The 53,903-nt window shown below is 70.0% G+C and carries 63 protein-coding genes and 1 pseudogene (1 of these 64 running past the window's edge); 32 read left to right on the top strand and 32 right to left on the bottom strand.

From position 1 onward, the window contains the following. Positions 1-61: 61 nt before the first annotated feature. The 6 genes from NGB36_RS29520 to NGB36_RS29545 all read right to left on the bottom strand — a co-directional run bounded on the left by NGB36_RS29520 (position 62) and on the right by NGB36_RS29545 (position 7,100). Positions 62-1,612: a type IV secretory system conjugative DNA transfer family protein gene (locus tag NGB36_RS29520; RefSeq protein WP_255923702.1), complete on the bottom strand. Its 1,551-nt coding sequence runs from the start codon at positions 1,610-1,612 to the stop codon at positions 62-64. Positions 1,613-1,620: 8 nt separating this feature from the next. Beyond that, positions 1,621-3,000, bottom strand: a complete 1,380-nt coding sequence (locus NGB36_RS29525) for an ATP-binding protein (RefSeq protein WP_255923703.1) — start codon at positions 2,998-3,000, stop codon at positions 1,621-1,623. An 18-nt stretch (positions 3,001-3,018) separates the two neighbouring features. Beyond that, positions 3,019-4,545, bottom strand: a complete 1,527-nt coding sequence (locus NGB36_RS29530) for an SCO6880 family protein (protein WP_255923643.1) — start codon at positions 4,543-4,545, stop codon at positions 3,019-3,021. Beyond that, positions 4,542-5,855: a hypothetical protein gene (locus NGB36_RS29535; protein ID WP_255923644.1), complete on the bottom strand. Its 1,314-nt coding sequence runs from the start codon at positions 5,853-5,855 to the stop codon at positions 4,542-4,544. The genes NGB36_RS29530 and NGB36_RS29535 overlap by 4 nt, the downstream gene beginning before the upstream one ends. After that, positions 5,845-6,678, bottom strand: a complete 834-nt coding sequence (locus tag NGB36_RS29540; protein ID WP_255923645.1) for a DUF8175 domain-containg protein — start codon at positions 6,676-6,678, stop codon at positions 5,845-5,847. Before NGB36_RS29540 ends, NGB36_RS29535 begins: the two co-directional genes overlap by 11 nt. 113 nt (positions 6,679-6,791) lie before the next feature. Further along, the gene (locus tag NGB36_RS29545; protein ID WP_255923646.1) at positions 6,792-7,100 is read right to left on the bottom strand and encodes a DUF8827 family protein; all 309 of its coding nucleotides are present in this window, start codon (positions 7,098-7,100) and stop codon (positions 6,792-6,794) included. A gap of 277 nt (positions 7,101-7,377) precedes the next feature. On the opposite strand from NGB36_RS29545, the gene NGB36_RS29550 reads away from it, so the two are divergent. Further along, positions 7,378-8,403 carry a C40 family peptidase gene (locus NGB36_RS29550; protein ID WP_255923647.1) on the top strand — a complete coding sequence of 342 codons (1,026 nt, stop codon included), beginning with the start codon at positions 7,378-7,380 and terminating at the stop codon, positions 8,401-8,403. Between the two features lie 194 nt (positions 8,404-8,597). Continuing rightward, entirely contained in the window at positions 8,598-9,305 is a 708-nt protein-coding gene (locus NGB36_RS29555) for a phosphatase PAP2 family protein (RefSeq protein ID WP_255923648.1), read from the top strand. A 3-nt stretch (positions 9,306-9,308) separates the two neighbouring features. Here the strand turns inward: NGB36_RS29555 and NGB36_RS29560 are convergent, their stop codons facing one another. Continuing rightward, positions 9,309-10,847, bottom strand: coding sequence for an FAD-binding oxidoreductase (locus NGB36_RS29560; RefSeq protein ID WP_255923649.1), 1,539 nt, complete (start codon positions 10,845-10,847; stop codon positions 9,309-9,311). A 158-nt stretch (positions 10,848-11,005) separates the two neighbouring features. Continuing rightward, positions 11,006-11,203, bottom strand: coding sequence for a hypothetical protein (locus NGB36_RS29565; RefSeq protein WP_255923707.1), 198 nt, complete (start codon positions 11,201-11,203; stop codon positions 11,006-11,008). Positions 11,204-11,393: 190 nt separating this feature from the next. On the opposite strand from NGB36_RS29565, the gene NGB36_RS29570 reads away from it, so the two are divergent. Continuing rightward, positions 11,394-11,615, top strand: a complete 222-nt coding sequence (locus NGB36_RS29570; protein ID WP_372509564.1) for a hypothetical protein — start codon at positions 11,394-11,396, stop codon at positions 11,613-11,615. A gap of 49 nt (positions 11,616-11,664) precedes the next feature. Here NGB36_RS29570 and NGB36_RS29575 read toward each other — a convergent pair whose 3' ends face one another. Then, positions 11,665-12,003: a metal-sensitive transcriptional regulator gene (locus NGB36_RS29575; RefSeq protein ID WP_255923650.1), complete on the bottom strand. Its 339-nt coding sequence runs from the start codon at positions 12,001-12,003 to the stop codon at positions 11,665-11,667. 241 nt (positions 12,004-12,244) lie between these two features. Here NGB36_RS29575 and NGB36_RS29580 point away from each other — a divergent pair, with 241 nt between their 5' ends. Together NGB36_RS29580 and NGB36_RS29585 are read left to right on the top strand one after the other, a co-directional pair. Then, positions 12,245-12,865 carry a DUF47 domain-containing protein gene (locus tag NGB36_RS29580; RefSeq protein ID WP_255923651.1) on the top strand — a complete coding sequence of 207 codons (621 nt, stop codon included), beginning with the start codon at positions 12,245-12,247 and terminating at the stop codon, positions 12,863-12,865. Between the two features lie 5 nt (positions 12,866-12,870). Then, complete coding sequence (locus NGB36_RS29585; protein ID WP_255923653.1) at positions 12,871-13,866, top strand: inorganic phosphate transporter; 996 nt, start codon at positions 12,871-12,873, stop codon at positions 13,864-13,866. Positions 13,867-14,013: 147 nt separating this feature from the next. Here NGB36_RS29585 and pstB read toward each other — a convergent pair whose 3' ends face one another. From pstB to mshD, 8 genes are all read right to left on the bottom strand, one after another. Then, positions 14,014-14,790: a phosphate ABC transporter ATP-binding protein PstB gene (gene pstB, locus NGB36_RS29590; RefSeq protein ID WP_255923654.1), complete on the bottom strand. Its 777-nt coding sequence runs from the start codon at positions 14,788-14,790 to the stop codon at positions 14,014-14,016. Positions 14,791-14,821: 31 nt separating this feature from the next. Beyond that, a complete protein-coding gene (gene pstA, locus NGB36_RS29595; protein WP_255923655.1) occupies positions 14,822-15,895 on the bottom strand; it encodes a phosphate ABC transporter permease PstA in 1,074 nt (357 codons plus the stop codon). Next, positions 15,892-16,875, bottom strand: coding sequence for a phosphate ABC transporter permease subunit PstC (gene pstC / locus NGB36_RS29600; protein WP_255923656.1), 984 nt, complete (start codon positions 16,873-16,875; stop codon positions 15,892-15,894). Before pstC ends, pstA begins: the two co-directional genes overlap by 4 nt. Before the next feature lie 120 nt (positions 16,876-16,995). Then, positions 16,996-18,117, bottom strand: a complete 1,122-nt coding sequence (gene pstS / locus NGB36_RS29605) for a phosphate ABC transporter substrate-binding protein PstS (RefSeq protein ID WP_255923657.1) — start codon at positions 18,115-18,117, stop codon at positions 16,996-16,998. Positions 18,118-18,342: 225 nt separating this feature from the next. Further along, positions 18,343-18,792, bottom strand: a complete 450-nt coding sequence (locus NGB36_RS29610) for an NUDIX hydrolase (RefSeq protein ID WP_255923658.1) — start codon at positions 18,790-18,792, stop codon at positions 18,343-18,345. Between the two features lie 50 nt (positions 18,793-18,842). Then, entirely contained in the window at positions 18,843-19,895 is a 1,053-nt protein-coding gene (locus NGB36_RS29615) for a CHAD domain-containing protein (RefSeq protein ID WP_255923659.1), read from the bottom strand. Further along, positions 19,876-22,047 (bottom strand): RNA degradosome polyphosphate kinase, encoded by a 2,172-nt coding sequence (locus NGB36_RS29620; protein ID WP_255923705.1) that lies wholly within the window; start codon positions 22,045-22,047, stop codon positions 19,876-19,878. The genes NGB36_RS29615 and NGB36_RS29620 overlap by 20 nt, the downstream gene beginning before the upstream one ends. Before the next feature lie 496 nt (positions 22,048-22,543). After that, a complete protein-coding gene (gene mshD / locus NGB36_RS29625; RefSeq protein WP_255923660.1) occupies positions 22,544-23,473 on the bottom strand; it encodes a mycothiol synthase in 930 nt (309 codons plus the stop codon). 313 nt (positions 23,474-23,786) lie between these two features. Here mshD and NGB36_RS29630 point away from each other — a divergent pair, with 313 nt between their 5' ends. The 5 genes from NGB36_RS29630 to NGB36_RS29650 all read left to right on the top strand — a co-directional run bounded on the left by NGB36_RS29630 (position 23,787) and on the right by NGB36_RS29650 (position 27,134). Further along, the gene (locus NGB36_RS29630; RefSeq protein ID WP_255923661.1) at positions 23,787-23,924 is read left to right on the top strand and encodes a hypothetical protein; all 138 of its coding nucleotides are present in this window, start codon (positions 23,787-23,789) and stop codon (positions 23,922-23,924) included. A 77-nt stretch (positions 23,925-24,001) separates the two neighbouring features. Further along, complete coding sequence (locus NGB36_RS29635) at positions 24,002-25,963, top strand: ABC transporter ATP-binding protein (protein WP_255923662.1); 1,962 nt, start codon at positions 24,002-24,004, stop codon at positions 25,961-25,963. Between the two features lie 195 nt (positions 25,964-26,158). Continuing rightward, positions 26,159-26,305, top strand: a complete 147-nt coding sequence (locus NGB36_RS29640; protein ID WP_255923663.1) for a hypothetical protein — start codon at positions 26,159-26,161, stop codon at positions 26,303-26,305. Positions 26,306-26,527: 222 nt separating this feature from the next. After that, on the top strand, positions 26,528-26,887 hold the full coding sequence (locus NGB36_RS29645; protein ID WP_255923664.1) for a hypothetical protein: 360 nt from the start codon (positions 26,528-26,530) through the stop codon (positions 26,885-26,887). Positions 26,888-26,921: 34 nt separating this feature from the next. Next, a complete protein-coding gene (locus NGB36_RS29650; protein ID WP_255923665.1) occupies positions 26,922-27,134 on the top strand; it encodes a hypothetical protein in 213 nt (70 codons plus the stop codon). Positions 27,135-27,143: 9 nt separating this feature from the next. Here the strand turns inward: NGB36_RS29650 and NGB36_RS29655 are convergent, their stop codons facing one another. Beyond that, entirely contained in the window at positions 27,144-27,551 is a 408-nt protein-coding gene (locus NGB36_RS29655; protein ID WP_255923666.1) for a class I SAM-dependent methyltransferase, read from the bottom strand. Between NGB36_RS29655 and NGB36_RS29660 the strand changes: the two are divergent. Beyond that, positions 27,478-27,700: pseudogene (locus tag NGB36_RS29660) on the top strand (DUF3626 domain-containing protein); the annotation flags it as partial. The gene NGB36_RS29655 and the pseudogene NGB36_RS29660 overlap by 74 nt on opposite strands. 177 nt (positions 27,701-27,877) lie before the next feature. Here the strand turns inward: NGB36_RS29660 and NGB36_RS29665 are convergent. From NGB36_RS29665 to NGB36_RS29690, 6 genes are all read right to left on the bottom strand, one after another. After that, the gene (locus NGB36_RS29665; RefSeq protein WP_255923667.1) at positions 27,878-29,287 is read right to left on the bottom strand and encodes a sensor histidine kinase; all 1,410 of its coding nucleotides are present in this window, start codon (positions 29,285-29,287) and stop codon (positions 27,878-27,880) included. Next, positions 29,284-30,024 carry a response regulator transcription factor gene (locus NGB36_RS29670; RefSeq protein WP_255923668.1) on the bottom strand — a complete coding sequence of 247 codons (741 nt, stop codon included), beginning with the start codon at positions 30,022-30,024 and terminating at the stop codon, positions 29,284-29,286. Before NGB36_RS29670 ends, NGB36_RS29665 begins: the two co-directional genes overlap by 4 nt. A 104-nt stretch (positions 30,025-30,128) precedes the next feature. Further along, entirely contained in the window at positions 30,129-30,395 is a 267-nt protein-coding gene (locus NGB36_RS29675; protein ID WP_255923669.1) for a hypothetical protein, read from the bottom strand. Between the two features lie 41 nt (positions 30,396-30,436). After that, positions 30,437-31,507: a S1C family serine protease gene (locus NGB36_RS29680; protein WP_255923670.1), complete on the bottom strand. Its 1,071-nt coding sequence runs from the start codon at positions 31,505-31,507 to the stop codon at positions 30,437-30,439. Positions 31,508-31,654: 147 nt separating this feature from the next. After that, positions 31,655-32,677, bottom strand: a complete 1,023-nt coding sequence (locus NGB36_RS29685; protein WP_255923671.1) for a LacI family DNA-binding transcriptional regulator — start codon at positions 32,675-32,677, stop codon at positions 31,655-31,657. A 10-nt stretch (positions 32,678-32,687) separates the two neighbouring features. Then, complete coding sequence (locus NGB36_RS29690) at positions 32,688-33,524, bottom strand: winged helix-turn-helix domain-containing protein (protein ID WP_255923672.1); 837 nt, start codon at positions 33,522-33,524, stop codon at positions 32,688-32,690. 189 nt (positions 33,525-33,713) lie between these two features. Here NGB36_RS29690 and NGB36_RS29695 point away from each other — a divergent pair, with 189 nt between their 5' ends. The 8 genes from NGB36_RS29695 (at position 33,714) to NGB36_RS29725 (ending at position 38,658) form a co-directional block, all read left to right on the top strand. Further along, on the top strand, positions 33,714-34,607 hold the full coding sequence (locus tag NGB36_RS29695; RefSeq protein ID WP_372509562.1) for an alpha/beta hydrolase family protein: 894 nt from the start codon (positions 33,714-33,716) through the stop codon (positions 34,605-34,607). A gap of 88 nt (positions 34,608-34,695) precedes the next feature. After that, the gene (locus NGB36_RS29700; RefSeq protein WP_255923674.1) at positions 34,696-34,986 is read left to right on the top strand and encodes a MoaD/ThiS family protein; all 291 of its coding nucleotides are present in this window, start codon (positions 34,696-34,698) and stop codon (positions 34,984-34,986) included. 7 nt (positions 34,987-34,993) lie between these two features. Beyond that, the gene (locus NGB36_RS29705; RefSeq protein ID WP_372509563.1) at positions 34,994-35,803 is read left to right on the top strand and encodes a hypothetical protein; all 810 of its coding nucleotides are present in this window, start codon (positions 34,994-34,996) and stop codon (positions 35,801-35,803) included. An 87-nt stretch (positions 35,804-35,890) separates the two neighbouring features. Continuing rightward, positions 35,891-36,646, top strand: a complete 756-nt coding sequence (locus tag NGB36_RS29710; protein ID WP_255923675.1) for an LmeA family phospholipid-binding protein — start codon at positions 35,891-35,893, stop codon at positions 36,644-36,646. Between the two features lie 187 nt (positions 36,647-36,833). Next, on the top strand, positions 36,834-36,914 hold the full coding sequence (locus tag NGB36_RS33960) for a putative leader peptide (protein ID WP_355342331.1): 81 nt from the start codon (positions 36,834-36,836) through the stop codon (positions 36,912-36,914). A 159-nt stretch (positions 36,915-37,073) separates the two neighbouring features. After that, complete coding sequence (locus NGB36_RS29715) at positions 37,074-37,913, top strand: sulfurtransferase (RefSeq protein ID WP_255923676.1); 840 nt, start codon at positions 37,074-37,076, stop codon at positions 37,911-37,913. Between the two features lie 32 nt (positions 37,914-37,945). Then, positions 37,946-38,236 (top strand): DUF1416 domain-containing protein, encoded by a 291-nt coding sequence (locus NGB36_RS29720; protein ID WP_255923677.1) that lies wholly within the window; start codon positions 37,946-37,948, stop codon positions 38,234-38,236. 119 nt (positions 38,237-38,355) lie between these two features. Next, on the top strand, positions 38,356-38,658 hold the full coding sequence (locus NGB36_RS29725) for a DUF3099 domain-containing protein (RefSeq protein WP_255923678.1): 303 nt from the start codon (positions 38,356-38,358) through the stop codon (positions 38,656-38,658). 33 nt (positions 38,659-38,691) lie between these two features. Here the strand turns inward: NGB36_RS29725 and NGB36_RS29730 are convergent, their stop codons facing one another. Further along, positions 38,692-39,054, bottom strand: coding sequence for a DsrE family protein (locus NGB36_RS29730; RefSeq protein WP_255923680.1), 363 nt, complete (start codon positions 39,052-39,054; stop codon positions 38,692-38,694). Between the two features lie 220 nt (positions 39,055-39,274). On the opposite strand from NGB36_RS29730, the gene NGB36_RS29735 reads away from it, so the two are divergent. Genes NGB36_RS29735 through ygfZ form a run of 3 tightly spaced genes read left to right on the top strand, consistent with a single transcriptional unit; the run spans position 39,275 to position 41,301 of the window. Continuing rightward, the gene (locus tag NGB36_RS29735) at positions 39,275-39,838 is read left to right on the top strand and encodes a heme-binding beta-barrel domain-containing protein (protein WP_255923681.1); all 564 of its coding nucleotides are present in this window, start codon (positions 39,275-39,277) and stop codon (positions 39,836-39,838) included. A 30-nt stretch (positions 39,839-39,868) separates the two neighbouring features. Next, positions 39,869-40,336 carry a Fur family transcriptional regulator gene (locus tag NGB36_RS29740; protein WP_255923682.1) on the top strand — a complete coding sequence of 156 codons (468 nt, stop codon included), beginning with the start codon at positions 39,869-39,871 and terminating at the stop codon, positions 40,334-40,336. Then, positions 40,333-41,301: a CAF17-like 4Fe-4S cluster assembly/insertion protein YgfZ gene (gene ygfZ, locus NGB36_RS29745; RefSeq protein ID WP_255923683.1), complete on the top strand. Its 969-nt coding sequence runs from the start codon at positions 40,333-40,335 to the stop codon at positions 41,299-41,301. Before NGB36_RS29740 ends, ygfZ begins: the two co-directional genes overlap by 4 nt. A gap of 46 nt (positions 41,302-41,347) precedes the next feature. Here ygfZ and dtd read toward each other — a convergent pair whose 3' ends face one another. Further along, the gene (gene dtd / locus NGB36_RS29750; RefSeq protein WP_255923684.1) at positions 41,348-41,773 is read right to left on the bottom strand and encodes a D-aminoacyl-tRNA deacylase; all 426 of its coding nucleotides are present in this window, start codon (positions 41,771-41,773) and stop codon (positions 41,348-41,350) included. Between the two features lie 245 nt (positions 41,774-42,018). Between dtd and NGB36_RS29755 the strand changes: the two genes are divergently transcribed. The 5 genes from NGB36_RS29755 (at position 42,019) to dapA (ending at position 46,951) form a co-directional block, all read left to right on the top strand. Continuing rightward, positions 42,019-42,615, top strand: a complete 597-nt coding sequence (locus NGB36_RS29755) for an RsiG family protein (RefSeq protein ID WP_255923685.1) — start codon at positions 42,019-42,021, stop codon at positions 42,613-42,615. Between the two features lie 71 nt (positions 42,616-42,686). Further along, on the top strand, positions 42,687-43,670 hold the full coding sequence (locus NGB36_RS29760; protein ID WP_255923686.1) for an asparaginase: 984 nt from the start codon (positions 42,687-42,689) through the stop codon (positions 43,668-43,670). Between the two features lie 73 nt (positions 43,671-43,743). Beyond that, entirely contained in the window at positions 43,744-45,003 is a 1,260-nt protein-coding gene (locus tag NGB36_RS29765; RefSeq protein WP_255923687.1) for a GNAT family N-acetyltransferase, read from the top strand. A gap of 65 nt (positions 45,004-45,068) precedes the next feature. Continuing rightward, positions 45,069-45,929, top strand: a complete 861-nt coding sequence (locus NGB36_RS29770; protein ID WP_255923688.1) for an NAD(P)H-binding protein — start codon at positions 45,069-45,071, stop codon at positions 45,927-45,929. Positions 45,930-45,997: 68 nt separating this feature from the next. Next, positions 45,998-46,951, top strand: coding sequence for a 4-hydroxy-tetrahydrodipicolinate synthase (gene dapA / locus NGB36_RS29775; RefSeq protein WP_255923689.1), 954 nt, complete (start codon positions 45,998-46,000; stop codon positions 46,949-46,951). Here the strand turns inward: dapA and NGB36_RS29780 are convergent. Together NGB36_RS29780 and NGB36_RS29785 are read right to left on the bottom strand one after the other, a co-directional pair. Further along, positions 46,932-47,609: an alpha/beta fold hydrolase gene (locus tag NGB36_RS29780; RefSeq protein WP_255923690.1), complete on the bottom strand. Its 678-nt coding sequence runs from the start codon at positions 47,607-47,609 to the stop codon at positions 46,932-46,934. The two genes, dapA and NGB36_RS29780, sit on opposite strands and share 20 nt — an antisense overlap. A 125-nt stretch (positions 47,610-47,734) precedes the next feature. After that, positions 47,735-48,601: an SDR family oxidoreductase gene (locus tag NGB36_RS29785; protein ID WP_255923691.1), complete on the bottom strand. Its 867-nt coding sequence runs from the start codon at positions 48,599-48,601 to the stop codon at positions 47,735-47,737. A 108-nt stretch (positions 48,602-48,709) separates the two neighbouring features. Between NGB36_RS29785 and NGB36_RS29790 the strand changes: the two genes are divergently transcribed. Beyond that, positions 48,710-48,979, top strand: coding sequence for a DUF1876 domain-containing protein (locus NGB36_RS29790; protein WP_255923692.1), 270 nt, complete (start codon positions 48,710-48,712; stop codon positions 48,977-48,979). Between the two features lie 229 nt (positions 48,980-49,208). Here NGB36_RS29790 and NGB36_RS29795 read toward each other — a convergent pair whose 3' ends face one another. Together NGB36_RS29795 and NGB36_RS29800 are read right to left on the bottom strand one after the other, a co-directional pair. Beyond that, a complete protein-coding gene (locus NGB36_RS29795; RefSeq protein ID WP_255923693.1) occupies positions 49,209-49,430 on the bottom strand; it encodes a DUF397 domain-containing protein in 222 nt (73 codons plus the stop codon). After that, entirely contained in the window at positions 49,427-50,260 is an 834-nt protein-coding gene (locus tag NGB36_RS29800; RefSeq protein ID WP_255923694.1) for a helix-turn-helix domain-containing protein, read from the bottom strand. The genes NGB36_RS29795 and NGB36_RS29800 overlap by 4 nt, the downstream gene beginning before the upstream one ends. A 129-nt stretch (positions 50,261-50,389) precedes the next feature. On the opposite strand from NGB36_RS29800, the gene NGB36_RS29805 reads away from it, so the two are divergent. After that, on the top strand, positions 50,390-50,608 hold the full coding sequence (locus NGB36_RS29805) for a hypothetical protein (RefSeq protein ID WP_255923695.1): 219 nt from the start codon (positions 50,390-50,392) through the stop codon (positions 50,606-50,608). Between the two features lie 133 nt (positions 50,609-50,741). Here the strand turns inward: NGB36_RS29805 and pstS (NGB36_RS29810) are convergent, their stop codons facing one another. After that, entirely contained in the window at positions 50,742-51,830 is a 1,089-nt protein-coding gene (gene pstS, locus NGB36_RS29810) for a phosphate ABC transporter substrate-binding protein PstS (protein ID WP_255923696.1), read from the bottom strand. Between the two features lie 224 nt (positions 51,831-52,054). On the opposite strand from pstS (NGB36_RS29810), the gene NGB36_RS29815 reads away from it, so the two are divergent. The 3 genes from NGB36_RS29815 (at position 52,055) to NGB36_RS29825 (ending at position 53,518) form a co-directional block, all read left to right on the top strand. Further along, complete coding sequence (locus NGB36_RS29815) at positions 52,055-52,438, top strand: helix-turn-helix domain-containing protein (protein WP_255923697.1); 384 nt, start codon at positions 52,055-52,057, stop codon at positions 52,436-52,438. A gap of 79 nt (positions 52,439-52,517) precedes the next feature. Continuing rightward, a complete protein-coding gene (locus NGB36_RS29820; RefSeq protein WP_255923698.1) occupies positions 52,518-53,054 on the top strand; it encodes a hypothetical protein in 537 nt (178 codons plus the stop codon). Positions 53,055-53,182: 128 nt separating this feature from the next. Continuing rightward, positions 53,183-53,518 (top strand): DUF2516 family protein, encoded by a 336-nt coding sequence (locus NGB36_RS29825; RefSeq protein ID WP_255923706.1) that lies wholly within the window; start codon positions 53,183-53,185, stop codon positions 53,516-53,518. Positions 53,519-53,552: 34 nt separating this feature from the next. Here NGB36_RS29825 and NGB36_RS29830 read toward each other — a convergent pair whose 3' ends face one another. Then, a protein-coding gene (locus NGB36_RS29830; protein ID WP_255923699.1) for a PP2C family protein-serine/threonine phosphatase crosses the window boundary here: on the bottom strand, positions 53,553-53,903 show its 3' portion. The gene runs 1,071 nt beyond the window's last position; only the last 351 of its 1,422 coding nucleotides appear in the window; its start codon lies beyond the right edge, outside the window; its stop codon occupies positions 53,553-53,555.

Genomic DNA, 53,903 nt, shown 5'->3' on the forward strand with positions numbered 1-53,903 from the left:
TTGAGAAAGAAGCCCTTCCTGGGGAGTGATCCCCAGGAAGGGCTTCTTCGCGTTGGCGTCGTCAATCGTCCACCGTCAGACGGGTCTTGGCGGCCTGCCAGATGTTCTGGGCCTCGCGGGCCGGCCAGCGGTGACGTGCCTGTTCCTCGGAGCGGAGGACGGCCAGCACCGGGATGCCCATGCCTGGTCCATCGGCCATCAGCACGGGGAGCTCAGGGATCGGGGCGATCGAGGCGACGTCGTCGAGGACGCAAGTGAGTGGTGGGTCGAGCCGACCGGGGGATGACCCTGCGGCCATGCGCCGGCCGTGCTCGACCACGCTGGAGACAAGTGCGGTGAGCAGCGGCATCGCACCTGGGTCGGTCCGCGGGTCCTCCCGCGACGTGCCGACTACATATAGCGTTCCCCGGTCGTTTATAAACGATTCCAGATCGAGGGCATCGGAACGACCCGGGTTGCACGCGTCCCTGATGTGGATCGAGTTGAGTCCCGACAGCGCCTTCTGGATCAACTCCTGAGCATCGTCGCGGCGTTCGGGATGCGCGTGCAGTGTGGCTTCGAGCTCGCCACTCCATCCTGAGGCGGCGTCACGCGCGGTGCGCAGGACGCGCACGGCATCGCCGATCCCCGTTCCCGCGGCCCAGCGATGCAGTTGACGGAACGGCAGACCGTCCACGGCGGCAGCGTGCAGCCAGCACCGCAGCAGGGTGGCGGCGGCGTCGTTGGTTGTGACGTCGTGGGTACGCAACGGCGCAAGGAGGGCACGGGCGCGGCCCGCCGCCACCTCTGGGGCGTCGCAGCCGCTGTGCGGGGCCCAACGCAGCCGGTCGGGGGTGTCGAGCAGGTGCTCGGGGTCGAAGATGTGCACTGGGCCGAGCTTGGAGCGGTTGCCGACCGTCTGTTCCCAGGTGGTGGCGTCGGCGCAGGTGACGACGACTGGGCCTTCGCTGTCCAGGACAGCGGGCTGAATGATGCGCTTGCCCTTGTCGCTGCGCGGCCCGGCGAAGAGCACATGAGAGCCGGTGAGTTGGGATTGGGTCCGGGGTTCGGGAAGAGCAACGGTCTGCGGGGCTTGCGGGACCTGGGGGGCTTCGGGGAGGCCCGGCGCCGGCTGTGGCGCCGCAGGCCTGCCCTCCGCTACGGGGGGGTGCGCTTGCGGCGACGGCTCCGTTCGCGCAGCCGAACGAGTTCGGCCGTTCCCCGGTTGGCGCGCGGCGGCCCGTACCGCACGCAGGCGGGTGAGCGTTCCGATAGCGAAGACGCCAAGGACGATCAGCACCATCAGCTGGCCGAGGAGGACGCCCCAGAAGAGGCCGGGCCGTGGCAGGTCGGTCGCCGGGACGCCTTGCCATGCGGCCGACATGTCCTTGGGGTTGCTGAGGAGTTGGCGCATCGCCTCCGGGGTGTTGGTGAAGTGGAGATCGTGCGGCCAGTGGCCGTTCGCGAGCAGGCCGGCGAGGCCAGTGGCTGTCCACGACAGGACGGTGATGCCGAGGAGGAAGCAGATGAGGGCCACCAGCAGCCCGTCCGGGATGCCGCCTTCGCCGCGGCTCCACCAACCGCCACGGCGAGGGGACCACGACGGGCCGCCCTGGCCGCTGCGTGGGTCCATGACCATTGCTACGCCACCACGTCGTCGGTGAGCTGCTTCGTCAGTGACACCTCGGCCTCCGTACGCTCCTTGCTGATCGTCGTCTGCGAACCTTCGGTCATCGCACGGTCGGTGTAAACGAGCGGGCGTTCCGTCTCCGTGATCAGATGCTTGACGACCTGCACATTGCCGTTGACGTCCCAGACCGCGATGCCGGGGGTGAGGGTCGGGATGATCTCCACCGCCCAGCGCGGCAAGCCGAGCACGCGTCCCGTTGCGCGTGCCTCGTCGGCCTTCTGGGCGTAGATGGTCCGTGTCGAGGCCATTTTCAGGATTGCCGCGGCCTCCTTCGCGGCGGCGCCGTCGACGACGTCCGAGAGATGGTGGACGACGGCGACGAAGGAGAGGCCGAGCCGCCGGCCGAACTTCAGCAGCCGTTGGAAGAGCTGGGCGACGAAGGGGCTGTTGATGATGTGCCAGGCCTCTTCGACGAGGAAGATGCGCTTGACGCGATCCGGCCTGATCCAGGTGTGTTCGAGCCAGACACCGACGATCGCCATGAGGATCGGCATCGCGATCGAATTGCGATCGATGTGCGAAAGATCGAAAACGATCAGCGGTGCGTCGAGATCGATCCCGGCGGTCGTTGGGCCGTCGAACATACCGCGCAGGTCGCCGTCGACGAGACGGTCGAGGACGAGGGCGACGTCCAGGCCCCAGGCGCGGACGTCCTCTATGTCGACGTTCATCGACTCCGCGGATTCCTTCACCGGATGGCGGAGGCGTTCGACGATGTCGGTGAGGATCGGCTGGCGGTCGGTGATCGTGTCGTTCACGTACGCATGAGCGACTTTGAGCGCGAAACCTGATCGTTCGTCCAGACCGCGACCCATGGCGACTTCGATGATCGTTCGAAGTAGAGCGAGCTGACCGGTCGTGGTGATGGCCGGGTCGAGTGGGTTGAGCTTGATGCCGCCGTCGAGGGCCGACATCGGGTCGAGGCGGATCGGGGTTATCCCGAGCTGCTCGGCGATGAGGTTCCATTCACCGACGCCGTCCTCGCCCTGCGCGTCGAGAACGACGACCTGGCGGTCGCGGAAGCGGAGCTGGCGCAGGACGTACGTCTTCTCCAGCGCGGACTTGCCGTTGCCGGACTCGCCGAGCACCAGCCAGTGCGGGGCGGGGAGTTGTTGACCGTAGAGCTGGAACGGGTCGTAGATGTAGCCCTTTCCGGAGTACACCTCCCGGCCGATGATCACGCCGGAGTCGCCCAAACCGGGCGCGGCAGTGGGCAGATAGACGGCCTGGGCCTGACCGGTGGAGGTGCGGACGGGCAGGCGCGTCGTCTCGACCTTGCCGAAGAGGAAGCTGGTGAAGGCATCGGTGAGGGCGGAGAGCGGATCCAGCATGGCCATGGCGCAGCCTCCTCAGCGGCGGATGCCGGTCGCGAAGGGCAGGGTGTTGACGAACGCCCGGTGATGTTCGCGATCGCACCACTCCAGTTTGAGGTAGCTTTTGCCCGCGGAGGCGCGGATGGTGCGTTTGTCGCGGGCGAGCGCCTCGGGGGAGCGCGCGGAGACCGTGATGTAACCGACGAGGTTGACGCCTGCGGCGCCGGCGGCGAGGTCCTCGCCGCGCTGGTCAACGCGGCTGTGGTGGGCGACGTCCCGCGGGTCGACGACGCGGTTCATCTTCGCCGCGCGGCTCGCCTCTGCGTCGTCGTTGGTCTTCTCGGTCAACATGCGTTCGATCGCGACATCGGTTGGCTCGAGGTCCATGCAGACAGCGACGGTACGGATGACGTCCGGGGTGTGGACGAGTAGCGGAGCGAGGAAGTTGACGCCCACGGGGGTCAGCGGCCACTCCTTGATCCACGCGGTGGCGTGGCACCACGGCGCGCGCGTCGACGACTCGCGCGTCTTCGCCTGCAGGTAGGTCGGCTCGGTGGCGTCGAGCTCGGCCGGCCAGGCGTTGCGGCGCGTCATGGCCTGGATGTGGTCTATGGGGTGGTCCGGGTCGTACATGGAGTGCACGAGCGAGGCGAGGCGGGCCTGGCCGAGTGGCTGGCGGACGCGGATGTCCGCCTCGGTGAGGCGCGCGCAGATGTCGTTCAGCTCGCGGGCCATGACGACGGCGAGGCCCTCGTCGCGGCTGTGGCCGGTGGCGCGCGCCATGGCGGTGGCCTCGGCGGCGAGTTCGCGGGAGTAGTGCATGCATGCGACGAGGTAGGCGCGGTGCTGCTCGGACGAGGTGGAGACCATCGACTGCAGCTGGTCGTACGAGCTGCGCAGCCACTGCGGGGATTTCGGGTCGCCGCGTCGTTCGACGTCCTTGGCGTGGGCGTCGGGGTCGGCGGGCAGGGTGCGGGCGAGCATCTGCAGGCGGGTGACGAAGCCGTCGCCGTTGGCGACGTGCTTCAGCAGCGTGCCGAAACGCTCCACCAGGGCCTCTTGGTCCTCGCTGTCGCGCAGGCCCACGCCGGGTCCTTCGATCTCGATGGCGGCGGTGGCGGTCCTGTGGTCGAGGTGGAGGAGGACGGCGATCTCGTCCGGGCCGAAGGGCGCGGAGAGCCAGGTGATCCGGCCGATGCCGGGCGGCGGGCCGACCTCGACCTCGCGTCCGTCGAGGCGGGTCCCGGCCTCCGCGGCGCCGGAGCGGTAGGCGGCACCGGCGCGCAGGGTGCGGCGATAGGTGCGGTTGATCTCGAACCAGCGGTAGAAGGTGCGGTGCCGGTACGGCATGAAGACGGCGGCGAAGGCGAGGAGCGGGAAGCCGACGAGGCCGGCGATGCGCAACGGCAGGAACGGGATGAGCAGCCCGCAGCCCATGCCGAGACCGGCACCGGCGACGATGAGCGCGATCTCACCGGTTTCGCGGTTCCTGCCGACGATGGCATTGGGCCGGGCCTTGCCGATGAGATACGTACGGCGCTGGGCGATCGGCTGGGTGGTCATGTCCGGTCCCCTCGGGTCCCTCGGTTACTGACGTTCGACGTGCGCGGGGCGGGAGTGGCGGGTGCGGGGGTGGGTGCCGGAGGGGACTTCGGGGTGGGCGCGGTGCCACCGCGCGAGCTGTGGGCGGCGATGCCACCGCTGACGGCGCCGGCGGGCCGATCGCCGCTGCTGCCGCTGCCGTTGGCCTGTTCTTGCGGGCCGCGTGCGCTGTGGGTCTTGATGCCCTGTTTGACGAGGGCGGCGGGCGAGGAGATGAGAGCGGCGCCGGGGGAGCCCGCTGCCTTGTGGTCGCCGCGCAGTTTCACGACGTCGTCGCCGAAGCCCGGGACGAAGCGGTAGATCATCGCGCTGGCGAAGATGGCGAGGAAGATGATCGCGAGGCCGGAGACGACGGCGGAGAACGAACTGGGCCCGCCGGAACCGGAGAGCGCGCCCGCGAGCCCGAGCACGATGACGATCACCGGCTTGACGAGGATCACGGCCAACATGATCCCGGCCCAACGGCGCACGTGGTGCCACATGTTCTTGTCGACAAGGCCTGCGTAGACGGCGGTGCCGAGCAGCGCCCCGACGTAGAGGAGTGCGGCACGGATGACGAGTTCCAGCCAGAGCACGCCTGCGGCGAGCACGGAGACGAGCGAGACGACGATCAGCATGATCGGGCCGCCGCCGATGTCGTTGCCCTTCTTGAGGGCGTCGGAGAACGCGCCGAAGAACATGTCCGTGTGCGCGCCCGTACTGGTGCCGAGGACTTGCGTGACCGCGTCGACGGCGGAGACGACGGTGTACAGGATGAGCGGGGTGAACGCGGAGGCGAGAACGGTCAGCCAGAGGAACCCGACGGCTTCGGTGAGCGCTTCGGTGAGCGGCACGCCCCGCACGGCACGTTTGGCGACGGCCAGCAGCCACAGCACGAGGGTGAGGATCGTGGAGGCGGCGAAGACGACGGCGTACTGGCGGAGGAACGTGGTGTTGGTGAAGTCGACCTGGGTGGTGGAGGTGATGGCGCTGGAGAGCTTGCCGATGATGTAGGCGGCGGCGGTGGCGCAGCCCTTGGCGAGCGAATCGAGCGGGTCGAGCGCGGAGGGCAGGCCGGTGGTGGTCGGGGTGGTGACGCCGCTGCCGCCGCCGGTGTTGCCGCGTTCGCAGTACGCCTGGGCAGGGCCCACGATGAGGCTGCACGAGTCCTTGGTTGAGCTCGGGCTGGGCGACGGAGCCGCTACGGCTCGGGATGCGAGAAGGACGGCGGTGGTCTGGACCCCGATCAGCACGGTGGCAAGCGAGAACGCGTGGCGACGGCTACCTGGCATAAGTGAAGCCTCCGTACTGCTCGACGGCCTTTGTGATGTCGTCGGCGCTGGACGCGGTGTTGTCACCTGCGATGGGAGCCGGGCCGCTCGCCTGGGAGAAACTGTCGACCTTCCAGTCGTTCTCCGTCCACCTCAGGCCCAGGGTCATGGTGAACCAGTCGCTGGTGACCGGCTTGGTCGAACCGACACCGGCGGTGCCGTAGAGGCCGGTGCACCATACCTGCACGGTGGCGGTGTCACCGCTGTATGCGGACGTTGTCGTGCCGATCGGCACGGTGCGCGAGATGTAGGTCTGACCTTGTGGCGCGTCGCCGTTCGGGTCAAGCCCGAGCTTGGCGAGGAAGTTCGTGTTGTACGCGGCGTCCAGCTTCGCCTGCAGGGCACTGGTGGTGTCAGGTGTGAACAACTGCTGGACTATCTGGTGCCGTTGGTCGGGCTTCAGGATATTGGCGGATACGAGCGCCACCGCGTAGTTAGCCGCCGCCGACTGTGCGCCCTCGCCGGTGTGGGGGAAGCCGGTGGCGATGCCGGTCGTCTGGCCGGTGACCGGGCGTTGGCCCGTCGGGGCCGTTGCCGTCGCGTCGGGGGCCTTGGCGCCCGTGCCCGTGTCGCCGCTGTCGGCGGAGCCGGGGGATCCGGATCCGCCTCTCGTGGCGAACGCCAGCGCCGCGATGAGCAGGACCACGACGCCGACGACCGTCACCAGCGACCGCGAGGTACGGACCGGTGGTCGGCGCGCAGACGGGTCGCCTTCGGGCAGGCGGGTGCGCGTCGTGCCGTCGGGGTCGCCGTCCGGTTCGAGGTGGCTCGGGTGAGTGGGCATCAGCACGCAGCCTTGGTGAGGGTGGCGGGCCTGGGACGGGCCCTCGATATAGGTGATAGGCGATGGGTGATGGGGCGGCTGGGAAGAGAGGTGAGTTGGGGGTGTGGCCGGGCTCAGACCGCCATCCCGTACACGATGGTGAACAGGGTGCCGAGCGAACCGATGATGAACACGCCGGTCAGCCCCGCGATGATCAGGCCCTTGCCCTGCTCGGCACTGAAGGTATCGCGTAGCGCCGTCGCGCCGATCCGCTGCTTGGCCGCGCCCCAGATGGCGATGGCCAGGCAGAGCAGGATGGCTGTCGCCATCACCACCTCGACCATTACCCGTGCCTCGTTCCCGAGGTTGCCGAAGGGCCCCCAATTGGGTGCGATTCCACCGATGATGGTGTTGATGTCGCCCTTCGAGGCTGCCAGGAACATGGATAACTCACCGCCCCGCATGATCAGTTGGGACCCTTGCAGGGGCGCAAGGGTCCAGACTCTATATTGGCCGACGTTGCCGCTGGTGTATGTCGACTCAGCGACTTTATCGGCGGATTCCGCGTGTGATCCACGACGTAGCGTCCACACTGGTGCGCATGGCCGGTGTCCGCTGGGGCGCCGGACATCACCGTGTGTATCACGGGCATGAGCTCAGAGCAATGATCCGCGGTCGGGCAGACGGTCGGCCCGGCGGTCAGGGAGGGGTTGGGCGGGGATGGGCGGGACGACCACTCGCAAGGCCTGGCTCGCCGTCACCGTCGTCGCCGGGGTGTGCTTCTCGTTCCTCGCGCTGCTCGTCATCGGTACGTACTCGGCGGCGGCTTCGCTCTTCGGGAGCACGCAGGCGGCCGTCGGGCTCGCACCGGGCACGGTGCCCGCCGCGTACCAGTCGCTGGTGCAGCGGTGGGGCACCATGTGCTCCGCGATAAGCCCGCCGCTCCTGGCGGCCCAGCTGTACCAGGAGAGCGGCTGGAACCCCTCTGCCCAAAGCTCGGCGGGGGCGCAGGGGATAGCGCAGTTCATGCCCGGCACCTGGGCCACTTACGGCCTCGACGCGAGCGGCGACGGCACCGCGAATGTGTGGGACCCGGCGGACGCGATCCCGTCGGCAGCGGCCTACGACTGCGAACTGGCCAAGGACGTCAGCAGCGTGCCCGGCGACACCACCGACAACATGCTCGCCGCCTACAACGCGGGCGTCTACGCGGTCATTCAGGCGCATGGTGTGCCGCCGTTCGGCGAGACGCAGAACTACGTCAAGTCGATCCGCACCCTCGCGCAGAGCTTCTCCGCCCCCGTCGGGGCGCTTGCGGTCTCGGAGCAGGCGGCCGGCGCCATCTACTACGCGCAGTCCAAGCTGGGCACGCCATATCTCTGGGGTGGTACGGGCACGGCCGCCGAGGGCGGTCGGTTCGACTGCTCGGGGCTGACCCAGGCCGCGTACGCGTCGGTCGGCATCCAGCTGCCGCGTGTCGCCAACGACCAGTGGAACGCGGGACCGCATCCCTCGCGCAGTGAACTGCTCCCCGGTGACCTGGTGTTCTTCGCCACTGATCTGAACGATCCGCGGTCCATCCACCATGTCGGGATTTATGTCGGAGGCGGGTACATGATCGACGCTCCGCACACAGGGGCGACGATCCGCTTCGACCCGATCGACGAGCCGGACTACATCGGTGCGACCCGGGTGACGCAGGCGGGCGCCGCAGCACTGCCCACGGCGCTGCCCGGCTCGCGGTGACTGGCTCGCGGGCGCCGGGCTCACGGTGACTGTCGGTCAACCAATGACCTCGGCGTGCCGCGTGGGGTCTCCCTTCGGTAACTTCCTGGTGATCATCCGGTAAGGACTGAACCTTTCTCGCCCTGTGGACCGTTCAATGGAATGGGAACGTGGCGGTCCGGGCGAACGGCTCGAATGGCTAAGGGGTGCACTGGATGGCTGAGCTCGCGTTCGATGGCGCCAACCCCGATACCGGCTTGCTCTACAACATCAACGATGTCGCCAGGGCCGCTCCGGGCTGGCTCGACCGTACGCTGGTCTTCCTCGGCCAGTACGGACTGATCGCGGGGATGGCGCTGCTGGTGCTGTGGTGCTGGTGGCGGGTGGCCAGGCGGCAGGGCGAGAGCGCGCCGACGGCGGTGGCCGGGGTGGTGTGGGCGGTGCTCGCCGCCGTGATCGCGCTGTCGTTGAACGGGCCGATCAGCGGGCTGGTCCAGCGGCCGATGCCGTTCGTGGATAACGAGAACCTCGATGTGCTGCTCAACGTCCACGGCCCGACGGGCTATTCGTTCCCGAGCACCCGGGCGACGCTGACGATGGCCGTCGCCGTCGGGCTCTACATGGTCAACCGCAGGGCAGGTCTTGCCGCGCTCGGGCTTGCGCTGCTCGAAGGCTTCACACGGGTCTTCATGGGGGTGCAGTATCCGACCGATGTGGCCGGCGGCTACGCCCTGGGCATGGCGACGACGTTGCTGCTCGCGCCGCTCGCCATGATGCTGCTCGTGCCGATGACGAAGGCCGTGGTACGCAGCCGCGCGCGCTTTCTCGTACGGTCCGGCAAGCGGCTCGCCGCCGCGGGGGTACGAGGTGAGCCACGGCAGCGGCCCGAGCCGTCGATGCGCGAGAAGGACTTGGCGGCATAAGACCTAGAGAGCCTGGGGGAAGTCGAAGAGCCGCTCCGGGTCCCACTGGTGCTTCAGCTGCGTCAGGCGGCCGGCAGCGGCGCCGTAGTAGGCCCGGCGCCAGTCGGTGAGCGCCGGGTCGGTGTAGTTCTGGTACGCCTCGCCCGATGCGTAGGGGCGCATCGCCGCGTAGAGGCCGTTCAGCCACGAGCCGTTGCTCAGCGCGCCGGAGGCGATGTACTGGGCGAGGAAGCGCGAGCCGCGGTGGACGAACGCGGTGGCGGTCGGCGCGACCCTGTTCACCGCGCCGCCCAGCGCCGTCAGGGCGACGCTGCCCGCGCCCCCGCCGCCGGCCGAACGCAGCCGCTCCACCCCGGCGACGAGGGCGGCGGCCCCGGACGCCGGGAGCGAGCGGGCGTAGAAGTCGGAGCGCGCGGTGTAGGTCTCGCGGGCGAGCCGGCCGGTGGGGGTGCGGCCCGGCGTGGTGCCGGGCAGATGGCATTGGGTGGGTGAGCGGTCGGTGCAGCCCGCGTAGGCGTTCATCGCCTCCAGGTAGGTGTGGCGGCGCAGCGAGACGGAGGTGGCGCGCCCGCCGATGCGGAAGACCAGCTGGTCGACGGCGCTCGCTAGGTCGTCGTACGAGCCCAGCGAGAAGGCGGCGACGGAGAGCGAGGGCGCGCCGCCCGTCGCGCAGTCCAGGTGGAGCGAGGACCAGATCTCGTCCCGCTGCGACGGCCCCCACGCCTGCCATGCGCCGATCGCCGCGGCCGCTGTGGACCAGGGGAGGGTGACGTAGGCGGTGACGCAGTCGGGTGCGGGGTGGGTGCGGAAGCGCAGCTCGGTCACGACGCCGAAGTTGCCGCATCCGGCGCCGCGAAGCCCCCAGAACAGATCGGGGTTGGTGCGGGCGTCGGCGGTGACGGTCCGGCCGTCGGCGGTGACGAGGGTGGCGCCGGTGAGGTTGTCGCAGGTGAGTCCGTAGGCACGCGCGGCGACGCCGTGGCCGCCGCCGAGGGCGAGTCCGGATACGCCGACGGTGGGGCACGAGCCGGCGGGGATCGTCACGCCGCGTGCGCCGAGGGTGTTGTAGACGTCAATGAGTTTGGCGCCTGCGCCGATCGTCGCGCTGCCGGTGGAGGTGGTGACGGCGGCGAGGTTGGAGACGTCGATGACGAGGCGCCCGGTGCCCGAGGACCAACCGGCGTAGGAGTGGCCGCCGTTGCGGACGGATACGGGGATGCCGCTGCGGCGGGCGAAGGCGAGGCACTCGGTGATGTCGGCGGTGCCTGCGACATAGGCGACGGCCGCCGGACGCAGGCCGTCGAAGCGGGTGTTGTACAGGCGGCGGGCGATGTCGTAGCGGGCGTCGCCCGGGCGTATGAGGGGGCCGTGCAGGCCGCGGGCGAGCGCGTTCCAGTCGGTGCCCGGGCGTACGGTGCGGGCTTGCGCGGTCGTGGTGAGCCGCGGGGCGTCGGGCTGTTGGTCGGTACTTGCGCAACCGGTCAGCCATGCGCCGGTGGCGAGGGCGGCGCTGCCGCGCAGTACGGTTCGCCGGTCGGCCATGCGGGCCGCCTCTCGTGGATTCCTGTGCGTCGGATGTGTGTCCGATGGCAGGGATGCACAAGAGGCGGGCGGCGGTTCCCGGGAGTCGCGAGCGGTAAGGCGTCAGGCGCCGAGCCTTCCTCTCGGTCGGATCGGTCGGATCGGTCGGATCGGTCGGCTCAGGTGGTGTCGGCGTCCGCGTGCTCGGATGCGTCCAGGCGTGCTCGGTCGCGGGCCCTGCGCGCCGGGCCGTGCCAGCCGCAGCAGCAGTGGGCGGTCGCGAAAGAACCCCATTCCGTGACGGTGGTGTAGTGGTGGATGGGCTCGATGCCCTGGTCGGCGTCGGATTCCGGTGCGTCGGCTTCTAGGTTGAGCACGCGAACAACGCTACCGGCGATACCCGGACAACGGGACCGCCGCCGTGGCAAAGCCCGGATAATGCGGATATCTATTCGGGAAAGAACGATCCGGCCGAGGGTGGCCGGCCGAAATGGTCCGTACGTGCCATGCGCCGCACCTGTGTCCGTCCCTAGTCTGGAATTCCCGGCCTGGGGCTCGGACGAGGAGGTGGTGCACGTGGCGTCGTCGTGTGGTCCGCACGCAACGGACCATCAGGACCACGTGGCCCTCGCCGAGATCGAGCTGTGCTCGGAGCTGATGATCGCGGCATCGGCGGTGGACGACGACGCGCGGCTCAGCCCCGCCCGTATCGACGAGGTGCTCAAGGTGGACCACGGCGCCCGCGTGCCACCCCAGGGGCGGCACGCGGGCGCTGACCGGACGCGCTGACCCGGCGGGCTGACCGGACCCACAGCCGCCGCTACGTGCGCAGCCGCCGCTACGTGCGCAGCAGGCGCGCGATCGCCGCCGTCGCCTCGGCGACCTTGTCGTTGGCCTCGGGGCCGCCCTGGAGTGCCGCGTCCGCCACGCAGTGCCGCAGGTGCTCCTCCAGTAGCTGCAGGGCGAAGGACTGCAGCGCCTTGGTGCCGGCGGAGACCTGGGTGAGGATGTCGATGCAGTAGACGTCCTCCTCGACCATGCGCTGCAGGCCGCGGATCTGGCCCTCGATGCGGCGCAGCCGCTTCAGATGCTGATCCTTCTGCTTGCTGTAGCCGTACGGGCCGTGCGGCGCCGGAGCCTGTGGCGTCCCGGCCGTCTGGTCGCCGACCGTCGTCATCGTGTCCTCCGTCCGCCCGTTTCCCGAGGGTCCGGCCATTCCCGGGCGTTCCACCCGTTTCATGGAGCTCGGCCCGATATACCCCCTGCGGGTATATCCTAGCCGAATCGGCCTTGGGTGCGACCCACCTGTATCGAGCACTCTGCCCCATGGGCGACACTGGGGGAACGCCGGTTCGCAGTGGCCGGACGATGCACCTAGCATCATCGAGACCGAATCCAGAGCACCCCGAGGACTCCCCGTGCGCCTTCGTCTGACCCCCAGGGAGACGAGCTTCTACGACATGTTCGCCGCCTCCGCGGACAACATCGTCACCGGTTCGAAGCTCCTGATGGAATTGCTCGGGGCGGACTCATCCGCACGCTCCGAGATCGCTGATCGGATGCGCGCAGCCGAACACGCCGGGGACGACGCGACACACGCGATCTTCCACCAGCTGAACTCCTCGTTCATCACGCCGTTCGACCGGCACGACATCTACAATCTCGCCGGCTCGCTCGACGACATCATGGACTACATGGAGGAAGCCGTTGACCTGGTCGTCCTCTACCAGATCGAAGAGCTGCCGAAGGGCGTCGAGCAGCAGATCGAGGTGCTGGCGCGGGCCGCGGAGCTGACCGCGGAGGCCATGCCGAACCTGCGCACGATGCAGAACCTCACCGAGTACTGGATCGAGGTCAACCGGCTGGAGAACCAGGCCGACCAGATCCACCGCAAGCTCCTCGCGCACCTGTTCAACGGCAAGTACGAAGCCATGGACGTGCTCAAGCTCAAGCAGATCGTGGACGTCCTCGAAGAGGCAGCGGACGCGTTCGAACACGTGGCGAATACGGTCGAGACCATCGCGGTCAAGGAGTCCTGAAACACGTGGGCACCTTCGCGCTAGTCGTCACGATCGGCGTCGCATTCTTCTTCACCTACACCAACGGCTTTCACGACTCCGCCAACGCGATTGCCACGTCCATCTCCACGCGGGCGCTGACGCCCAAGGCAGCGCTGCTGATGTCCGCGCTGATGAACATGGCAGGCGCATTCCTGGGCAGCGGCGTCGCCCAGACGGTCAGCAAGGGGCTGATCGCCACGCCGACCGGCAGCAAGGGGATGACCATCCTCTTCGCCGCTCTGATCGGCGCGATCACCTGGAACCTGGTCACCTGGTACTTCGGGCTGCCGTCGTCGTCGAGCCATGCCCTGTTCGGCGGCCTGGTCGGCGCCGCGCTCGCCGGGTCCAGCACGGTGCACTGGAACGGGGTGCTGGACAAGATCGTGATCCCGATGGTGCTCTCCCCGGTGGTCGGCCTGATCGTCGGCTACCTGGCGATGGTCGCCATCCTGTGGCTGTTCCGCAGGGCCAACCCGCGCAAGACCAAGCGCGGGTTCCGGGCGGCCCAGACCGTCTCTGCGGCGGGCATGGCGCTGGGCCACGGCCTGCAGGACGCCCAGAAGACGATGGGTGTGGTGGTGATGGCGCTCACCATCGCCGGAGTGCAGCGCGGCAGCGGCATTCCGATCTGGGTCAAGATCGCGGCCGCGGTGATGATGTCATTCGGTACGTACGCGGGCGGCTGGCGCGTCATGCGGACCCTCGGGCGCCGAATCATCGACCTGGAGCCGCCGCAGGGCTTCGCCGCCGAGACGACGTCGGCGACGATCCTCTACCTGACCTCCTACATCTTCACGGCGCCGATCTCCACGACCCACTTGATCACGGCGTCGATCATGGGCGTGGGCGCGACGAAGCGGCCCAAGGCGGTGCGCTGGGGCGTCGCCAAGAACATCGTGCTCGGCTGGATCATCACCATGCCGGCGGCCGCCGCCGTGGCCGCGCTGATGTTCGTGGTGGTGAACTTCGCCGTCGGCTGACGCCGGCCGCACAGCACCTCGTAACACCTCGCAACACCTCGTAACGCCTCGTAAAAGTAAGGGCCCGTCCCCTGGGTGAGGGGACGGGCCCGCGCCTACGCGGTGGCACCGCCATGCAGCACCGCGTCGGCGGCTAATGGCCGGATCTCAGCCGAACCGTCCGGAGATGTAGTCCTCCGTGGCCTGCACGGACGGGTTCGAGAAGATCCGCTCGGTGTCGTCGATCTCGATGAGCCTGCCCGACTCGCCCACGTGGGCCAGGTTGAAGAACGCGGTGCGGTCGGAGACGCGCGCCGCCTGCTGCATGTTGTGGGTCACGATGACGATCGTGAACTGCTCCTTCAACTCGCCGATCAGGTCTTCGATCGCCAGGGTCGAGATCGGGTCGAGCGCCGAGCACGGCTCGTCCATCAGCAGCACCTGCGGTTCGACGGCTATCGCCCGCGCGATGCACAGCCGCTGCTGCTGGCCGCCGGACAGGCCCGCGCCGGGCTTGTTCAGGCGGTCCTTGACCTCGTTCCACAGGTTCGCGCCCCTGAGCGACTTCTCCACGACGGCGTCGAGATCCCGCTTCTTCTTGGTGCCGTTGAGCCGCAGCCCGGCCGCCACGTTGTCGTAGATGGACATCGTGGGGAACGGGTTGGGCCGCTGGAAGACCATGCCGACGGTGCGGCGGACGGCGACCGGGTCGACCCCGGCCCCGTAGAGGTTCTCGTCGTCCAGCATCACCTTGCCCTCGACCCGGCCGCCGGGCGTGACCTCGTGCATGCGGTTCAAGGTGCGCAGGAAGGTCGACTTGCCGCAGCCGGACGGGCCGATGAAGGCGGTCACGGAACGCGGCTCCACGGTCATCGAGATGTCGTCGATGGCCTTGTGGTTCCCGTAGTAGGCGGTGAGGCCGCTGACGTCGATGCGCTTGGCCATGTGAATCACTTCTCTTCTGGTTCGCAGGCCGTCAGCGGCCCGTGGTCTTGGGGGCCTTCCATCGGGCGATGCCGCGGGCCACCAGGTTCAGGATCATGACGAAGGCGATCAGCACCAGCGCGGCCGCCCAAGCCCGGTCGTAGGCGTACTGGTTGCCGAGGGAGTACTGCTCGAACACGTAGAACGGCAACGAGGACTGGGCGCCACTGAACGGATTGTTGTTGATCAGCTGGTTGCCGAAGACCAGCAACAGCACCGGAGCGGTTTCGCCCGCGATACGTGCTACGGCCAGCATGACACCGGTCAGGATGCCACCGATCGACGTGGGCAGCACGACCCTGAGGATCGTGCGCCACTTCGGCACACCGAGCGCAAGGGCGGATTCGCGCAGCTCGTTCGGGACCAGCTTGAGCATTTCCTCCGTCGAGCGGACGACCACCGGCACCATCAGGATCGCGAGTGCGAGCGAGCCGGCGAAGCCGGAGTAGCCGAAGCCCAGGATGATGATCCAGAAGGACAGGATGAACAGGCCGGAGACGATCGACGGGATGCCGGTCATCACGTCGACGAAGAAGGTGACGACCTGCGCCAGCTTTCCGCGGCCGTACTCGACCAGATAGATGGCGGTGAGCATGCCGATCGGGACGGCGATCACCGAGGCGAGGCCGACCTGCTCCAGGGTGCCGATGATCGCGTGGTAGACACCGCCACCGGCTTCCGTGGGGATGATGCCGCCCATGGAGTGGGTGAGGAAGTCGGTGTTGAGGACCTTCAGACCGTCGGCGATCGTCGTCTCGACCAGGGAGTAGAGCGGGATCACGGCGACCACGAAGCACGCCCACACCAGGCTGGTGGCGACCCGGTCCCGGGCCTGGCGGCGGCCCTCCACACGTGCGGTGATCGCGTAGGTGCCGATCACGAAGAGGACCAGTGCGATCAGGCCCCACTGGACGTGGCTGGTGAGCCCGGCCCCGAGGCCGATGGCTGCGCCGAGGGCGACCGCGCCCACGGCGATGCCGAACGGTGCCCAGCGCGGCAGGCGCCGGTGCGTGAGCACCGCGTGCAACTGCGGGGAAGTCGGGGCGTCCTGGGTCACGGCGCTCATGCGTTGGCTCCCGAGTACTCCTTGCGGCGGGCGATGATCAGCCGCGCGGCGCCGTTGACCAGCAGAGTGATGACGAACAAGACGAGTCCGGAGGCGATGAGGGCGTCACGGCCGAAGTTCGTGGCCTCGCCGAAGTGGGAGGCGATGTTCTGGGCGAAGGTGCCGCCGGCCGGGTCGAGGATGTGCGCGGTCAGTACCGGGGAGGACGACAGCACGGTCGCAACCGCCATCGTCTCGCCGAGCGCGCGGCCCAGGCCCAGCATCGACGCGCTGATGATGCCGGAGCGCGCGAACGGCAGGACGGCGGTGCGCACGACCTCCCAACGGGTCGCGCCGAGAGCCAGGGCGGCTTCCTCATGGGCCTTCGGCACCTGCCGGAAGACCTCGCGGCTCACGTTGGTGATGATCGGCAGGATCATGATCGCGAGCAGGATGCCGACGGTGAACAGTGACCGCGCGGCCGTGCCGGGGTTGGACTGCTTGAAGACGACCGTCCAGCCGAGGTACTCGTTCAGCCACGCGGTCAGGCCCTGCATGCGCGGCACGAGATACAGGGCGCCCCACAGGCCGTAGACGATGCTGGGCACGGCGGCGAGCAGGTCCACCACGTACGCCAGCGCCCCGGCGAGTCGTCGCGGAGCGTAGTGCGAGATGAACAGGGCGATGCCGATCGCGACCGGGACGGCGATGACCATCGCGATGATCGAGCTGACGATCGTGCCGTAGGCGAGCACGGCTATGCCGAAAACCGGCGGGGTGGCGTCGGCGTTCCACTCGAACGTCGTCAGGAAGTTGCCGTGGTCCTGAGAGACCGCGCTGAAGGTGCGGAAGGTGAGGAAGGCCGCGATGGCGGCCATGACCAGCAGCAGGAGGATGCCGGAACCGCGGGTGAGACCGAAGAATATGCGGTCTCCGGGGCGGGTGACGGCACGTGGCTGACCCTTGGCTGGGGGAAGCGTTGCAGTTGGTGTCGCGTCCATTTATGGCTCCGGTCTGTCAGGGCTGGCGGGCCCAGTGGCGGTGCACCGGATGGGTAGTGGGCGGCCGGCCTTGCGGATTGGGGTCGTTCACAAGGCCGGCCGGCCCGGTGGCGGGCAGGGTCAGGACATAGCTGCGATCGCGGACTTGACCTTCTCCGCGATGTTGGTGGGCAGCGGTGCGTAGCTCTGGGAGGAGAGCGGCTGCTGGGCTGCCGGGGACACGATGTAGTTCAGGAACGACTTCGTCGCGGCCAGGGTCGCGGGCTTGTTGCCCTTGTCGCACACGATCTCGTTGGTGACGAGAACGATTGGCCATGCGCCCTCGGCCTTGGTGGCGTAGTTCAGCTTCAGCGCCAGGTCGCCGTTGGTGCCGACGATCTGCGCGTCAGCGATCGCCTTGGAGGCGGCGTCGGTGCTGATCGCGACCGGCGCGGAGGCACCGGTGTCCAGCTCCGCCGTCTGCAGGTTGTTGGAGGTGGCGTACGACAACTCGTCGTAGGCGATCGCGCCAGGAGTCTGCTTGACCCCGGCGGAAACGCCCTGCGAGCCCTGCGCGGACTGGCCGCCCTTGGCCTGCCAGGACTTGCCGCCGGAGTACGGCCAGTCGCTGGGCGCAGCGGCCTTGAGGTACTTGGTGAAGTTGTCGGTGGTGCCGGAGTCCTCGGTGCGGTGGAACGCCTGGATGGGCATCGAGGGGAGGTTGGCGCTCGGGTTGAGCTTCTTGATCGCCGGGTCGTTCCAGGTGGTGATCTGGGAGTTGAAGATCTTCGCCAGCGTCGGGGCGTCGAGCACCAGGTTCTTCACGCCGGGCAGGTTGTAGATGACCGCGATCGGGCCGCCGACCATGGGCAGGTCGATCGCCTGGCCGCCCTTGCAGACCGCCTTGGACTTCTCGATCTCGTCGGGCTTGAGCGGGGAGTCGGAGCCGGCGAAAGCGGTGCTGCCCTGCAGGAACTCGGTGATACCGGCGCCCGAGCCGGTGCCCTTGTAGTTGATCTGGGTGTTCGGGCAGGCCTGCATGTAGTTCTTGAGCCACTGGTTGATCGCGTTCTGCTGCGCAGTGGAGCCGGAGGCGAGCAGTTGGCCGCTGCCGTCGCACTTGATGCCGGAGGCGGAACTGGTCGAGCTGCCTGACGACGGGGTGTTGTTGTTGGAGCCACAGGCCGTCAGGACCAGGGCGCCGGAGACGGCCGCGGCGCCGACGGCCAGGGCGCGCAGCCCGCTCTTCCGCTGAAGCTTCACCTTCGAGTGTTCCTTCCTGGAGCCCGCCGGCGGACGGCGAAGCAGAGGGTTGGTACTGCCGTGTTCGTTCTGTGTTCAACCGGCAGCGGGCCCGCGCAAGGCACGGCGCTCACCGGTACGGCCGAAATTAGGCAGATCAGGTGAAGCGGCCGACGGGAGAGGGTGAACGCAAGGTGAACCTCGGCCATCGGGCCGTCGTACGAGCCAGGGGAGGGGACGCAGCGGTTACGTGATGTTGCCGAGCGTGCCCAGGGCCCGCATGAGCTCGTCGACGAGCGGCCGGTCGCGGTCGTACGTCAGGCGCCGCCGGGCCTCGGACGGTGGCAGCCACACCAGGCGGTCCACCTCGCGGTTGGGCACGAACGAACCCGAAACGGCCTGCGCCGCCCAGTAGCGGACCTCCTTGGGCCGGCCGGCCACCAGGTAGTGCGAGGAGGGCAGCGCGGGGCCGAGCACGCACTCCAGGCCCGTCTCCTCCCTCACCTCGCGCAGCGCCGCCTGCGCGAACGGCTCGCCCGGCTTCACCTTGCCCTTTGGGTGCGAGTAGTCGTCGTACCGGGGGCGGTGGATCAAGGCGATCTCCACGGACCCGTCGTAGGGCGAACGGCGCCAGACCACCGCGCCGGCCGCGCGGATGGTTTTCGAGGTGCCGGTCGCCGTCTGCCGGTCGGCCATGCCTCTCCTTACGCTCCTTACGGCTTCCTATGACTTCCCATGGCGTCGGCTCACGGCGCCGTCGCCGGCGCAGGCGCGGGGACCATCCCCTGCCACATGTGGCTGAACGCGTACCGCGCCGCCTCGACCTCCGATCGCTGGTCGGTGTGGAGCACGCCCAGCGCATACGCGGTCGCCGGCGTGATCCGGGGGGTCCGCGCCGCGCCCGCCACGGCGGCGGCGGCATCGGCCGCCTCCCGGTGCCGATCGAGGGCGCGTGCCGCGCCGTGCAGCCGTGCGGCGTTCGGTGACCCGGCGGGCGGCGGGGCGGCGCCGTCCAGAACCTCCAGCGCATAGCGGCTGAGCCGCACCAGCGCCCGGGTGCGGTGCCAGGGCGCGTCCTGCGCCTCGTCGGCACCGGCGTCGGCCGGCGACTCGGCGAGCACGGTGCGCAGCGCGTACCCGTTGTACGGGCGGGCGGCCACCGCCAGCGGGAGCGCCTGGGCCGCCTCCACGAGCCGCCGGTGCGCGGCCTCGGCGAGCGGCGTCAGCACCCGCGGGGCGGGCGCCGCAGCCGCCGTGGTGAGGGGCAGCTCGGAGACGAGCAGCGCGACGGAGTCGGCGACGGCGTGGAAGCGCGAGGAACCGAACGCCTGCAGCGTGGAGGAGTGCGCCCGGGTCCGCACCAGCGTCAACTGCCGCTCCAGCAGCGCCCCGGCGCGCGCCGCGCCGACCGCCATCGTGGAGCGCGCCTGGCCCCCGCCCTCATCGGAGGTGAGGCGGGCGAGCGCCGAGCGCAGCCGCGCCAGGTGCACCGCGCACTGCTGCTCGCGCGACAACGTGGCGTTGAGCCAACCCAGTTCGCCGCGCAGCCGCTCCGCCCACACCGCCTCGACGAGCGGCTCGTACGTATGCAGGGCCGCGCTGATCCGCCGCGCCGAGCCGCGCATCAGCTGCACCGCGGAGGCCTCGTCCTCCTCGCCCAGCCGCAGCGCGCGCAGGAACTCGCCTGCGTGCGCTCCCAGGTATGCGGCGAGCACCTCGCCACCGGTCCGGTCGGCGGAGGGCAGGTGCGCTCCCGGGGCAGTCGGTGCGAGCGGGCTGTCAGGGTGTCGCTGGGCCACGCCGGCGCCTCCGCGCGTCGATGAGCATTTCCTGTACGTTCCGCAGCGGGCGGCCCTCGGCGTCGGTGCTGTGCCGGGTCCAGTTGCCGTCCGGGCCGAGATGCCAGGACGAGGTCTCGTCGGAAACCCCGATCTCCACCAGGCGGTTGAGCGCCGCGCGGTGCGCGGCATCGGTGACCCGGACGATCGCCTCGATGCGGCGGTCCAGGTTACGGTGCATCATATCCGCGCTGCCGATCCACACTTCGGGCCCGCCGCCGTTGCCGAAGACGAAGATCCGCGAGTGCTCCAGGAACCGGCCGAGGATGCTGCGCACCCGGATGTTCTCCGACAGGCCTGCCACACCGGGCCGCAGCGCGCAGATGCCGCGCACCCAGATGTCGACCGGCACACCGGCCATCGCCGCCCGGTACAGCGCGTCGATGATCGCCTCGTCGACCATCGAGTTGACCTTGATGCGGATGAACGCGGGTTGCCCGGCGCGGTGGTACTCGATCTCCCTGTTGATGCGGGAGATCAGACCGTCGCGCAGGGAGCGCGGTGCGACGAGCAGACGGCGGTAGGACTCGCGGCGCGAGTAGCCGGAGAGCCGGTTGAACAGGTCCGACAGGTCCGCGCCGACCTGCGGGTCGGAGGTCAGAAGCCCCAGGTCCTCGTACAGCCGCGCGGTCTTGGGGTGGTAGTTCCCGGTGCCCACGTGCGAGTAGCGGCGCAGCGTGTCGCCCTCCTGCCGTACGACCAGCGACAGTTTGGAGTGGGTCTTGAGCCCGACCAGCCCGTACACGACGTGGCAGCCCGATTCCTCCAGTTTGCGTGCCCACTTGATGTTCGCCTGCTCGTCGAAGCGCGCCTTGATCTCGACGAGCACCAGCACCTGTTTGCCCGACTCCGCCGCGTCTATCAGGGCGTCGACGATCGGCGAGTCGCCCGTCTCGCTACCAGAGGTGCGGTAGAGCGTCTGCTTGATCGCGAGCACGTCGGGGTCGGCTGCGGCCTGTTCGAGGAACGCCTGGACGGAGGTGGAGAAGCTGTCGTAGGGGTGGTGGAGCAGCACGTCGCGTTCGCGCAGCGCGGCGAAGATGTCGGGCGGCGTGGCCGACTCGACCTCGGCGAGATCGCGGTGCGTGCCCGCGACGAACTTCGGGTACTTCAGATCCGGCCGGTCCAGCCCGGCGATGCCGAAGAGCCCGGTCAGGTCGAGCGGCCCGGGCAGCGGGTAGACCTCGGCGTCCGAGACCTTCAGCTCGCGCACGAGCAGGTCGAGGACGTACGGGTCGATCGACTCCTCGACCTCGAGCCGCACCGGCGGGCCGAAGCGGCGGCGCATCAGCTCCTTCTCCAGCGCCTGCAGGAGGTTCTCGGCGTCGTCCTCCTCGACCTCGAGATCCTCGTTGCGGGTGACGCGGAACGTGTGGTGGGCGAGCACGTCCATGCCCGGGAAGAGCTCTTCGAGGTGGGCGGCGATCACGTCCTCGAGGGGCACGTAGCGCTGCGGCCCGGCTTCGAGGAAGCGGGAGAGCAGCGGCGGGACCTTGACGCGGGCGAAGTGCTGGTGGCCGCTGACGGGGTTGCGCACGACGACCGCGAGATTGAGCGAGAGCCCCGAGATGTACGGGAAGGGGTGCGCTGGGTCGACCGCGAGCGGGGTCAGTACCGGGTAGATGCGCTGGCGGAAGAGGGTGAACAGGCGGGACTGCTCCTTCTCCGTCAGCTCGTTCCAGCGGATGACATCGATGCCCTCGGCGGCGAGTGCGGGGGCGACGTCGTTCTGGAAGCAGGCGGCGTGCCGGGCCATGAGCTCCCGCGACCGGCTCCAGATCAGGTCGAGCACCTCGCGTGGCTGCAGTCCGGAGGCGGAGCGGGTGGCGACGCCGGTGGCGATGCGGCGCTTGAGGCCGGCGACGCGCACCATGAAGAACTCGTCCAGGTTGCCGGCGAAGATCGCCAGGAAATTGGCGCGTTCGAGGAGCGGGGTGGCCGGGTCCTCGGCGAGTTCGAGCACCCGTTCGTTGAACGCGAGCCAGCTGCGTTCCCGGTCGAGGAAGCGGCCCTGCGGCAGCTCCTCGGCGGCCTCGGCGATGATCACGTCCTCGCTGACCTCGTCGGCGTCGGAGTCGAGGTCCGGCACCGCGAGGGGGCGGTGGGGGCCCATGCCGCCGCCGAGGCCGCCCACGCCTGCGACACCGCCGGCGGGCCGCGGGGTGACGGGCACCGCGGGTGGCGCGCCGGTGTCGGCGCTCGCGAGGTCCGCGGTGTCGGCGGTGTCGGAGGTGTCGGAGGCGTGGGCGGTGTTCACCGCATCCGCAGCGCGAGCTGCTTCGCTCAGGGCACGATCCGTAGTACGCATGGTGGCGCCGTCCTCCTCGAAACCGGGGGCGTCATTCCCATTGTCCCGTGTCGCGGAGGGAAACGGCAGGTCGGAGGTGGTCCGGCGAGGGCCTGCCACTGCTCGGAGGTGGTCGTGGCCACGATGGTCCCGGCGGTCCCGGTGGTCTCGCGGGGTCGGCACAGCGGGCTGCATTCACCGATGCTCGCAAGCAAGTTTGAATCACGGGTAACGAGCACATGGCGCACAGGAAAGCGCGGCACGTCCCGCGGGAGGACTCCTGGGGTACCGGGTACCGGGTACCGGGCGCCGGGCGTCGACGTCAGAGCTCGGTGCGGTACATGAGGTCGACCTCGTGGACGGTGAAGCCGAGCCGCTCGTACACCGTCACCGCCGCGGTGTTGTCGGCGTCCACATAGAGCATCGCCGTGGGCATGCCCCGGTCGTACGCCAGATGGCGCAGGCCGATCAGCGTCAGCGCCCTGCCCAGCCCCGAGCCCTGCTCCGACGGGTGCACGCCGAGGACGTACACCTCGCCGAGCTCCTCGGCGGCATGGACCTTCGTCCAGTGGAAACCGACGACCTCCGGCCCCCTGAGAGCGAGAAAGAAACCGTCCGGGTCGAACCAGGGCTGCGCGATGCGGTCATCCAGGTCACGCTGGGTGAGCGAGCCCTGCTCGGGGTGGTGGGCGAAGGCGGCGGCGTTCACCGCGAGCCAGGAGGCGTCGTCCTGCCCGGGCACGAACGTACGGACGGTGACGCCCGCCGGGAGAGCGGGCTCGGCGAGTGGCGGATCGCCCGGCAACGGCCGCCGCATCTGCCGCAGCTCCCGGAAGAGCGCGAGCCCCAGCTGCGCCGCCAGATGCCGTGCGGCGGGGTGGCCGCCGTGCGCCCACACGCGCAGCCGCTTGTCCGACGCGTCCAGCAGCGCATGCCCGAGTGTGCGGCCGTGGCCACGCCCCCGGTGCCGCGGGTGTACGACGAGCTCCGCCGCCGGCGCCTCCACCGGATCGACGTCCTCCAACTGCGCGTACCCGACCAGCTCTTCACCTGCGTAGAGCACCAGGTGCCGCACCCCGGGCCGCCGCCCTCCGCGCAGATTGAGCCGCCCCTGCTCCGACACCGCCGCCTGCCCGTCGGCGGCCGCGGCCTGCCCGATGAGATCGTTCAAGACCTGCGCGATCCCGGCCGGCACGTCGTCGAAAGTCTCGATCCGCCGCGGTCCGGGGGGAAGCTGTACGGGGTCGGTCATGACTACGAGTTTAACGATCCCAGGGCTAACGAGCGGCGGGTGGGGGCGCGTTGGACCGTGCGAAACGTGTGAGAGGGGCCGACTCGGCACGGATGGAGGGGAAACGTTTATGCCGTAAGAAATGAATAAGGAATTTGAGGCGGACGTCATTTCTGAGAAATGGAATCACCGTAATCTCATGCGCCTCTCATTGGTTTCCGCGTCCGCGGCCGGTGCCGCCGGGTAACGTTTTGTGCGTCGCGACAGAAAAGGCCAAGTGCCGAAAGGCCGAGCGCCGAATAATCGAAACCTTGTCCATCCGAAGGAGATCGCCGTGATCGTCCGTAAGATCGCCCGCTTCGTCCCCGCCACCGACCGCCGGGTCGTCTCCCGTCAAGGTGAGGGCTTCGGCCGGGGTGAGGGCCGCGGACGCAGGGTCATCATCCGCCGTCACCGTCGCCACCACGGCTGAGCCTGCTTGACGGCAACGCACTGCGGGCCCACGGCGCGATGCCGTGGGCCCTTTTCTCTGTCGCCGCGGGAGCACCGATGAACGCCTACGAAGACCAACGGACCGTCGAACTGCGCCGCGTAGACGCACCCGGCGCACCCGGCGCACCCGGCGAGTACGACGGGTACGCCGACGCCACGATCGAACTGCGCGCGGTGCCCGCGGCCGTCGAGCCCGGCACGCTCGCCGCACCCGTCGAAGCCGCCGCACCCGCCGCCGGAGATGCTGCGGCCGCTCCGGCCCCCGCCGTCCGCCTCTCGGCACGTGAAGCATTCGGCCGCTTCTGGCCGTTGACCAAGGGCGACCGGCCGCGGCTGGCCCTGGTCTGCCTGTGCATCGTGCTCGGCGTGCTCGGCGAGACCGCCGCGATCCTCCTGTTCGGCGAGATCACCGACACCGCGCTGCGCGCCGGTTCCGTCTCCGCGTTCTGGCGCCCGGCGGAGCAGTGGATCGCGCTCACCGTCGTCGGCGCGATCACCGGGTACCTCGGCAACTGGCTCGCGGCATGGACCGCCGAGCGCTTCGTGATGCGCCTGCGCGCCCGTGTCTTCAGCCACGTCCAGGAGCTGCCGCCCGACTTCTTCGGCCGCCACCGCCTCGGCGACCTCGTCGAGCGGCTCACCGGCGACATCGACGCGATCGAGCAGATGGTCGTCTCGGGCGTCGTCGGTGCCGTCTCGGCCGTCTTCAGCGTGCTCTTCTTCTCCGCGGCCGCCATCTGGATGCGCTGGGACCTGGCCGTCGCCACCTTCGCGCTCGCCCCGCTCTTCTGGCTGGCCGCCCGTCGCTTCTCCGGCCGCATCAAGACCGTCTCGCGGCAGGAGCGTGCCTCGGACGGCGCGATCACCTCGATCGTCGAGGAGTCGCTCAGCAACGTGCTGCTCACCCAGGCCTACAACCGCAAGAGCGCGGAGGAGCAGCGGCTGGCGCGCGAGGCCCGTACATGGATGCGCGCCTCCGTCACCGGCGCCCGGCTGAGCGAGCTTTACCAGCAGATCGTGGTGGTCGTCGAGACGGTGTGCGTGCTGGCCGTCATCGGCCTGGGCGCGTGGGAGATCTCCGCGCACCGGATGACGCTCGGCGAGCTGCTCGCCTTCGCCGCGTTCATGGGCTACCTGTACCCGCCGATCCAGTCCCTCGGCCACCTCGGCCTGACGTTCACGGCGGCGACGGCCGGCGCCGAGCGGCTGGTGGAGATCCTCGACGCACAGCCCGCGGTCAGCGACCCGGCTCCCGGAGCGGGCCCGGTACCGGAACGGGCCCATGGACACGTCGAGTTCAATGCCGTCGGCTTCCGCTACCCGGGAGCCGAGGCCGACGCCCTGCGCGGTGTGTCCTTCGCCGCGCGCCCCGGAGAGTTGGTGATCGTCACGGGGGCGAGCGGAGCGGGCAAGTCCACGGTCTCCAAGCTGCTCCTGCGCTTCTACGACCCGGACGCGGGCGGTGTCACGCTGGACGGCCACGACCTGTCCCGGCTCCCCCTCGCCTTCGTCCGTGAACAGATCACCCTGCTCCCGCAACAGACCCTGATCCTCCACGACACGATCGCCGCGAACATCGCCTGCGGACGGCCGGGCGCGACGCGGCACGAGATCGTCGGCGCCGCCCGCGCCGCCGACGCCCACGACTTCATCGCGGCCCTCCCGGACGGTTACGACACGCGCATCGACGCGCACACCGCCCACCTCTCCGGCGGCCAGCTCCAACGCATCGCCATCGCGCGCGCGATGCTGCGCCAAGCGCCCGTCCTGGTCCTCGACGAACCCACGACCGGCCTCGACGCCCTCGCCGCACGCCGCGTGATCGAACCGCTGCGCCGCCTGATGTCCGGCCGCACGACGATCATGATCACCCACGACCTCAACCTCGCGCCGGATGCCGACCGCATCCTCGTCCTCGACCGGGGCCACCTCGTTGAGACGGGCACGCACGCGGAGCTGCTGGCGTGGGGCGGCGCGTACGCGCGGTTGCACGCCTCACAGAACGGCGGGCGCGGCTGAACGCGGCTGAATTCTTATCCGTCCCCTACTGCTCGCGGTTCCCGCGATTCAATGAGAACTGAAATCAGGTTAATCTCAGCCGCAATTCACTGAAATCGGCCACCGAGGACCGGAAATGCGGTTAATGTTTTTCCTGTCGAAGCCGGAAAGGCGGAGACAGGGAAATACTCGAAGCCTTCAAATGAGGAGAACACCATGGCCATCCGCACCATCACCCGCATCGTCCCCGTCGCCGGCCGCCACGTCGTTGCCGCCGACGACAAGCGCCCGATGTCCTTCCGCCGGAGCGAGGGCCGTGGCCGCCGGGTCGTCGTCCGCCACCGTCGCTACGACGCTCGCTGAGCGCGAACAGTCGGCTGACCCCCCAACCCGAGGCGGGGCCCGCGGCATTGCGCCGCGGGCCCCGCCTCGTTGCTCCGCCTCGGCCTGACCGAGGTCGCCCAGTCATGGAGCTCGGGAAGCCGAGAGGGAGGGGCACGGTGCTGTGACGCAACCGGGGCTACCACCGTCCACTGGTCGGTAGGCTTCCCATGAGGCGAACCGAACAGGTAAGGCAGGCACGCCATGAGCACACCACAGGTACCGTCCGGGCAACCTGGCGAGCTGATTCCCCGGCCCCAGCGCACTCCAGACGCCCTGCGCCTCGCGCTGGCCCGCATCGCCCCGCATCGCCTCGGCGAAATGGACCGGCAGAAAGACGAGGCGTTCGCACTCGCGGCACAGCACGACACCCTGGCCCCCATCCACCAGTGGCTTTCCGTCTGGGCGGGCGAGGTGGAGATCGAGCGCCGCCCGGACCTCTCGCAGCGCCGCCGCCACGCCGAGCAGGCATGCCAGACACTCGACCGGGACGATCCGTCCTGGCGGGCGGCCATGGACGAAGTGCTCGCGGTAGTGAACGAGGCCCGGCGGGCGGCCGCGTGACCTCGGCTGGGAGTACGACCCGAGCGAGCAGCACGTGATCGGGGACGCCCCGCCTGCCCTGGTCGCCGAGGTGGAAAAGCGGGCGGATGAGCTGGTTCGCGCCGCCGAGGCCTTGCACATCGAGGGCACTGCCTACTCCGGCTACTCGCCGAACGGTGGGACGGCACTCGTTCCGGGCGGCATGTTCGAATACCAGGTCATTCCTCGGCACGAGCGGGTGTACATCCTTCAAATGACAGCCTGGTAGGCCGAGTCCTCAACCTAGGCGCCTCACGCAGTTCCGTGCCCAGGCCTGGACCCAGTTGAGGTCGCGGTGGAACGGGCCGTGGCGCTCACGTTCGTTGTCGAGGCGGATGTCGACGACCTCGAAGTCCGCGCGGGTGAGCAGGGCGCGAGCGGTGGCGACTTGAAGCAGGGTGGCCATCGACCACACCCCGGCGATGCTCGCGTCGCCGAAGCGCAGCGCGCGCACGTCCATCTCCTCGAAGCGGAGCCCGGGGTGGAGTGCGCGCGCACGCGCGATGAAGCTCGCCGTCAGGTCGATCCCGACAACGTCGAGCCCCGCGCGCCGCGAGCCGAGGCGCGGCCCACGGCCGGTCGGCGCGGCACCGCGGTTCGGGTCCGCGCACTTCCGGTTGACTGCAGAGACGTTGACGCGGACCACGTTCTGCTACCCGGACAGCTCCACCGGACCGTCGGATTTCGGTGTCGCGGCCCGCATGCGGCTGGTCGATCGCCCAGGGCGACGGCCGGGACGCCCTCGACGATTACGTCGAGGCGCAGGTGCACAGGCCGGTCCGACTGGACCGCGATGCGCATCGTCATGGAGCCGACCGACTTCGAGTACGGCGAGCGGCAAGTACACCGCCGAGGATCCTGCCGGTCACCAGTGGACGTTCTCGGAGACGCTCGCGGACGCCGCCCCCGAGGAGTGGGGCGGGATGTCCGTCACGGCCGGCTGACGTGCGTCAGTCGCGACGTACGTCAGCCTTACTCGTCGGATTCCGGCGGAGCCGTGGGGGTGCCCGGGAGGTTGACCACCGCAGTCGTGCCGCCGCCCGGAGCCGGGTGGAGTGCGACGGCGCCGCCCGCCTGCTGGATGGTTCGTGCGACGATGGACAGGCCGAGGCCGGAGCCGGGCAGGCTACGGGCGGACGGGGAGCGCCAGAAGCGCTCGAAGACGTGCGGGAGGTCCTCGGCGGGAATGCCGGGGCCGTGGTCGCGCACGGTCAGTTCGCCGCCCGCCAGGTGCACCTCGATGCTCCCGCCCGGCGGGCTGAACTTCACCGCGTTGTCGAGCAAGTTGACGACGGCGCGTTCGAGCGAGGCCGGCTCGGCCTCGACGTACCAGGGGGAGAGCTCCGCGGCGATCTTCAGGTCGGGGCCGCGCAACCGGGCGCGCTTCAAAGCGTGTTCGATCACGTCGTGCAGGCCCACGGTCTGGACCGGGCCGCTGCCGGGTAGGGCGTCGGGGCGCGAGAGTTCCTGCAAGTCGCCAATGAGCAGGGCGAGCTCCGACATCTGCGCCTTGACGGACGCCATCAGCGCCCTGCGGTCCTCGGGCGGCAGCGGACGTCCCGTCTCCTCGCTGCGGCTGAGCAGCTCGATGTTGGTGCGCAGTGAGGTGAGCGGGGTGCGCAGCTCGTGCCCCGCGTCGGCGATCAGCTGCTGCTGGCGCTCGCGCGAGGAGGCGAGGGCCGCGGTCATGGAGTTGAACGAGGCCGACAGGCGCGCGATCTCGTCTTCACCCTCGACGGGGATGCGGACCTCCAGGTCCTCGGTGCGCGCGATGTGTTCGACGGCGTCGGTGAGCCGGTCGACGGGCTTGAGCCCGGCGCGGGCGATGCCGAGGCCGGCCGTGGTGGCGCCGACGACTCCTATCCCGGCGACGATGAACAGGACGACGGCAAGGGCGTCGAGGGGACGCTCGACGGCGTTGAGTGGGGCGGCGATGGACAGTGCGGCGCCGGGCACGAGCCCGCTGGGCAGACGCAAGGGTTGGGTGACCACCCGCGCGTTTGCGCCGTTCGAGAGGGTGGTGTCGCGTTCAGTCTCCTGCCGCTGACCTGTGGCTACGGCGATGTCGCTGCTGGTGACACGGAAGGTCACCGCATCAGGGTCCGGGTCTTTGCAGACGGTGCCATCGGACCGGACGATCTGGACCGCATACTCACTGGGGCGGAGTGGGATCCCAGACTGGGGGTTGCACAGAGCCTCGACGAGCGTGCCACTGACGTGCTGGCCCTCCTTCAGCTGCGAATCGAACTGCGCAAGCACTTCTTCCCGGGTGACCAGCCACGACGTAATGGCGACGATCGCCACCGCCACCGCCACCGCGACGCCCGTCAGCAGCGCCAGGCGCGAGCGCAGCGGCAACGAGCGGAAGCGCCACCGTCTCACTGCTTGCCCTCCGCGGCGCGGAGCACGTAGCCGACGCCCCGAACCGTGTGGACGAGGCGCGGCATGCCGCCCGCCTCGGTCTTGCGGCGCAGGTACATCACGTACACATCGAGGGAGTTGGAGCTCGGCTCGAAGTCGAAGCCCCAGACCGCCTTCAGGATCTGTTCGCGGGTGAGCACCTGGCGCGGATGGGCCATGAACAGTTCGAGCAGCGTGTATTCGGTGCGCGTGAGCTCGATGAGGTTGCCCGCGCGCGTCACCTCCCGGGTTGCGGGGTCCATGCGCAGGTCGGCGAAGGTGAGCGCGGCACTGGTGCCCTGGTCGGCGGCGGCGGCTGCCGCCGCGTACGAGCTGCGGCGCAGCAGGGCGCGCAGTCGCGCGAGCAGCTCGTCGAGCTCGAAGGGTTTGACGAGGTAGTCGTCGGCGCCGGCGTCGAGGCCGGTGACGCGGTCGCCGACCGTGTCGCGGGCGGTGAGCATGAGGATGGGCGTGGTCACGCCACTCGCGCGCAGCCGGCGGGCGGTGGTCAGTCCGTCCATGCGCGGCATGAGCACGTCGAGAACGATCGCGTCGGGGTGACAGGCCTCGACCTGTTCGATCGCGGCGAGGCCGTCCGCGGCCAGCTCGGTCTCGTACCCCTCGAAGGCGAGGCTGCGGCGGATCGCCTCGCGTACCGCGGGTTCGTCGTCCACGACCAGGATCCGGGACGGCTGTTCGCCGCTCTCGGCGGGGCTCATCGCGTTGCTACCTCGTGCCTTGTGTGTGTGATCGGGGTGTGTGTGATCCGGGGGCTGATTCGGAGGGTACGGCAACGGGCGTCTGGGGTGCCCCATGCCGACGGCTAGGGGCGCGTTGCCGCCGCGCGGCGACGCCCCGCCCGCTTGGCGGCGGTACGCCCACGGGGACGCGCGGTGCCGGGACCGGCCAGCTCCGCGGGGCGTGACGCCTGGGGGAGCGTGAGCACGAGGTCCAGGTCGGCGGGGCCGGTGCGGTTCGTACGGTGCTCCCAACGGCTCACCTTGGTGACGACGGCGTTGAGGGCACGCCGGGCGCGGTGGGCCGAGACGGTGAGTGTGCTGGGTGACGCGGTGAGTGACGGTGTGGCCATGAGGGGCTCCTTCGTCCCGGTTTCGACCCGGTTCGTCCCGGTCAGGTGTTGCTGCCGTTCTCCAGGCTGTTCAGGTCGGCCTTGGCGGTGTTGATCGGGATGGCGAAGCCGAGCCCGACACTGCCGGCGTTGCTGGAGCCGGAGGAGTAGCTGCTGGAATTGGGCGAGTACATCGCGGAGTTGATGCCGATCACCTGGCCGGCCGTGTTGATCAGGGCGCCGCCGGAGTTGCCGGGGTTGAGCGAGGCGTCGGTCTGGATCGCCTTGTACGTGGTGGTGTTGCCGCCGACCTGGCCGTTGTACTGACCGCCACCGAAGGAGAACGGCCACTGGTTGCCGCTGCGACCGCCGTAGCCGCCGCCACTGTTGCCCGTCTCCACGGGGACCGTCACGTCACGGCCCAGCGCGGAGACGACGCCGCTGGTGACCGTGCCCGCGAGGCCGTCGGGCGAGCCGATCGCCACGACCTGGTCGCCGACCGCGACGGCGTCGGAGTTGCCGAGCGCGGCGGGCTTGAGGCCGCTGACGCCCTCGGCCTTGACCACCGCGAGGTCCTTGGTGCTGTCGGTGCCGACGACCTTCGCGTTCGCGGTGTTGCCGTTGCTGAACGTGATCTTGATGGTGTCGGCGCCCGCGATCACGTGGTTGTTGGTGAGGATGGTGCCGTCGGAGGAGAGGATCACGCCGGAGCCGATCGACTCGTCGCTGGCGGAGTCCGCAGTGATCTCGACGATGCTGGGGGAGACCGCGGCGGCCACCGCTGCGATGCTGCCGCCGGACTTCGATGAGGTCGGGGTGACGACGGCGGAGGTGTCGGTCGAGGTGGTGTGCGTCGAGTTCGCTATGAGCGCCGCCGTGCCGCCGCCTATCAGGCCGGAGACGATGGCGACCGCGGCGAGCAGCGCAACGGGCTTGCGTGCCTTGGCCGGACGCTCCGGCGCGCCGAGGGGCTGCGCCTGGGCCGACGGGTGGGCCCACGGGTCCTGCGCCGGACGTTGCGGCTGGGTCGCCCACGGGTCCGCGTACGGCTGGTGGGGCTGCTGAGGCTGGTGAGGCTGGTGAGGCCCTCCGGGCTGCTGCGAGCCGCTGCTGGGGTAGTTGCTGTCCGTCATGGCACTGACTCTGATCGCCGATCATGAGAGCTGTCTGAGTGGTGGCTGAGAAGCCCAAGAGAAGTAGGTATGCCCGAAATAAGGGCGCAGTGGCACGTGTGCGCCCAGGGGCCTGGCCGCCCCGGGTGTCCCCGGCACCGCATACGTCTACGCGCAACCGCACGAGCGGCGTACGACGAGCCGGGACGGGAACTGTCGCAGCCGTTCGCGGCGTGAACCCGCCACTCGCAGGCCGTCGTCGAGGACGAGATCGATGGCGGCGCGCGCCATCGCCTGACGGTCGGAGGCGACCGTCGTCAACGGCGGGTCGGTAAGCGCCGCTTCCTTTACGTCGTCGAAGCCGGCGACGGCGAGCTCGGTCGGCACGTCGATGCGCAGTTCGCGCGCGGCACGCAGCAGGCCGATCGCCTGGTCGTCGGTGGAGCAGAAGACGGCCGGCGGCCTGTCGGGGCGCGAGAGCAGGTTCAGGCCGACCTGGTAGGCGTCGTAGCGGTTGTACGCGGCCTGGAAGAGCCGTCCGTCGGTGGGGCGTTTGGCCTCCCGCATGGCCCGTCGCCAGCCCTCGACATGGTTGGTGATCGGGTCGCCGACCGTCGGGGTCTCCTCGGTGCCGCCGATGCAGGCCACATACGGGTGCCCGTGCTCCAGCAGATGGCGCACGGCGAGGTGCGCGCCGCCGATGTCGTCCGTCACGACGGCGACGTCGTCGATCGCCTCGGGCCGTTCGTGGAGCAGCACGACGCGGGCATCCCACGCGTCGATCTCTATCGCCGCACGTTCGCTCGGGCCCTGGCAGATCAGGATCAGCCCCGAGACGCGCATGCCGAGGAACGCGCGCAGATAGTGCACCTCGCGGTCGTCGAGGTAGTCGGAGTTGCCGACCAGCACCATCTTCCCGCGCTCGGACGCGGCCTGTTCCACGGCGTGCGCCATCTCCGCGAAGAACGGCTGGCGCGCGTCGGGCACTATCAGGCCGATGAGATCCGTGCGGCGGCTGGCCATCGCCTGGGCCACCCGGTCCGGGCGATAGCCGAGCTGCTTGATCGCTGCGAGCACGCGATCGCGCGTGGCCGGTGCGACCGGCCGGGGTCCGTTGTTGATGACGTAGCTGACGACTGCGGTCGAGGTCCCCGCAAGCCTGGCCACATCGTCACGCGTCACCTTGGGCACGGGGAGAAGTCTACGCGGGTGTACCACTGTCCTTACCGTCTGTGCGCACGGTACGGGCGCCGGCGACAGCGGTCGCCTCCGCGTGGTCCTCGGCACGGGTGTGAGCCTCGGCGGCGGCCTGCTTCTCCCGCGCCTGCTTCTCCCGCGCCTTCGCCTCCTCGGCGGCGCGCTCGACCTTCTCGGGGACGACGAAGCGGTATCCGACGTTGCGCACCGTTCCGATCAGGGACTCGTGCTCGGGTCCGAGCTTCGCGCGCAGCCGCCGCACGTGGACGTCTACCGTGCGGGTGCCGCCGAAGTAGTCGTAACCCCAGACCTCCTGCAGCAGTTGGGCGCGGGTGAAGACCCGGCCGGGGTGCTGCGCGAGATACTTGAGCAGCTCGAACTCCTTGAAGGTCAGGTCCAGGACCCGGCCCTTGAGCTTCGCGCTGTAGGTCGCCTCGTCGACCGACAGGTCGCCGGTGCGGATCTCCAGGGGGCTGTCGTCGGTGCCGATCTGCTGGCGCCCCATGGCAAGGCGCAGTCGCGCCTCGACCTCGGCCGGTCCCGCGGTGTCGAGGAGGACGTCGTCGATGCCCCAGTCGGCGGTGACGGCGGCGAGCCCGCCCTCGGTGACGACGAGCACCAGTGGGCAGCCGGGCCCCGTCGACCGCAGCAGCTGGCACAGGCTGCGGACCTGCGGCAGGTCGCGGCGGCCGTCGATGAGGATGACGTCCGCGCCGGGGGTGTCCACGAGCGCCGGCCCCTCGGCGGGGGCCACGCGCACGCTGTGGAGCAGGAGGCCGAGCGCGGGCAGGACCTCGGTGGAGGGCTGGAGGGCGTTGGTCAGCAGGAGAAGTGAGCTCACCGGTCGCTCCCGTCGTCGGTGGTCCGGTCGTTTTGTACGCGATCCACGGGTTGTTTATCGCGGCATCTGTCTCGATTGTCCGGCTTGTTCATCGCGAACCCTCCTCGGTCCCCGCGAGGACGCCCAGAAAGCAGGAAAGGACCCGGGGGCGGCACTGCCCGGATCCTCTTTCGAAGGAGAATAGCCGACATGGGCGCCGAGGGTGAGTGCGAGATTCAACCAGCGGGTGTTTTGTCGATCACTCCGGGTGGTGAATCCGGTAGTAAAAACGACATCCGAAGGAGATCGTCGCGTCACGTGCTGTTGACCGAGGACGGGGTCGGGATCGAGGCCGAGCACCTCGCGTTCCGGGACGGAAACGGGGGCTCCGGGGGCTCCTGCGACACCGCGATAGTGGTGGCCCACGGCTTCACCGGAGCGTTGGACCGGCCCGCGGTGCGACGGGCGGCGCAGGAATTCGCGCACTTCGCAGGGGTGATCACGTTCTCCTTCCGGGGACACGGCGGGTCGGGCGGGCGCTCGACCGTCGGCGACCGGGAGATCCTCGACCTGGACGCGGCGGTGCGGTGGGCCCGGGAAATCGGCTACGGGCGCGTGGTCACCGTGGGTTTCTCGATGGGCGGCTCGGTGGTGGTCCGCCATGCGGCGGCTCGTGGCGGCGTTCAGGAGCGCGGGGGGCGCACGGATGCGTGGGTGGGAGCACGGACGGATGCCGTCGTTGCCGTGAGCGCTCCTGCCCGCTGGTACTACCGCGGCACCGCGCCGATGCGGCGCCTGCACTGGATCGTCACGCAGCCGGTCGGGCGCGCGGTCTCGCGGTACGGTCTCAGGACGCGGATCCACCCGGAGAAGTGGAACCCGGTGCCGCTCTCGCCGGTCGAGTCGGCTCCTCTGATCGCGCCCACGCCACTGCTGATCGTCCACGGGGACCGTGACGCGTACTTCCCCCTCGACCACCCGCTGTCGCTGGCGCGCGCCGCGGGGGAGACGGCGGAGCTGTGGATCGAGCGGGGCTTCGGTCATGCGGAGAACGCGGCGGAACCGGAGCTCCTGCGGCGTATCGCCGCGTGGATCGTCCCGTGACCCCTCAGGCCGCCACCGGGCGCGCCGCGCGACGGGCGGGGTGCGTCATCATGGACGGCGGCAGTGGACCGTGACGTGAGGAGCCGCCATGGCCGCAACCGATGCGGTAGATGTGCCCGTCGCCATAGGCACCATCCGGTACTGGGCTGCGGCGAAAGCGGCCGCCGGAACGGCGGAGGAGCCGTACCGGGCGGTGACGCTCGCCGACGCGCTGGCCGCGGCGCGTGAGCGCCACGCCGGGCGGCCGGAGTTCGCACGCGTCCTCGCGAACTGCTCCTTCCTCGTCGACGGTGACCCCGTCGGCACACGCGACCACGCACGGGTCCGGCTGGCCGCCGGCGGCACCGTAGAGGTACTGCCGCCCTTCGCCGGAGGGTGAGCGCGACATGACGACCGACGCGACCGAGCGGACTGCAGTGACGACAACCTCAGCCGATGCGCCCGTCCGCCGGACGGGCTCGCCGATCATCCCGCCCGGGATCCAGCCCGCGCTGCTCACCGCCGTGCTCGCCGCGCTGACGGCGGCGACGGCGTCGCTCGCGCGGCCCGCGCTCGCCGTCGCCGTCGTGCTGCTCCAGGCCGTCACCGCGGCCGGCTGGTTCCGCCTGAACGGGATGTGGCCCGCGCGCCAGGGCATCGCGCTCGCCTTCCTCGCCGGCCTCGTCACCGATGTGGCGTTGCTCACCACTCCCGGCGACCGGGCGCCGACCGTCATGGTGGGCACGCTCGGCGTGTGGGTGGTGCTCGTCCTCGTCCAGCAGATGCGCCATCACGGCAGCGCGGACGAGCGGCTCGCGAGCCTGACCGCGACCGCCGCATCCACGGTGCTCACCGTGCTCGCCGCCGGATACCTGGCGGTGGCCGGTACGGCAGCGGGCGGCACGCCCGTGGTGGTGGGCGCGGTCGCGGTCGCCGTTGCGGCGGTGGTCCGTGCCGTGCCCTTCCCGCCGGTGGTCTCGGCGGTCGTCGCGCTGCTCGCGGCGGCGGGCAGCGGCATGGTCACGGGACGGATGACGGGCACGGGCACCGACGGCGTGCTGCTCGCCGCGGCGGCCGGGTGCTGCGCGCTGATCGGCCTGCGGGTCGCCAGCTACGACTTCCCCTCGCGCTTCGTCCACTTCACCGCCGGGGTCGCGCTTCCCCTGACGGCGGCGGCTCCCGCCATGTATCTGCTCGGCCGCATCCTCGTCGGCTGACCGGGTCCCCGAGCGGCTCACCGTTCATTAACCGGTTCTTTCACCCGAACGGGGTACCCTCGCGCCTCGGACGGGATGCCAGACCAGATGACCGACCAACCGGGAAGAGGACGGATGCGGCGCGGGATACGCATACTGCTGATACTTGTCGTAGTGCTAGGCGGGCTCTTCGTGGCCGCCGACCGGCTCGCGGTGTCGTACGCGGAGTCGCAGGCGGCGGACAAGATCCAGAGCGCGAAGGGGCTCACGGACAGGCCGAGCGTGTCCATCAAGGGCTTCCCGTTCCTGACGCAGGTCGTCGCGCGTGACCTGAACGAGGTCACGGTGACCGTCGACAACGTCACGGCCTCCACCGGCGGTGTCTCCACCGACGGCTCGGATCCGCTGCACGTCGCCCGCTTCACGGCCGACCTGCACAACGTCCGCATCAACGGCAACTTCTCCAGCGCCGTCGCCGACACGGCCACCGGCACCGCGCTCATCCCGTACTCCGAGGTGACCAAGCTCGCCGCCGGCCAGCTGTCCGGCGCCGTCTCGAACGTCGCCGTCGGCTACGGAGGCACCACCTCCTCCGGGCAGGGCCAGGTCAAGATCTCCGGCTCGGTGCAGGTCCCGTTCCTGGGCAGCCAGCAGGTCAGCGGGGAGGCCCCGGTCGACATCAGGAACGGGAACTCGCTGGCGCTCTCGCTGCCGTACGGGGTGGGACGGCTGATCGGCGGGCAGACCGGCATGTCGTGGCCGCTGACCGGCCTGCCCAGCGGGATCACGCTGAGCGGCGTGCAGGCCACGCCGCAGGGGCTCCAGGTGTCGCTCAGCGGGAACAACGTCCAGCTGACCGGCTGAGCCGGCGTCCGGGCGTCCGGCCGGTGAGACGGATTGTCCGTCCATCAGTCGGAGCAGCGATGCCAATGGGGTGACCCCGGCTTCCGGCGTGCTGCGACGCGGCTGAGGTCCCGCCATACGGACGATCGCGTCTCGAATGGCGACACACCGGTGACACTCGGGCCGCTGCTTCCCTACGATCGGGGCCATGAAGCGACAGGCGGATCTGACGAAGCGGCGGGCAGTAGACCTGTGCCGCGTTGCCGCCATGCTCTGTCGCATGCCCTGAGACTGGGCACAGCCGCCTGAAGGGCCCAGCATCCGTCGGCCTCCCCGCCTGCGTCCGCGCCCTTCACGCGCCCCCGCCCTGTCGTCCCTCATCCACGCCATCAGGGCACCCTCGTGCCCGCGTCCGCGCCCCGCCGCAACTGCCCCGGAGGAGAACAGCATGAGCCGCAGCGACGTCCTGGTCGATGCCGACTGGGTCCAGGACCACATCGACGACCCCAAGGTCGTGATCGTCGAGGTCGACGAGGACACCTCGGCCTACGAGAAGAACCACATCCGCAACGCGATCCGCATCGACTGGAAGAAGGACCTCCAGGACCCGGTGCGCCGCGACTTCGTCGACCAGGCCGGTTTCGAGAAGCTCCTGTCGGAGCGCGGCATCGCCAACGACGACACCGTCGTCCTCTACGGCGGCAACAACAACTGGTTCGCCTCCTACGCCTACTGGTACTTCAAGCTCTACGGTCACCAGGACGTCCGTCTCCTCGACGGCGGCCGCAAGAAGTGGGAGCTGGACTCCCGCGACCTGGTCGTCGACGTCCCGGCGCCGCGGCCGCAGACGCAGTACAAGGCCAAGGAGCAGGACCTGACGATCCGCGCCTTCCGCGACGACGCCGAAAAGGCGATCGGCAACCTCAACCTCGTCGACGTCCGCTCGCCCGACGAGTTCAGCGGCAAGCTGCTCGCCCCCGCCCACCTGCCGCAGGAGCAGTCCCAGCGCCCCGGCCACATCCCGAGCGCCCGCAACATCCCGTGGTCGAAGGCGGCCAACGACGACGGCACCTTCAAGTCGGACGACGAGCTGAAGGAGCTCTACGAAGCCGAGGGCGTGGACCTGTCCAAGGACACCATCGCCTACTGCCGCATCGGCGAGCGCTCCGCCCACACCTGGTTCGTGCTGCACGAGCTGCTCGGCCAGCCGAACGTCAAGAACTATGACGGCTCCTGGACCGAGTACGGCTCCCTGGTGGGTGTGCCGATCGAGCTCGGCGCCAACTGACCCCGACCCGAAACAGCAGAAAGAAGACATCCATGTGTGGAGCGAAGGCCGGCGGTCCTGACCTGGCAGGCGTCGACGTCGCGGCCGAGACGATCATCCAGGGATCGCTGACCCGCGACGGTGAGCCGGTCTCCGGCTACGTGCGCCTCCTCGACGGCGGCGGCGAGTTCACCGCCGAGGTACCGACCTCGGCGACCGGGCAGTTCCGCTTCTTCGCGGCGCCCGGCACCTGGACGCTGCGTGCGCTCGTCCCCGGCGGCTCCGTCGACCGGTCGGTCGTGGCGCAGAAGGGCAACCTCACCGAGGTCGCCATCGCCGTCTGACCCGGTGGCGAGGAGGGCCGTACCCCAGGGTTGGACGCCTGGCGGGGTGCGGCCCTTCGCACGCGCCGGTGGCCTGCTGATGATCCCCCGGCCACCGCTCCGCGACGTACCGTAGAGATATGTACGCGCGGCGTCGTCGCTGGTACTTCATCATGATGGGCGGCTGCATCACCCTGTTCGTCCTGGCGTGGGCAGTGGTGCGCCTGTGGTCCGTCCCGGCCGCCGTCGGGATGTGCGTGGTGGCGATGGTGATCCCGCCGTTCGCCGCCATCGTCGCCAACCGCAGGGGCCCGGACGACACGTGGTGGGACGAGCCGGACGACAGCTGGCTGCAGGACGAGCCGCCGGACGACACATGGCGGGAGAAGGAACGCGACGCCACCGAGCGCCTCAAGGGCGGCGGGGGCGATTCGCGCCAGTAGCCGGGCCGCGTCGGTAGCCGGCCCGTCAGCACATCAGTAGACGAGCGCCTGGACGCTGTCCGCCATCGCCTCCTGGACGAACACCTGTGCGCCCGCGATGCGGACACCCTTGATCACGTCCGCCTCCGTGATCTCCCGGCGCGCGGCGCACTGCGTGCACAGCGTGATCTGCCCGCCGGCCAGGATGCCGTCGATCAGCTCCGGCAGCGGCGCCGCGTGCGGCAGCTCGAACTCCGCCGCCCGCCCCGGCAGCGCGAACCACGACGACTCGCCGGTCAGCCACAGCGACACCTCGACGCCGCTCGCCGCCGCCACCGCCGCGACGGTGAACGCCTGCGAGCACCGCTCGGGCGCGTCCGCGCCCGCCGTCACCTTGATCACGAGCTTCTTCGCCACGCGACCACCTTAGATCGCGGCGGACCTCACGACAGCGCACCCCCGGCCGCCGACTAGACTCGGTATCGGTCCGTAGCCCCTCAGAACCATTCAGCCGCACTAGGAGCGCCGCCGTGCTTGAGGCCTTCTTCGAAACCCTTCTCGTCCTGGTCGCCCTCGGCGTCATCGCCTTCGCGGGCCTGACCGTGAAGAAGCTCTTCCAGGGCCAGCGCTGACCACCATGATCGAAATCCCCTCCGACCTCCACCCGGACGTCCTCCCGCTCGCCTTCCTCCTCGGCAACTGGGAAGGCGCGGGCGTCTCCGACTTCCCGGGCGCCGAAAAGTGCAACTTCGGGCAGGAGGTCATCTTCACGCACGACGGCCGCCCGTTCCTGGAGTACACCTCGCGGACCTGGGTACTCGACGGCGACGGCAAGAAGGTCCGGCCGCTGGAGAGTGAGAGCGGCTATTGGCGCATCGACGCCGAGCGCAAGGTCGAGGTGGTGATGTCGCGCGACAGCGGCGTCATCGAGATCTGGTACGGCGAGCTCGCCGACAAGAAACCGCAGATCGACCTGGTGACGGACGCGGTGGCCCGGCTCGGCTCCGCCGCCCCCTACAGCGGCGGCAAGCGGCTGTACGGATACGTCAAGGGCGACCTGATGTGGGTCGGGGAGAAGGCCACCCCCGACGTCGAGCTGCGCCCCTACATGTCGGCGCACCTGAAGAAGGTCGTCGACCCGCGCGAGTGGGCCAAGGACATCAAGGATCTTCCGGACGACGGGATCGCCTTCTTCAAGTAAGGCCTTGGGGAGGTCCTTACAATCGGGGATGTGGTGAGTACCGACTGGCAGAAGGAGCTGCGTGAGCGCGGCTACCGGCTGACGCCGCAGCGCCAGCTGGTGCTCGAAGCCGTCGGCACACTGGAACACGCCACCCCCGACGACATCCTCTGCCAGGTGCGGCGCACCGCCAGCGGCGTCAACATCTCGACCGTCTACCGGACGCTCGAGCTGCTCGAGGAGCTGGGGCTGGTCAGCCACGCGCATCTGGGTCACGGCGCGCCCACGTACCACCTCGCCGACCGCCACCACCACATGCATCTGGTGTGCCGGGACTGTGGCACCGTGCTCGAAGCGGACGTCTCGGTCGCGGCAGCGCTCACCGACAAGCTGCGCGGGTCCTTCGGCTTCGAGACCGACATGAAGCACTTCGCGATCTTCGGCCGGTGCGCGGACTGCTCACGGAAGGCCGCCGAAGGAACAGCTGCAGGAAGAGCTGCAGGAACAGGGGCACGATGACGAAGAGTCCGCTGCTGTCGCTGCCGGGTGCCGTCCCCGCCGAGGGGCCGGACGAGGGCGTCGCCGCACACTACGGGGACCTGTTCCGCGAACAACGTGCGCTCGCCGACGGGACCGGCTTCGTCGACCTCTCGCACCGGCCCGTTGTCGCCGTCTCCGGTGAGGACAGGCTGAGTTGGCTGCATCTGCTGCTCACCCAGCACGTCAGCGGGCTGCCGCCCGGCCGGGCGGCCGAGGCGCTGATCCTGTCCGCCCACGGCCATATCGAGCACGCGCTCTACCTCGTCGACGACGGCACGACGACGTGGATGCACGTCGAGCCCGGCACGCAGGACGACCTGCTGGCGTACCTGGAGAGCATGCGGTTCTTCTACCGTGTCGAGTTGCGGGACGCGACGGGCGACTACGCCGTCGTCCACCTGCCGGCCGGGTCGATCGCGACGGTGCCCGACGGCTGGGTAGTGCGCGAGACCCCGTACGGGCGTGACGTCTTCGTGCCCCGTGGCGAGCTGGAGTCGTTCGCCGAGCAAGCAGGGCCGCCCATCGGGACGCTCGCGCTCGAAGCGCTCCGGATCGAGGCGCACCGGCCGCGTCTCGGCCTGGAGACCGACCACCGCACCATCCCGCACGAGCTGGGCTGGCTGGACACCGCCGTCCACCTCGACAAGGGCTGCTACCGCGGGCAGGAGACCGTCGCCCGGGTGCACAACCTCGGCCGTCCGCCGCGCCGCCTGGTCTTTCTGCACCTGGATGGCAGCGAGGTGAAGCTGCCGGGGCACGGCACGCCGGTACGGCTCGCGGACGAGGGGCCCGAAGGGCGTCAGATCGGGTTCGTCACCTCGTCGGCGCGCCACTACGAGCTCGGGCCCATCGCGCTCGCGCTGGTGAAGCGGAACGTTCCCGCGGACGCCGTCCTGCTCGCCGGCTCGGTGCCGGCCAACCAGGAGATCGTCGTCGCGCCCTAGCCCCGTCGCCCCCCAGCCCCCCATGGCCTCGGGGCGGCGCGGCCGGTCACATCTCCACGACGACGGTGAACGGCCCGTCGTTGGTGAGCGAGACCTTCATCTGCGCCCCGAAACGGCCCGTCTCCACATGGGCGCCGAGCGCGCGCAGCTGCGCCACCACCTCGTCGACGAGCGGCTCGGCGACCGGGCCGGGTGCGGCGGCGTTCCATGTCGGACGGCGTCCCTTGCGGGCATCCCCGTAAAGGGTGAACTGGCTGATGACGAGGAGTGGTGCGCCGATGTCGGAGCACGACTGCTCATCGGGCAGGATGCGCAGCGACCACAGTTTGCGGGCGAGCGCCGCGGCCTTCTCGGGCGTGTCGTCGTGGGTGACGCCGACCAGGACGCACAGCCCAGGGCCGGTGATCTTTCCTACGGTCTCCCCGTCGACGGTCACGGACGCTTCGGTCACTCGCTGAGCCACTGCACGCATGACCCCATTGTGTCCTGCGCGTCCCGCGCGACCGACCCCACTCCTAGGGGTGAATTCCGGCGACGCGCGCCCCGGCGCGCACGCCCCGGTGGAGCGGCCGGGTAAAGAGCGCCGGGGCCGTTCGGGTGCAGAGTCGATGCGAGCTGTCAGTCCTCAGTGGCACGATCTAAGGCGAGCCCGCTGCCCCTGAACCAGACCGCATCAAACAGCATCAGACCGCATCAGACCGCATCGAGGAAGGCCGCATGTTGCAGGCCGACGCACGCAATCCCCGCCCGTCGCGGCCGCGCGCCCCGCGCACGCACCGGCCCGCCACCGCCGATGCGCCGCAGTGCGCGCCGGGCCCGCTCACTCTCGCCGAGTTGCGCGCCCTGCGCCGCGACGCTCAGCGGGAGGAGGCCGATCTGTCGTATCTGCGGCGGCTGCTGCAGGGGCGGATCGACATCCTGCAGGCCGAGCTCGCCCGCCGCAGCGCGCCCGAGGGCCCTGCGGCCGACGCGCCCGACCCCGAGGCCCAGGTGCTCGACCGGCTGCCGGAGATCCTCACCGACGGCCCGTCGCACGTCCGCTCGTCCGCCCGGCATGTCACCTTGGGCACACCGCACAGCGAGGAGTACCGGCAACGGGCGGAGGAGATGCTCGCCGACGTAGAGCTGTCCGACCTCGCGGCCCGCACGGACAGCGAGCTGCACGCCGGGATGGCCCGGCTCGTCCGCCATGAACAGCAGGTTTCCCGGCGCCGCCGCAAGCTGCAGGAGACCGTGGACGGCTGCAGCGCGGAAATCACCCGCAGGTACCGTGAAGGAGAAGCTCGAGTCGACGACCTGCTCTCCGGAGGCTGAAAGCCCACCCGGTAATCCCGGGTCACGCCGTCATCCGGGGGGCCGGCGCCACCCCTCCCGGAAGGCCGACGATGACGTCCTGCACCACCCCTGCGCCCGCAGCCGCCGCCCCCGCCGAGCAGCCCGTTCTCGCCGAGGTCATACGTTCGGGGTTCACCGAGGGCCGTCACCGCGGCTCGCTGGTGGTGCTGGGCGCCGGCGGCGAGGTGGAGTTCGCGCTGGGCGAGGTCGCCGCGCCGATCTTCCCGCGGTCGAGCAACAAGCCGATGCAGGCGGACGCGGTCCTGCGGGCCGGCGTCGACCTCGACGGCGAACTGCTCGCGCTCGCCGCCGCCAGCCACTCCGGCGAGCCCTTCCACCTCGACGGCGTACGCAAGATCCTCTCCGGCGCCGGCCTCACCGAGTCCGCCCTGCGCACCCCCGCGGACCTGCCGCTCGACCCGGAGGAGCGGGAGCGCTGGCTGAGCAGCGGCGCCTCACGCGAGCCGATCGCCATGAACTGCTCCGGCAAGCACGCCGCCATGCTCGCCGCCTGCGCGCGCAACGGCTGGCCGCTGGAGAGTTACCTCGCCGCCGACCACCCACTGCAGCAGCTCGTCCTCGACGTCGTCCGTGAGGCCGGCGGCGAGCCCGTCGAGCACATCGGCGTCGACGGGTGCGGCGCGCCCCTGATGGCCCTCAGCCTCACCGGCCTCGCCCGCGCCTTCCGCTCGTACGTCACCGCCGCGCCGGGCACCACCCAGCGCCGTGTCGCCGACGCGATGCGGGCGCACCCCGAGTACGTGGCCGGCACCCGGCGGATCGACACCTGGCTGATGCGCGAGGTGCCCGGGGTGCTGTCGAAGATGGGCGCGGAGGCCGTGCAGGCGGTGGCGCTGCCGGACGGCCGGGCGCTCGCCTTCAAGATCGACGACGGCGGCAAGCGCGCCATGGGCCCGGTACTCGGCCGCGCGCTGCGGATGCTGGGCATCGACGCCCCGGTCGTCGACCGCATCGGGCGGGAGCCGCTGCTGGGCGGCGGCCGCCCGGTCGGCGAGGTCCGCGTCGCCTTCTAGCTGCTTCCAACTGCTCGGCCGCGGCGCCAAAACCCGGATGCGATGCGGGCGGTGCCCGTCCTAGCCTGCGGGGATGAGCCGTGAGGTGCGTGACCTGGACGTCCGCTACATCGACGAGTCCGAGTTCGGCGAATGGATCACCGCCTGCCGCCGCGGGTTCCTGCGACCGCCGGAGGTCAGCGACGAGGAGCTCGCGTTCAGCCCGGCGGCCATGGCGCTCGACCCGGCACGCACCCAGGGCGCGTTCGACGGCGGCCGCTGCGTCGGCACCTTCCGCTCGTTCCCGCGCGAACTCACCGTGCCGGGAGGCGGTCTCGTTCCCGCCTCGGCGGTCTCCGGCGTCACGGTGACCGCGACGCACCGCCGCCGCGGCCTGCTCAGCCGGATGATGGCGGCCGACCTGAGGGCGTCTAAGGAGCGCGAGGAGGCGGTCGCGATCCTGATCGCGGCCGAGTACCCGATCTACGGCCGGTTCGGTTTCGGTCCGGCCACCTGGGTCACCGACTGGACGGTGGACATACCGCGCGCCGCACTCGGCCGCTACGAACCGCCGTCCGGCGGCCGCATCGACCTCGCCGACGCGGCCGAGGTTCGCAAGGTGGGGCCCGAACTCCACGGACGCGTACGCAGGTTGACGCCGGGTGCGATCAACCGGACGGAGAACTGGTGGCGCATCAACACCGGCGAGATCCGCTTCCCGTCCCGCCCCTGGACCGAACCGTTCCACGCCGTCTACCGGGATGCCGCCACCGGCCGCATCGACGGCATGCTCAGCTACACCATCGACGACGTGTGGGACGGCAAGCTTCCGCAGGACACGCTCACTGTGCGGCAGATGATCACGGCCACCCCGCGGGCGGAGCGCGAGCTGTGGCAGTACGCGCTCTGCGTCGACTGGGTGGTCAAGCTGGCCTCGGGCCACCGCGCGCCCGACGACATCCTGCCGCTGCTGCTCGGCGACCCCCGAGCGGCGCGGGTCACCTCGCACGCCGACCACATGTGGCTGCGGATCCTCGATGTCACAAGGGCGTTGGAGGCGCGCACGTACGCAATCGCCGGATCGCTCGTGCTCGAACTGCATGACGCGGCGGGCCTCGCGAGCGGCCGTTACCGCCTGGACGCCTCGCCGGAGGGGGCCGAGGTCCGGGGCACCACGGCGCCGTCCGATCTCGCCATGGACATCGGGGAGTTGGGGGCGCTCTACCTCGGCGACGAGTCCGCGGTGCGGCTCGCCGCGCTCGGCCGGATCGAGGAGCACAGGCCGGGAGCCGCTGCCGATGCGGACCTCCTGCTGCGAACCTCGCGCCGCCCGTGGTGCCCGGACACGTTCTGATGTCTGATGGTGCTGCACGTGCAATGCATCACGTGCAATGCATCTCGAGCGGGAGGCAGAACATCGTGATCGTAGTGACCGGAGCGACGGGCAACGTCGGTCGTGCGCTGGTGGACCAACTCCTCGCGGAAGCAGCCCCCGTACGCGCCCTGAGCCGCCATCCGGAACGGGCCGGGCTGCCCGCGCAGGCGGAGACCGTTCGGGCCCGGTTCGGCGAGGGGGAGCCGCTGGAACCGCTCCTCGACGGCGCGGACGCGCTCTTCCTCAATCCGGCGGCGGCCAGTGGTGACGCGGCGGCCGGGCTCATCGACGCCGCCGCCAAGTCGGGTGTGCGCCGGATCGTCCTGCTCTCGTCGGCGTCCATCACCGACACCCCGGACGACGAGCAGCACTTCATTTCGCGCATGCACCTCGGGATCGAGCGGGCGATCCGCGACTCGGGCCTGGAGTGGACGTTCGTCCGTGGCGGGATGTTCGCGACCAACACCCTGCAGTGGGCCGAGCAGATCCGGCACGGCGACGTCGTCCGCGGCCCGTATGCCGACGCCGTCGCCGCACCCGTCCACGAGAAGGACCTCGCCGCGGTCGCGGCGGCTGCGCTCCTCGACCGCGTCGGCGCCCACGACGGCGCCGTCTATGTCGTCACCGGGCCGGAGGGTCTGACCACCGCCGAACAGGTGGCGGCGGTCGGCCGCGCGGTCGGCCGCGACCTGCGCTACGAGGAACTCCCGCGCGACGCCGCGCTCCAGGCGATGTCGGAGCGTCAGGGCATTCCGCGCGAGGTGGCCGAGAGCCTCCTGGACTACTTCGCCGCGACGGTCGGCCGCCCGGCCCACATCAGCCATGACGTGGAACGGGTCGTCGGGCGCACCGCGCTGACGTACACCCAGTGGGCCGCGGACCACGCGGCCGACTTCACGGCGTAGCGATGCTTCATGACGCCGTGTAGATGTCGTAAGTAGACCTGAAGTGTCGGGTGGGCCATGCTCGCCATATGAACCCCATGCAGCCGGCCGCACCGTATGCACAGCAGCTCGACGGCATTCACGTACCGCTGGTGACGCCGTTCGCGGTGGACGGTTCGGTCGCCTGCGACGCGCTGGAATCGCTCGCCCACCAGGTGCTCGACGACGGCGCGACCGGCCTCGTGGCCCTCGGCACGACCGCCGAAGCCGCCACGCTCGACGAGGACGAACGGCGTGCCGTGACCGACGTGGTCGCCCGGGTGTGCCGGGAACGCTCCGCCCCGCTGATCATCGGGGCCGGGTCGAACGACACCCGGGCCACCGCGGCCGCGCTGCGCGGGCTCAAGGCCTGGCCGGAGGCGACGGCCGCGCTCGTGCCCGTCCCGTACTTCACACGGCCCTCCGAGGCGGGCGTCGTCGCCCACTTCACGGCGCTCGCGCAGGCGAGCCCACTGCCGCTCGTCGTCTACAACATCCCCTCCCGCACCGGCCGGACAGTCGGCGTGGACACCCTGCGGCGGCTCGCGGAGCTGCCCGGCGTGGCAGGGGTCAAGCACGCGGTCGGCGCGGTGGACGCCGACACGGTGGCACTCCTCGCCGATCCGCCGGCCGACTTCGCCGTCCTGTGCGGCGAGGACGACTTCGCCTCCGCGATGTTCGCGCTCGGCGCAGCCGGCGGCATCCTCGCCGCCGCGCACATCGCGACCGGTCGTTGGGCCGAGTTGGCGGCGGCCTGGCGGACGGGCGAGACGGCCCGGGCGCGCCGACTCGGTGGAGAGCTGACGGTGCTGGCGCAGGCGCTGTTCGCCGAGCCCAACCCCGGCGTGATCAAGGGCGTTCTCCATGCGCAGGGCCGCATCCCGACCCCGTCGGTGCGCCTGCCGCTGCTGCCCGCGAGCAGCGCGGCCGTCGAGGCCGCGCACGGCGCGGCGCACGACGGGCTCGGCCAGGCGCCGGTGTCGGCTAGTGCAGGAAGCCGCTGAGCGTCGCGGCGAAGTCCGTCGGCCGCGCGGCATGGACGCAATGGCCGGCGGGGATGGTGACGAGCCGGCTGTCCGGGATGCGCTTCGCCATCGCGGCTATGCCGTCCTGCGGTATGTGACTGGTCATGCCGCCGGCGACCAGCAGCGTCGGCGCGGTGATCTCCTCCAGCCTCGACTCCCACTCGCCATCGGGGGAGTTGAGCTGTTCGTGGAGGGCGGGCACGACTGCCCAGTCGAAGTCCGGTCCCTTGTCGGGCCGTTCGGGCACGGTTCTGTCGTGCGGGTATGGGGGTGGCGCCTCTTCGAGGACGAGCCTGTCCACACGGTGCGGCTGCTCCTGCGCCAGCAGATACGCCACCACACCGCCCATGGAGTGCCCGACGAGCGACACCTGCTCCAGGCCGAGCGCGTCGAGCAGCCCGAGCACATCGTCCCGCATCAGCTCGAACGAATAGCGTTCGGGGCGCTCGCTGCGCCCGTGCCCGCGCAGATCGGGCACGTAGACCCGGCGGCGAGGGCCGAACTCCTCCGTCACGGCCTCCCAGTCGGAGCCGTCCTCCCCGAGCGCGTGCAACAGCACGAGCGGGGCGCCGCCGGGAGCGCCCGACACCCGGCAGGCCAACCGGACTTCACCGGTGTCGATCATGCGCAGATCCATTCCGCGAAGCTACCAATGCCCCAGCGGCCACTGCCATAGAGTTACGGGAAGTCGCTCAGCGGAAGCCGTTCACCGGAAGCCGTACACAGGAGCCGGCCCCCCGGAAGCCGCTCACCGGAAGCCGCTCACCGGAAGTCGTCGGCGTGGTCGGCCGCCCATTCGCGGAAGCTGCGGGCCGGGACGCCGGTGATCTCTTCCACCGCGTGAGACACCGGTTCGGGCTCCGACAGGAACGCGGCATGGGCGGCGAGCAGTCCGCGCGCGGCGCCGGCGGGCCAGCCCTGCTCGGTCATGTGCCGCAACGCCGTCTCCGGTGGGATCTCCTCGTACGTCACCGGGCGGCCGATGGCCTCGCCGATGGTGTGCGCCTGCTCGGCCTGGGTGATCGACGCCGGCCCGGTGATCGGGGGCTTCGTCCCGTGGTGCGCATCGCCGACCAGGGCGCGCACGGCGACCGCGGCGATGTCGGCCTCGTGAATGAGCGGCCGGGCCACCGCTGCGTAGGGGCCGCGCACCACACCGTCGGCGCGGATCTGTGCCGCCCAGCCGAGCGTGTTCCCCGCGAAGCCGCTGGGCCGCAGGAACGTCCACTGCAGCCCGGACGACTCGATCAGGCGCTCGATGTCGGCGTGGAACTGATGGATCGGATCGGCCTGGCGCGCGGTGCCGTCGCGAACGCCCAGCGAGGAGAGGTAGACGATCGAGCGGGCGTGCTCGCCGATGGCGTCGATGACCGGGGGCGCGGCCTCGGCGGTGAGAAACGGCCAGACCAGGAACACCGCGTCGACGCGGTCCAGGCAGCCGACGAGCGTGTCCGGATCGGCCAGGTCGCCACGCACGAGCTCGGTGCCGGAGGGGAGCCGGGCGCGCTCCGGCTCGCGGACCATCGCGCGGACGTGGGCATCGATGTCCGCGGCGAGCAGCTGGTCGACGACCTGCCGTCCGACCTTGCCGGTCGCACCGGTCACCAGAATCGAGATCTTCGACGTCATGCCCCGAGGCTAGAACGCTGCGGGCCCGTGCGAGTGGTGATAGGGGGCTTTTCGGGAGCACGATGGAGGTGAGCGCGGTGAGTGCGGTGAGTGCTGGAGGTGGTCACCGTGAAGACACTCGTCGGATGGCACGTCGAGATCGAATTCCAGGAGATCGGAAACCGGACCCAGGCGGCGGCGCTGCTGCGGCTCGCCGACGGCACGGAACTACGGGCGCACGGCCACGCCGTCCGCCACCCGAAGGACGCCGAGCAGCTGCGCGTGGGTGAGGAGCTGGCGGCGGCCAGGACGCTGAACGACCTGGCCCGTCAGCTGCTGGAGAAGTCCGCGAGGGACATCGAGTCGGCCACGCATGTGCCGGCGCACCCGCATATGTGAGCACACGGGTGCGCGCGACGCGGGTGCGCGTGCGGGTGGTCGGGCGCGTGGGCGTGCGCGGCTCCGCGCCGCGGGGCGGCATTCGGCTCGGCCGGGCGTGGGCATCGTGTCGCGCCCCGCCGGGCGCAAAGATCAGCGGGCTACGACGGAGGCGCGGAGGTGGCCGGGTGCCGTACGTCGGCGCTCGGCCGATGGGGTGCGGGCGGACGCCTCCGGCGCCGCACCTAGCTCATCCCGGCAGACCGATCCCGTTGTCGCCTTGCACTGCGCGGACGAACGTTGACCATGCGGTGGCCGGGATGACGAGGACGGGGCCGTGGGCGTTCTTGCTGTCGCGGACGGGGACCACGCCGGGGAAGCCGTCGGCGATCTCTATGCATGCGCCGCCGTTCTCGCCGCTGTAGCTGCTCTTGCGCCAGCGGGCGTCCGTCAGGCTCTCTGCGGTGATCATGGACTCAAATCCTTTATGGCGGAGGCGATCAGGTCGGCCGACGCCTCAGGGGACAGGGCGAGGGCCCTGAGCAGATCATAGGCATGGTGCGTCGCGGCGACGACCTCCGGCTCGGCCCGCAGTTGGCCTTCGTAGAAGCTGTCCATATGGACGACATCCGGTCCTTCATCGAAAGAGAATGTCCAGAACGCTCCGGTGAGAACAGGGTGGTTGCGCACGTCGAACGGGACGACCTGCACGACGATTCGCGGGATCTGCGCAGCTTCGAGGAGTCGGGCCAATTGGGCGCGCATGACGGCTGCGCCGCCGATCCGCCGCCGGATGGCCGTCTCGTCCAGGATCACCCACAGACGAGGCGGGTCGTCGCGGCTCAGGACGCGCTGGCGGTGCATTCGCGCCACGACGAGCTCTTCCAGCTTGACGCTGTCCGGGCGGCCACCTGCAAGGATGGCGCGCGCGTACTCCTCGGTCTGGAGAAGACCCGGTACGAACTGCATCTCGAACGACCGGATGGCGACGGCCTGTTGCTCCAGATCGACAAAGGGCCGGAACCACGCCGGATACGCGTTCCGGATCATCACCGGCCACAACCGCCCGAAGAAGCCGTCCGTCCCCAGTGCGCAGTCGCACAGTTCGGCCATGTCCTCCTTCGGGACGCGCTTGGCCGATTCGATCTTGCTCAGCAGCGAGGGCGCGCAGTGCACCAGTCGCGCGAGTTCTGTCTGCGACAACCCCGCGGCCTCGCGCCGCAACCGGAGCTCCGAGCCGAAGAAGGCCAGCGTCGATGACGTGGGGTCAGGTGCTGGCTCTACATGGTGTTCCGTGGTCAAGCGAGCCTCCTGTCGTGACATCCCCGCTGTCACAGCGCTCCCCCTGTCGGAGGTGGCCGTCATCCCGCAATCATCACGATACACACGGTGATTGGCACTGGTGGAAGGGCGAAAGAAGTGAGCGGCGAGATGCAACGTCATCGGGTCGGTGAGGTGGCACGGGACGTCAGGACGGATCGCATCGGCGTGGTGATGGCCGTCGTCGGCGGTCGCACGTATCTGCGGCCGCTCGGTGGCGGACGTGAATGGGAAACCGCGGCTGACGACGTCGTGCCGGTCCCGCCGCATGAAGAGCTCAGCGCTCGGCTCGCTGTCGCCAACGCCCGTAGCAGGAGCGAGCGCCGATGAACCCGCACCCTGCCATCTGCGTCATCCGCCGCGCTGCGGCTCACCGACGACGACCTGGCGCCCCTCGACTCCGTCCGCCGGGACGGGGAGTGAGCGCGACGTCAGGAAAGACGAACGTGACGTCAGGAAGACGTCAGGAGAGGTGGTCGACGGCGCTGCGGACCTTGTCCAGGATGGCGGCGGACAGCGGCGCGTAGCCCTCGAAGCTCAGGTTCGCCTGGCCCTGCCGACCGGCGACGTAGGTGAGGAACGCCCTGGTGGTGTCCCAAGTGTTGGGCTTGTTGCCCTTGTCGCAGACGATCTCGTAGGTGACCAGGTCGATCGGATAGGCCTCGGGCGCCTTGGTGGAGTAGTCGAGTTTCAGCGTGAGGTCGTCGCCGGTGCCGACGATCTTCGCGTTGGACAGGGCCTTCGACGCACTCATCACGTTGGGGTAGACGGGCATTTGTGCGCCGGTGGCGATGGAGGCCAGCAAGAGGTTGGCGCTGATCGCGTACGACAACTCCATGTAGCCGATCGCGCCAGGGGTTTGCCTCACCTGGGAGGTGACTCCCGCGGATCCGACGGCCGACTGTCCGCCCGTGGCCGTCCACTGCTTGCCGTGGGAGTACGGCCAGGCGCTCGGTGCGACAGCGCTCAGGTAGGAGGTGAAGTTGTCCGTCGTGCCCGAGGCGTCGGCCCGGTGGAACGGCTGGATGGTGGTGGACGGCAGCTTGGCGCCCGGGTTCAGCTTCGCGATCTGCGGATCGTTCCATTTGGTGATCCGCGATGAGAAGATCTTGGCGAGCGTCGGGGCGTCCAGCGTCAGGTTGGGGACGCCGGGGAGGTTGTAGCCGATGGCGATCGGACCGCCGACCATCGGCAGGTCGATGGCGTGACCGCCGTGGGAGCAGGCGCCGGTTGACTGGGCGATCTGCTGGGAGGTCAACGGGGAGTCGGAGCCGGCGAAGGCCGTGCTGCCCTGCAGGAACTCCGTCTGTCCCGCGCCGGAGCCGGTGCCCTTGTAGTTGATTTTGCTGCCCGGGCACGCCTGCATGTAGTCCTTGACCCACACCTGCATCGCGTTCTGCTGCGCCGTCGAGCCCGAGGCCAGCAGGGTCTCCGGCTTGCCGCAGGCGATGCCGCTTGCCGACGGGCCGGAGGGCGAGGGCGGCGGCGAGGACTTCCCGTTCGAGCCGCATGCCGTCAGGAGCAGAGCGCCGCACAGGGTCGCCGCACCCATGGCTGATGGACGCGGACTGTTCTACGGGTCTTCCGGGCTTGCACGTTCGACACGCTCCTTCGGCTCCTTCGACCGGAACGGCCGCAGCCGCCCGGCATCAACCCTCTTTACTGTATGGAATCGGGCGATTGCGGACGCGCTTCACGGCTGCGTCATCCGGCTGAAACGTAACGGTTGCAAGCGCTGCGCTTGCAATAGTTAGCACGGCGTGGCACCGTCGAGGCATGGCTTCACTGAACGTCGGCAACCTCGGCGAGTATCTGCGTGAGCAGCGGCGGAACGCGCAACTGTCGCTGCGCCAGCTCGCCGAGGCGGCCGGGGTGTCGAACCCGTACCTCAGCCAGATCGAGCGCGGGCTGCGCAAGCCCAGCGCCGAGATCCTGCAGCAGATCGCCAAGGCGCTGAGGATCTCCGCCGAGACCCTCTACGTCCAGGCGGGAATCCTCGACGAGCGCGACCGGGACAGCGCCCCCGTGCACACCGCGATCCTGACGGACCCGACGATCAACGAGAAGCAAAAGCAGGTGCTCCTGCAGATCTACGAGTCGTTCCGCAGGGAGAACGGCGTCGCGGCGCACGATGGCAGCGCGGCCGCCGACGCCCCCTGACGAGCAGCCCGCACACCTGGCACAGCACTCATACGGCACAGCACTCATACGGCACGACCCATCGGGAGGAAAGACCCTCATGCCCATCACTGACAACGTCCGCAAGGTCCTCGCCGACGCCACCCCCCTCTACGCGGTGGCCGGCACCGTCGACCTCGCGGCCGAGAAGCTCCGCGAAGTGCAGCCGCTGATCGAGAGGGTCCGTGAGCAGGCCCCGGAGCGGTTCGAGAAGATCCGTGCCACCGACCCGAAGGAGGTGCAGGAGAACGTCACCAAGCAGGCGAAGGACGTCCAGGCCAGGCTGACCGAGGCGTTCGGCGGTGTCGAGGTCGACCTGAAGAAGCTGCGTGACAGCGCCCAGGAGTTCGCGCTCCAGCAGGTCGGGCGTGCCGCGGAGTACGCGGTCAAGGCGGGCGAGACCTACAACGGGCTCGTCGACCGTGGCCGTGGCGCGGTCAAGACCTGGCGCGGCGAGGCGTCCGACGAGGCTTCCGAGATCGCAATCGCGATCAAGCCGGCGGAGGACAAGCCCGCGGAGGCGAAGCTTGCCGCCAAGAAGACGGCGGCGAAGAAGACCACGGCGAAGAAGACCACTCCCGCCAAGCCCGCCGAGTGAGACGGGACTGACGGGACCGTCGAGACGGAACGGATGTGACAGGAGCCGGGCACGGATCGCGTGCCCGGCTCGTTCTCCGGGTACGGTGGCCATCAAGGGATCGCCGGAGTGACAAGGCGGTGGATGGCGTGTTGGTACAGGGCTTCTACAGCGTGCTGAGCTTCATCTCCTGGGCGCTGTTCGCGTTCGCGCTGTTCGCGATCGTCGATGCGGCGTTCCGGCGGGAGGATGCTTTCCGTGCGGCGGACAAGCACACCAAGCCGTTCTGGCTGATCGTGCTCGTCGTCTCGGCCGCCGTGATCTGGCTGCTGCCGCTGCTGTCGATACTGCCGATCATCGGCGTGATCGCCACCGCCGTGTACGTGGTGGATGTGCGGCCCGCCCTCAAGCATGTGACCGGCGGGCGCGGCGGCCGCTACCGGGGATCCAGCAGCGACGGGCCGTACGGGCCGTTCCGCGGTTGACCGGCTGGGCCGGCCGCGGCGCCCTCGGGCACTCTCAGCCGTGGTCGAGGAGGACGACGGCCACGTCGTCAGCGAGTTCGCCGCCGTTGAGGGCTCTCGCCTCGGTTACCGCGGCGTCCAGCAGCTCCTCGCCGCTGAGCCCGTCCCTCAGGCCGCGGTCGACCAGGCCGATCATGCCCTCTTGGCCGAGCCGCGCCGTGCCCTTGCCGATCCGGCCCTCGATCAGCCCGTCGGTGTAGAGCAGCAGGCTCCAGGCGTCGCCGAGCTCGACGTCGACCCTGTTCCACATCGCTTGAGGCAACAGTCCGAGCGCAGGCCCGCCCTGCTCGTACGGCAACAGTTCGGCCGGGCAGCCGCGGCGGGCGAGCAGCGGGGAGGGGTGGCC

Source organism: Streptomyces humicola (assembly GCF_024436035.1).
Lineage (GTDB): Bacteria > Actinomycetota > Actinomycetes > Streptomycetales > Streptomycetaceae > Streptantibioticus_B > Streptantibioticus_B humicola.

What these genes read in the sequence shown, in the direction of transcription:
- NGB36_RS33960 (WP_355342331.1), top strand. Translation starts at nt 36,834, where the DNA reads ATGAAGCGACAGGCGGATCTGACGAAGCGGCGGGCAGTAGACCTGTGC.
- NGB36_RS29620 (WP_255923705.1), bottom strand. Translation starts at nt 22,047, where the DNA reads ATGGGCCCCCACCGCCCCCTCGCGGTGCCGGACCTCGACTCCGACGCC.
- NGB36_RS29805 (WP_255923695.1), top strand. Translation starts at nt 50,390, where the DNA reads ATGCAACGTCATCGGGTCGGTGAGGTGGCACGGGACGTCAGGACGGAT.
- NGB36_RS29765 (WP_255923687.1), top strand. Translation starts at nt 43,744, where the DNA reads ATGAGCCGTGAGGTGCGTGACCTGGACGTCCGCTACATCGACGAGTCC.
- NGB36_RS29575 (WP_255923650.1), bottom strand. Translation starts at nt 12,003, where the DNA reads ATGACGACGGTCGGCGACCAGACGGCCGGGACGCCACAGGCTCCGGCG.
- NGB36_RS29720 (WP_255923677.1), top strand. Translation starts at nt 37,946, where the DNA reads ATGTGTGGAGCGAAGGCCGGCGGTCCTGACCTGGCAGGCGTCGACGTC.
- pstS (WP_255923696.1), bottom strand. Translation starts at nt 51,830, where the DNA reads ATGGGTGCGGCGACCCTGTGCGGCGCTCTGCTCCTGACGGCATGCGGC.
- NGB36_RS29635 (WP_255923662.1), top strand. Translation starts at nt 24,002, where the DNA reads ATGAACGCCTACGAAGACCAACGGACCGTCGAACTGCGCCGCGTAGAC.
- NGB36_RS29815 (WP_255923697.1), top strand. Translation starts at nt 52,055, where the DNA reads ATGGCTTCACTGAACGTCGGCAACCTCGGCGAGTATCTGCGTGAGCAG.
- pstB (WP_255923654.1), bottom strand. Translation starts at nt 14,790, where the DNA reads ATGGCCAAGCGCATCGACGTCAGCGGCCTCACCGCCTACTACGGGAAC.
- NGB36_RS29540 (WP_255923645.1), bottom strand. Translation starts at nt 6,678, where the DNA reads ATGCCCACTCACCCGAGCCACCTCGAACCGGACGGCGACCCCGACGGC.
- NGB36_RS29670 (WP_255923668.1), bottom strand. Translation starts at nt 30,024, where the DNA reads ATGAGCCCCGCCGAGAGCGGCGAACAGCCGTCCCGGATCCTGGTCGTG.
- NGB36_RS29780 (WP_255923690.1), bottom strand. Translation starts at nt 47,609, where the DNA reads ATGGATCTGCGCATGATCGACACCGGTGAAGTCCGGTTGGCCTGCCGG.
- NGB36_RS29715 (WP_255923676.1), top strand. Translation starts at nt 37,074, where the DNA reads ATGAGCCGCAGCGACGTCCTGGTCGATGCCGACTGGGTCCAGGACCAC.
- NGB36_RS29545 (WP_255923646.1), bottom strand. Translation starts at nt 7,100, where the DNA reads ATGTTCCTGGCAGCCTCGAAGGGCGACATCAACACCATCATCGGTGGA.
- NGB36_RS29735 (WP_255923681.1), top strand. Translation starts at nt 39,275, where the DNA reads ATGATCGAAATCCCCTCCGACCTCCACCCGGACGTCCTCCCGCTCGCC.
- mshD (WP_255923660.1), bottom strand. Translation starts at nt 23,473, where the DNA reads ATGACCGACCCCGTACAGCTTCCCCCCGGACCGCGGCGGATCGAGACT.
- NGB36_RS29525 (WP_255923703.1), bottom strand. Translation starts at nt 3,000, where the DNA reads ATGCTGGATCCGCTCTCCGCCCTCACCGATGCCTTCACCAGCTTCCTC.
- NGB36_RS29645 (WP_255923664.1), top strand. Translation starts at nt 26,528, where the DNA reads ATGAGCACACCACAGGTACCGTCCGGGCAACCTGGCGAGCTGATTCCC.
- dapA (WP_255923689.1), top strand. Translation starts at nt 45,998, where the DNA reads ATGAACCCCATGCAGCCGGCCGCACCGTATGCACAGCAGCTCGACGGC.
- NGB36_RS29755 (WP_255923685.1), top strand. Translation starts at nt 42,019, where the DNA reads ATGTTGCAGGCCGACGCACGCAATCCCCGCCCGTCGCGGCCGCGCGCC.
- NGB36_RS29760 (WP_255923686.1), top strand. Translation starts at nt 42,687, where the DNA reads ATGACGTCCTGCACCACCCCTGCGCCCGCAGCCGCCGCCCCCGCCGAG.
- pstA (WP_255923655.1), bottom strand. Translation starts at nt 15,895, where the DNA reads ATGAGCGCCGTGACCCAGGACGCCCCGACTTCCCCGCAGTTGCACGCG.
- NGB36_RS29700 (WP_255923674.1), top strand. Translation starts at nt 34,696, where the DNA reads ATGGCCGCAACCGATGCGGTAGATGTGCCCGTCGCCATAGGCACCATC.
- NGB36_RS29820 (WP_255923698.1), top strand. Translation starts at nt 52,518, where the DNA reads ATGCCCATCACTGACAACGTCCGCAAGGTCCTCGCCGACGCCACCCCC.
- NGB36_RS29520 (WP_255923702.1), bottom strand. Translation starts at nt 1,612, where the DNA reads ATGGACCCACGCAGCGGCCAGGGCGGCCCGTCGTGGTCCCCTCGCCGT.
- NGB36_RS29785 (WP_255923691.1), bottom strand. Translation starts at nt 48,601, where the DNA reads ATGACGTCGAAGATCTCGATTCTGGTGACCGGTGCGACCGGCAAGGTC.
- ygfZ (WP_255923683.1), top strand. Translation starts at nt 40,333, where the DNA reads ATGACGAAGAGTCCGCTGCTGTCGCTGCCGGGTGCCGTCCCCGCCGAG.
- NGB36_RS29710 (WP_255923675.1), top strand. Translation starts at nt 35,891, where the DNA reads ATGACCGACCAACCGGGAAGAGGACGGATGCGGCGCGGGATACGCATA.
- NGB36_RS29675 (WP_255923669.1), bottom strand. Translation starts at nt 30,395, where the DNA reads ATGGCCACACCGTCACTCACCGCGTCACCCAGCACACTCACCGTCTCG.
- NGB36_RS29610 (WP_255923658.1), bottom strand. Translation starts at nt 18,792, where the DNA reads ATGGCCGACCGGCAGACGGCGACCGGCACCTCGAAAACCATCCGCGCG.
- NGB36_RS29535 (WP_255923644.1), bottom strand. Translation starts at nt 5,855, where the DNA reads ATGCCAGGTAGCCGTCGCCACGCGTTCTCGCTTGCCACCGTGCTGATC.
- NGB36_RS29795 (WP_255923693.1), bottom strand. Translation starts at nt 49,430, where the DNA reads ATGATCACCGCAGAGAGCCTGACGGACGCCCGCTGGCGCAAGAGCAGC.
- NGB36_RS29550 (WP_255923647.1), top strand. Translation starts at nt 7,378, where the DNA reads ATGGGCGGGACGACCACTCGCAAGGCCTGGCTCGCCGTCACCGTCGTC.
- NGB36_RS29725 (WP_255923678.1), top strand. Translation starts at nt 38,356, where the DNA reads ATGTACGCGCGGCGTCGTCGCTGGTACTTCATCATGATGGGCGGCTGC.
- NGB36_RS29555 (WP_255923648.1), top strand. Translation starts at nt 8,598, where the DNA reads ATGGCTGAGCTCGCGTTCGATGGCGCCAACCCCGATACCGGCTTGCTC.
- pstC (WP_255923656.1), bottom strand. Translation starts at nt 16,875, where the DNA reads ATGGACGCGACACCAACTGCAACGCTTCCCCCAGCCAAGGGTCAGCCA.
- NGB36_RS29680 (WP_255923670.1), bottom strand. Translation starts at nt 31,507, where the DNA reads ATGACGGACAGCAACTACCCCAGCAGCGGCTCGCAGCAGCCCGGAGGG.
- NGB36_RS29530 (WP_255923643.1), bottom strand. Translation starts at nt 4,545, where the DNA reads ATGACCACCCAGCCGATCGCCCAGCGCCGTACGTATCTCATCGGCAAG.
- NGB36_RS29640 (WP_255923663.1), top strand. Translation starts at nt 26,159, where the DNA reads ATGGCCATCCGCACCATCACCCGCATCGTCCCCGTCGCCGGCCGCCAC.
- NGB36_RS29560 (WP_255923649.1), bottom strand. Translation starts at nt 10,847, where the DNA reads ATGGCCGACCGGCGAACCGTACTGCGCGGCAGCGCCGCCCTCGCCACC.
- NGB36_RS29705 (WP_372509563.1), top strand. Translation starts at nt 34,994, where the DNA reads ATGACGACCGACGCGACCGAGCGGACTGCAGTGACGACAACCTCAGCC.
- dtd (WP_255923684.1), bottom strand. Translation starts at nt 41,773, where the DNA reads ATGCGTGCAGTGGCTCAGCGAGTGACCGAAGCGTCCGTGACCGTCGAC.
- NGB36_RS29695 (WP_372509562.1), top strand. Translation starts at nt 33,714, where the DNA reads ATGGGCGCCGAGGGTGAGTGCGAGATTCAACCAGCGGGTGTTTTGTCG.